At 60.7% G+C, this 55,508-nt stretch carries 54 protein-coding genes and 5 pseudogenes (1 of these 59 running past the window's edge); 18 read left to right on the top strand and 41 right to left on the bottom strand.

The genetic code is table 11. The features are described 5' to 3' along the window. A protein-coding gene (locus tag N2600_RS32050) for a M24 family metallopeptidase (RefSeq protein WP_260112125.1) crosses the window boundary here: on the bottom strand, window positions 1-632 show its 5' portion. It extends 511 nt beyond the left edge of the window; the window shows 632 of its 1,143 coding nt (coding positions 1-632); it begins with the start codon at window positions 630-632; its stop codon lies beyond the left edge, outside the window. A 148-nt stretch (window positions 633-780) separates the two neighbouring features. On the opposite strand from N2600_RS32050, the pseudogene N2600_RS32045 reads away from it, so the two are divergent. After that, a pseudogene (locus N2600_RS32045) lies at window positions 781-936 on the top strand (alpha/beta fold hydrolase); the annotation flags it as partial. 29 nt (window positions 937-965) lie between these two features. Here N2600_RS32045 and N2600_RS32040 read toward each other — a convergent pair. After that, window positions 966-1,670: a GntR family transcriptional regulator gene (locus N2600_RS32040; protein WP_017968568.1), complete on the bottom strand. Its 705-nt coding sequence runs from the start codon at window positions 1,668-1,670 to the stop codon at window positions 966-968. 149 nt (window positions 1,671-1,819) lie between these two features. Between N2600_RS32040 and N2600_RS32035 the strand changes: the two genes are divergently transcribed. Continuing rightward, window positions 1,820-2,731, top strand: coding sequence for a dihydrodipicolinate synthase family protein (locus tag N2600_RS32035; protein ID WP_260112124.1), 912 nt, complete (start codon window positions 1,820-1,822; stop codon window positions 2,729-2,731). A 49-nt stretch (window positions 2,732-2,780) separates the two neighbouring features. Here the strand turns inward: N2600_RS32035 and N2600_RS32030 are convergent, their stop codons facing one another. The 5 genes from N2600_RS32030 to N2600_RS32010 form a co-directional block, all read right to left on the bottom strand. Further along, window positions 2,781-3,881 carry an ABC transporter ATP-binding protein gene (locus N2600_RS32030; RefSeq protein ID WP_170260011.1) on the bottom strand — a complete coding sequence of 367 codons (1,101 nt, stop codon included), beginning with the start codon at window positions 3,879-3,881 and terminating at the stop codon, window positions 2,781-2,783. A gap of 9 nt (window positions 3,882-3,890) precedes the next feature. Next, window positions 3,891-5,834 carry a glycoside hydrolase family 127 protein gene (locus tag N2600_RS32025; RefSeq protein WP_260299778.1) on the bottom strand — a complete coding sequence of 648 codons (1,944 nt, stop codon included), beginning with the start codon at window positions 5,832-5,834 and terminating at the stop codon, window positions 3,891-3,893. Between the two features lie 27 nt (window positions 5,835-5,861). Beyond that, the gene (locus N2600_RS32020; protein WP_260112122.1) at window positions 5,862-6,731 is read right to left on the bottom strand and encodes a carbohydrate ABC transporter permease; all 870 of its coding nucleotides are present in this window, start codon (window positions 6,729-6,731) and stop codon (window positions 5,862-5,864) included. Beyond that, on the bottom strand, window positions 6,731-7,654 hold the full coding sequence (locus N2600_RS32015) for a carbohydrate ABC transporter permease (protein ID WP_260112121.1): 924 nt from the start codon (window positions 7,652-7,654) through the stop codon (window positions 6,731-6,733). Before N2600_RS32015 ends, N2600_RS32020 begins: the two co-directional genes overlap by 1 nt. 83 nt (window positions 7,655-7,737) lie before the next feature. Then, on the bottom strand, window positions 7,738-8,985 hold the full coding sequence (locus N2600_RS32010; protein WP_260299777.1) for an ABC transporter substrate-binding protein: 1,248 nt from the start codon (window positions 8,983-8,985) through the stop codon (window positions 7,738-7,740). 178 nt (window positions 8,986-9,163) lie between these two features. Here N2600_RS32010 and N2600_RS32005 point away from each other — a divergent pair, with 178 nt between their 5' ends. Then, window positions 9,164-10,180 carry a LacI family DNA-binding transcriptional regulator gene (locus N2600_RS32005; protein ID WP_222384976.1) on the top strand — a complete coding sequence of 339 codons (1,017 nt, stop codon included), beginning with the start codon at window positions 9,164-9,166 and terminating at the stop codon, window positions 10,178-10,180. 42 nt (window positions 10,181-10,222) lie between these two features. Here the strand turns inward: N2600_RS32005 and N2600_RS32000 are convergent, their stop codons facing one another. Next, complete coding sequence (locus tag N2600_RS32000; protein WP_162117492.1) at window positions 10,223-11,281, bottom strand: LacI family DNA-binding transcriptional regulator; 1,059 nt, start codon at window positions 11,279-11,281, stop codon at window positions 10,223-10,225. A gap of 136 nt (window positions 11,282-11,417) precedes the next feature. Between N2600_RS32000 and N2600_RS31995 the strand changes: the two genes are divergently transcribed. The 5 genes from N2600_RS31995 to N2600_RS31975 all read left to right on the top strand — a co-directional run bounded on the left by N2600_RS31995 (window position 11,418) and on the right by N2600_RS31975 (window position 17,811). Further along, window positions 11,418-13,739 carry an alpha-L-rhamnosidase gene (locus N2600_RS31995; RefSeq protein ID WP_260112119.1) on the top strand — a complete coding sequence of 774 codons (2,322 nt, stop codon included), beginning with the start codon at window positions 11,418-11,420 and terminating at the stop codon, window positions 13,737-13,739. A 37-nt stretch (window positions 13,740-13,776) separates the two neighbouring features. After that, on the top strand, window positions 13,777-15,060 hold the full coding sequence (locus N2600_RS31990; RefSeq protein WP_260112118.1) for an ABC transporter substrate-binding protein: 1,284 nt from the start codon (window positions 13,777-13,779) through the stop codon (window positions 15,058-15,060). A gap of 66 nt (window positions 15,061-15,126) precedes the next feature. Further along, complete coding sequence (locus N2600_RS31985; RefSeq protein WP_170255424.1) at window positions 15,127-16,005, top strand: carbohydrate ABC transporter permease; 879 nt, start codon at window positions 15,127-15,129, stop codon at window positions 16,003-16,005. Beyond that, entirely contained in the window at window positions 16,002-16,829 is an 828-nt protein-coding gene (locus N2600_RS31980; RefSeq protein ID WP_260299776.1) for a carbohydrate ABC transporter permease, read from the top strand. Before N2600_RS31985 ends, N2600_RS31980 begins: the two co-directional genes overlap by 4 nt. Before the next feature lie 4 nt (window positions 16,830-16,833). Next, window positions 16,834-17,811 (top strand): ABC transporter ATP-binding protein, encoded by a 978-nt coding sequence (locus N2600_RS31975; protein WP_222384973.1) that lies wholly within the window; start codon window positions 16,834-16,836, stop codon window positions 17,809-17,811. 43 nt (window positions 17,812-17,854) lie between these two features. Here N2600_RS31975 and N2600_RS31970 read toward each other — a convergent pair whose 3' ends face one another. The 13 genes from N2600_RS31970 to N2600_RS31910 form a co-directional block, all read right to left on the bottom strand. Beyond that, window positions 17,855-19,309, bottom strand: coding sequence for an NAD-dependent succinate-semialdehyde dehydrogenase (locus tag N2600_RS31970; RefSeq protein ID WP_260299775.1), 1,455 nt, complete (start codon window positions 19,307-19,309; stop codon window positions 17,855-17,857). Window positions 19,310-19,319: 10 nt separating this feature from the next. Then, the gene (locus tag N2600_RS31965; protein WP_260299774.1) at window positions 19,320-20,399 is read right to left on the bottom strand and encodes an ABC transporter ATP-binding protein; all 1,080 of its coding nucleotides are present in this window, start codon (window positions 20,397-20,399) and stop codon (window positions 19,320-19,322) included. Further along, window positions 20,396-21,196, bottom strand: a complete 801-nt coding sequence (locus tag N2600_RS31960) for an ABC transporter permease (protein WP_170255412.1) — start codon at window positions 21,194-21,196, stop codon at window positions 20,396-20,398. The genes N2600_RS31965 and N2600_RS31960 overlap by 4 nt, the downstream gene beginning before the upstream one ends. Window position 21,197: 1 nt before the next feature. Further along, on the bottom strand, window positions 21,198-22,070 hold the full coding sequence (locus tag N2600_RS31955) for an ABC transporter permease (RefSeq protein WP_260299773.1): 873 nt from the start codon (window positions 22,068-22,070) through the stop codon (window positions 21,198-21,200). 113 nt (window positions 22,071-22,183) lie between these two features. Further along, a complete protein-coding gene (locus tag N2600_RS31950; RefSeq protein ID WP_170255411.1) occupies window positions 22,184-23,194 on the bottom strand; it encodes a polyamine ABC transporter substrate-binding protein in 1,011 nt (336 codons plus the stop codon). Window positions 23,195-23,242: 48 nt separating this feature from the next. Further along, window positions 23,243-23,566, bottom strand: a complete 324-nt coding sequence (locus N2600_RS31945) for an NIPSNAP family protein (protein ID WP_222384969.1) — start codon at window positions 23,564-23,566, stop codon at window positions 23,243-23,245. Window positions 23,567-23,571: 5 nt separating this feature from the next. After that, window positions 23,572-25,035, bottom strand: a complete 1,464-nt coding sequence (locus tag N2600_RS31940; protein WP_260299772.1) for an aldehyde dehydrogenase — start codon at window positions 25,033-25,035, stop codon at window positions 23,572-23,574. A gap of 4 nt (window positions 25,036-25,039) precedes the next feature. Continuing rightward, window positions 25,040-26,080: an LLM class flavin-dependent oxidoreductase gene (locus N2600_RS31935; protein WP_162117473.1), complete on the bottom strand. Its 1,041-nt coding sequence runs from the start codon at window positions 26,078-26,080 to the stop codon at window positions 25,040-25,042. Continuing rightward, window positions 26,077-27,012, bottom strand: coding sequence for a flavin reductase family protein (locus tag N2600_RS31930; RefSeq protein ID WP_170255408.1), 936 nt, complete (start codon window positions 27,010-27,012; stop codon window positions 26,077-26,079). The genes N2600_RS31935 and N2600_RS31930 overlap by 4 nt, the downstream gene beginning before the upstream one ends. Further along, window positions 27,009-27,854 (bottom strand): alpha/beta fold hydrolase, encoded by an 846-nt coding sequence (locus N2600_RS31925; protein ID WP_260299771.1) that lies wholly within the window; start codon window positions 27,852-27,854, stop codon window positions 27,009-27,011. Before N2600_RS31925 ends, N2600_RS31930 begins: the two co-directional genes overlap by 4 nt. Window positions 27,855-27,868: 14 nt before the next feature. Beyond that, window positions 27,869-28,471 (bottom strand): amino acid synthesis family protein, encoded by a 603-nt coding sequence (locus tag N2600_RS31920; protein WP_170255406.1) that lies wholly within the window; start codon window positions 28,469-28,471, stop codon window positions 27,869-27,871. Between the two features lie 406 nt (window positions 28,472-28,877). Continuing rightward, complete coding sequence (locus tag N2600_RS31915) at window positions 28,878-29,570, bottom strand: GntR family transcriptional regulator (RefSeq protein ID WP_017968876.1); 693 nt, start codon at window positions 29,568-29,570, stop codon at window positions 28,878-28,880. Between the two features lie 174 nt (window positions 29,571-29,744). Then, entirely contained in the window at window positions 29,745-31,106 is a 1,362-nt protein-coding gene (locus tag N2600_RS31910; protein ID WP_260299770.1) for an FAD/NAD(P)-binding protein, read from the bottom strand. A gap of 217 nt (window positions 31,107-31,323) precedes the next feature. Between N2600_RS31910 and tauA the strand changes: the two genes are divergently transcribed. The 3 genes from tauA to N2600_RS31895 are packed head-to-tail and all read left to right on the top strand — an operon-like array spanning window position 31,324 to window position 34,033. Next, a complete protein-coding gene (gene tauA / locus N2600_RS31905; protein WP_260112100.1) occupies window positions 31,324-32,337 on the top strand; it encodes a taurine ABC transporter substrate-binding protein in 1,014 nt (337 codons plus the stop codon). A 56-nt stretch (window positions 32,338-32,393) separates the two neighbouring features. Then, entirely contained in the window at window positions 32,394-33,182 is a 789-nt protein-coding gene (locus N2600_RS31900) for a taurine ABC transporter ATP-binding protein (RefSeq protein ID WP_029873499.1), read from the top strand. After that, on the top strand, window positions 33,179-34,033 hold the full coding sequence (locus tag N2600_RS31895; RefSeq protein ID WP_260299769.1) for an ABC transporter permease subunit: 855 nt from the start codon (window positions 33,179-33,181) through the stop codon (window positions 34,031-34,033). The genes N2600_RS31900 and N2600_RS31895 overlap by 4 nt, the downstream gene beginning before the upstream one ends. 24 nt (window positions 34,034-34,057) lie before the next feature. Here the strand turns inward: N2600_RS31895 and N2600_RS31890 are convergent. The 9 genes and pseudogenes from N2600_RS31890 to N2600_RS31850 all read right to left on the bottom strand — a co-directional run bounded on the left by N2600_RS31890 (window position 34,058) and on the right by N2600_RS31850 (window position 38,705). After that, window positions 34,058-34,822, bottom strand: a pseudogene (locus tag N2600_RS31890) (gamma-glutamylcyclotransferase). Window positions 34,823-34,825: 3 nt separating this feature from the next. Next, a pseudogene (locus N2600_RS31885) lies at window positions 34,826-35,135 on the bottom strand (hypothetical protein). An 11-nt stretch (window positions 35,136-35,146) separates the two neighbouring features. Then, window positions 35,147-35,728 (bottom strand): RBBP9/YdeN family alpha/beta hydrolase, encoded by a 582-nt coding sequence (locus N2600_RS31880; RefSeq protein ID WP_260299768.1) that lies wholly within the window; start codon window positions 35,726-35,728, stop codon window positions 35,147-35,149. Between the two features lie 70 nt (window positions 35,729-35,798). Continuing rightward, on the bottom strand, window positions 35,799-35,951 hold the full coding sequence (locus tag N2600_RS31875) for a hypothetical protein (RefSeq protein ID WP_260299821.1): 153 nt from the start codon (window positions 35,949-35,951) through the stop codon (window positions 35,799-35,801). 10 nt (window positions 35,952-35,961) lie between these two features. Then, the gene (locus N2600_RS31870) at window positions 35,962-36,138 is read right to left on the bottom strand and encodes a hypothetical protein (protein WP_165418257.1); all 177 of its coding nucleotides are present in this window, start codon (window positions 36,136-36,138) and stop codon (window positions 35,962-35,964) included. Window positions 36,139-36,273: 135 nt separating this feature from the next. Continuing rightward, window positions 36,274-36,471 carry a hypothetical protein gene (locus N2600_RS31865; protein ID WP_260299767.1) on the bottom strand — a complete coding sequence of 66 codons (198 nt, stop codon included), beginning with the start codon at window positions 36,469-36,471 and terminating at the stop codon, window positions 36,274-36,276. Window positions 36,472-36,482: 11 nt separating this feature from the next. Beyond that, entirely contained in the window at window positions 36,483-37,043 is a 561-nt protein-coding gene (gene msuE, locus N2600_RS31860; protein WP_260299766.1) for an FMN reductase, read from the bottom strand. 171 nt (window positions 37,044-37,214) lie between these two features. Beyond that, window positions 37,215-37,616, bottom strand: a pseudogene (locus tag N2600_RS31855) (DsbA family protein); the annotation flags it as partial. Window positions 37,617-37,670: 54 nt separating this feature from the next. Further along, window positions 37,671-38,705 carry an LLM class flavin-dependent oxidoreductase gene (locus N2600_RS31850; RefSeq protein ID WP_260299765.1) on the bottom strand — a complete coding sequence of 345 codons (1,035 nt, stop codon included), beginning with the start codon at window positions 38,703-38,705 and terminating at the stop codon, window positions 37,671-37,673. 318 nt (window positions 38,706-39,023) lie between these two features. Here N2600_RS31850 and N2600_RS31845 point away from each other — a divergent pair, with 318 nt between their 5' ends. Then, entirely contained in the window at window positions 39,024-39,305 is a 282-nt protein-coding gene (locus N2600_RS31845) for a type II toxin-antitoxin system Phd/YefM family antitoxin (protein ID WP_003591561.1), read from the top strand. Beyond that, on the top strand, window positions 39,305-39,628 hold the full coding sequence (locus N2600_RS31840) for a type II toxin-antitoxin system RelE/ParE family toxin (RefSeq protein ID WP_260299764.1): 324 nt from the start codon (window positions 39,305-39,307) through the stop codon (window positions 39,626-39,628). Before N2600_RS31845 ends, N2600_RS31840 begins: the two co-directional genes overlap by 1 nt. 106 nt (window positions 39,629-39,734) lie before the next feature. Here the strand turns inward: N2600_RS31840 and N2600_RS31835 are convergent, their stop codons facing one another. The 8 genes and pseudogenes from N2600_RS31835 to N2600_RS31800 form a co-directional block, all read right to left on the bottom strand. Next, window positions 39,735-40,277, bottom strand: coding sequence for a two pore domain potassium channel family protein (locus N2600_RS31835; RefSeq protein ID WP_222384950.1), 543 nt, complete (start codon window positions 40,275-40,277; stop codon window positions 39,735-39,737). A 93-nt stretch (window positions 40,278-40,370) separates the two neighbouring features. After that, window positions 40,371-41,063: a hypothetical protein gene (locus tag N2600_RS31830; protein ID WP_072637588.1), complete on the bottom strand. Its 693-nt coding sequence runs from the start codon at window positions 41,061-41,063 to the stop codon at window positions 40,371-40,373. A gap of 31 nt (window positions 41,064-41,094) precedes the next feature. Beyond that, window positions 41,095-41,664: an OmpA family protein gene (locus N2600_RS31825; protein ID WP_260299818.1), complete on the bottom strand. Its 570-nt coding sequence runs from the start codon at window positions 41,662-41,664 to the stop codon at window positions 41,095-41,097. Between the two features lie 27 nt (window positions 41,665-41,691). Next, window positions 41,692-42,120, bottom strand: coding sequence for a cysteine rich repeat-containing protein (locus N2600_RS31820; protein WP_260112091.1), 429 nt, complete (start codon window positions 42,118-42,120; stop codon window positions 41,692-41,694). A gap of 50 nt (window positions 42,121-42,170) precedes the next feature. Continuing rightward, window positions 42,171-42,440 carry a hypothetical protein gene (locus N2600_RS31815; RefSeq protein ID WP_260299763.1) on the bottom strand — a complete coding sequence of 90 codons (270 nt, stop codon included), beginning with the start codon at window positions 42,438-42,440 and terminating at the stop codon, window positions 42,171-42,173. A 120-nt stretch (window positions 42,441-42,560) separates the two neighbouring features. Further along, window positions 42,561-42,892 (bottom strand): annotated as a pseudogene (locus N2600_RS31810) (HupE/UreJ family protein); the annotation flags it as partial. Window positions 42,893-42,959: 67 nt separating this feature from the next. Continuing rightward, entirely contained in the window at window positions 42,960-44,477 is a 1,518-nt protein-coding gene (locus N2600_RS31805) for a DUF1254 domain-containing protein (protein WP_260299762.1), read from the bottom strand. 62 nt (window positions 44,478-44,539) lie between these two features. Next, window positions 44,540-45,970 carry a DUF1254 domain-containing protein gene (locus N2600_RS31800; protein WP_222385026.1) on the bottom strand — a complete coding sequence of 477 codons (1,431 nt, stop codon included), beginning with the start codon at window positions 45,968-45,970 and terminating at the stop codon, window positions 44,540-44,542. A gap of 342 nt (window positions 45,971-46,312) precedes the next feature. Between N2600_RS31800 and N2600_RS31795 the strand changes: the two genes are divergently transcribed. The 5 genes from N2600_RS31795 to N2600_RS31775 all read left to right on the top strand — a co-directional run bounded on the left by N2600_RS31795 (window position 46,313) and on the right by N2600_RS31775 (window position 51,288). Continuing rightward, window positions 46,313-48,121: an adenylate cyclase gene (locus N2600_RS31795; protein WP_222384947.1), complete on the top strand. Its 1,809-nt coding sequence runs from the start codon at window positions 46,313-46,315 to the stop codon at window positions 48,119-48,121. A gap of 125 nt (window positions 48,122-48,246) precedes the next feature. Continuing rightward, entirely contained in the window at window positions 48,247-49,050 is an 804-nt protein-coding gene (locus N2600_RS31790; RefSeq protein ID WP_409995344.1) for a DUF2092 domain-containing protein, read from the top strand. Further along, window positions 49,047-49,259: a hypothetical protein gene (locus N2600_RS31785; protein WP_064245806.1), complete on the top strand. Its 213-nt coding sequence runs from the start codon at window positions 49,047-49,049 to the stop codon at window positions 49,257-49,259. Before N2600_RS31790 ends, N2600_RS31785 begins: the two co-directional genes overlap by 4 nt. A gap of 130 nt (window positions 49,260-49,389) precedes the next feature. After that, window positions 49,390-50,619: an alpha/beta hydrolase gene (locus N2600_RS31780; RefSeq protein WP_311319314.1), complete on the top strand. Its 1,230-nt coding sequence runs from the start codon at window positions 49,390-49,392 to the stop codon at window positions 50,617-50,619. A 330-nt stretch (window positions 50,620-50,949) separates the two neighbouring features. Beyond that, window positions 50,950-51,288, top strand: a complete 339-nt coding sequence (locus N2600_RS31775) for a DUF2147 domain-containing protein (RefSeq protein WP_017968843.1) — start codon at window positions 50,950-50,952, stop codon at window positions 51,286-51,288. A 500-nt stretch (window positions 51,289-51,788) separates the two neighbouring features. Here N2600_RS31775 and repC read toward each other — a convergent pair whose 3' ends face one another. The 3 genes from repC to repA form a co-directional block, all read right to left on the bottom strand. Then, window positions 51,789-53,105, bottom strand: a complete 1,317-nt coding sequence (repC, locus tag N2600_RS31770) for a plasmid replication protein RepC (protein ID WP_260112089.1) — start codon at window positions 53,103-53,105, stop codon at window positions 51,789-51,791. 199 nt (window positions 53,106-53,304) lie between these two features. After that, window positions 53,305-54,294, bottom strand: a complete 990-nt coding sequence (repB, locus tag N2600_RS31765; RefSeq protein ID WP_260112088.1) for a plasmid partitioning protein RepB — start codon at window positions 54,292-54,294, stop codon at window positions 53,305-53,307. Beyond that, complete coding sequence (gene repA / locus N2600_RS31760) at window positions 54,291-55,508, bottom strand: plasmid partitioning protein RepA (RefSeq protein WP_260112087.1); 1,218 nt, start codon at window positions 55,506-55,508, stop codon at window positions 54,291-54,293. The genes repB and repA overlap by 4 nt, the downstream gene beginning before the upstream one ends.

Here is a 55,508-nt window from a genome sequence, read left to right as displayed (position 1 = left end):
GTCGCCGCGCCGAAGGAAACGATGCAGAATGTCGAGCCGGCATCGGCGCCGGCCTGGCGATGCTGCCGGTCGACGAAATCGACCACCTCGGATGATTTGATGCCCGGCTTCAAGAGGCCATGCGCTTGCCTGTGTACGTCAAGCGTCAGGTCCATCGCATACTGAATGAGGGCAATCTCCGCGGCCGATTTGATGCAACGCAGGTCGCGGATCAGCCGCCCGCCATCGGCAAGCCTCGCCGCGCCCATCTCCGCTGCCAATGCATGATAGAAGAAAAGCGGCAAACCATCGTCGAGGGCAAGTCTGCCGCCCTGGGCAACAAGGCGGGCGATGAGAGCGGCGCTGCTCTCCTCCTCTTCCCAGACCAGGATTTCCCCCGGCAGATGCGGCAGCGTTTCGACACGGCTGCGCTCGAACCCTGGAACGATGTAGGATATGGTCGCGGGCGTGACGAGCGCGCCGAGGAACCTCTCGCTCGGATGCCAGACCAGCCCCGTGAAGTAATGCAGGCTTTCGGTCGGCCCAAGAAGCACCGCAGCCAATCCTTCGGCTTCGACCATTGTGCGAAGCCTGGCGAGGCGGTTCTGCCGTTCGTCCTCAGTGATGCGGGGTACGGGGTGCTGCCACGACATGTTGTTTTCCTGCTTTTCCTGCGCTTCCAGATCGATGAAACCCTCGCCTTGCAGCGGGATCTTGAACCGACACTAATGCCGCTGTAGGCAATATGTCGACATGAAAAATGAGGAGATGACGATGGCGGCCGAATACACCTGACCGGGCATGCTGATACGTGCCGGGCTTTCGCTCGAAACAGCCCGCCACGTCGCCAACGTGGTGACCAACGAATTCGAGCATGACGGTGTTTGCCAGTCGGCGGCTGTCCTGCGCCGGATGATGACCTTGGTCAGGGAGCAAGGCGGCCCCCTCGCCTCCTGAGGCTCCAACGGTTCATTGCTCTCGTCGCGTCAGGACATGCTGATCGCCACCGGCCGGTCGAGGTCGCGGGCGATATATTCCTGGATCTGGCGGACGATCTGCCCGGCGTGGGCGATCGCCAGCCGGTCGGCCCGCTCGACGTCACCGGCCTCGATCGCGGCGATGATCTCCTCGTGTTCGTCGACATACTGGCGCGGCAGACGGTCGTCGAATGTCGAGTAGTAAAGGCGCAGGATACGGCGGCCCTCGTCGAGCAGCCTGGCGAAGAAGGCCGTGTAATAGGAATTGCCGGCAAGTTCGGCGATCGCGACGTGAAATTCGCGGTTCGCCTCGATCATCGCATAGGCATCGCGCGCGGCAACGGCTTCGGCGAAGTCCTTCTGATGCCGGCGGACGGTCTTCATGATTTCGCCGTTTCGCCGTTGCGCCGCGCCGCGCGTCGTCACCCGGTACATCAGCGTCAGCGCTTCGAAATAGGTGGGCAGGCTTGCGAAATCGATCGTCGCAACGATCGTGTTCCTGTTCGGCAGCGTCGTGACGAGCCCGTCGGCAGCGAGCCGCAACAGCGCCTCGCGAATGGGAGTCCGCGACATCCGGAAACGTTCCGACAGCCGCACCTCGTCGAGCGGACTGCCGGGTTCCAGCGCCATCGACAGGATTTCCTGCCTGAGCGTCACATAGACGCTCTGCGTGCCAGAGCCGCGCACCCGCACATTTTCCGCGTCGTTCCGCATTTGTCCGCCCTCTTTCGTTAGAGCCTTGTATTTCGTTTTGGCCGATTCTCGCAATGTCGGTCTTCGGGGCTTCAAATTTGTAAGCTCACATCATTGAATCTTGTCGACAGTTTGTATATAAGGCAACTAGTTTCAACGAGGCTCGATCAATGACCACAGGATGGAAGGGCGTATTTCCCGCCGTAACGACACAGTTCAACGATGATCTTTCCGTTGATTTGCCCTCGACCCAGCGCGTCCAGGACGCGCTTGTAAAGGATGGCGTCAACGGGCTGATCGTCATGGGCACATGTGGCGAGAACAATTCGCTGGACCCCGAGGAGAAGCGCACGATCCTGAAAGCTGCCGTCGAGGTCGTCAATGGCCGCGTTCCCGTGGTGACGGGCGTGTCCGAATTCGACACGCGCCGCGCCGTCGCCTACGTCCGCGACGCCGAAAAGCTCGGCGCCGACGGCCTGATGCTGCTGCCGGCCATGGTTTATGTGCCGAAGCCCGAAGAGCTGATCGCGCATTTCCGCACCGTCGCCGAAGCGACCTCGCTGCCGATCATGCTGTACAACAATCCGCCGGCCTACCGCGTCAATATCGGCGCCGATGTGCTGAAGGTGCTTGCCGACGTGCCGAACATCAAGGCGGTCAAGGAAAGTGCGCCGGATCCGCGCCGCTTCACCGATCTCATCAATGAATTCGGCGATCGTTTCGATATCTTTGCCGGTCTCGACGACGTCGCGCTCGAAGGCCTGATGCTCGGCGCCAAGGGCTGGGTCTCGGGCTTGACCAGCGCCTTCCCGGAGGAATCCGTGCAGCTCGTTGCCGCCACCGAACGCGGCGACTGGGAAGAGGCCCGCAAGATCTATCGCTGGTTCATGCCGCTTCTGCACCTCGATGCCGAACACGATCTCGTGCAGTCGATCAAGCTTGCCGAGCAGATCATGGGCCGCGGCTCCGAGCGCGTCCGCCTGCCGCGCCTGCCGCTTTCGGGCGCCCGCCGCGCCGAAGTCACCGCCATGGTAGAGAAGGCCGCTGCCACGCGTCCTTCGAAGATCCGTCAGGCTGCCTGATCAACGAGCCGGCAACCCCGCGGTTGCCGGCCTTTTCCGTGTTTGCTGTTCAGGCAAGCGCCAGCGACCGGCCGGTCGCCGGATCGAACAGATGCATCTGGTTCATGTTGAACGAAAGCGGCATCGTCGACATCGGCCTCGGCCCGCTCTCGGGATCGATGCAGGCGCAAAGACTTGCCTCGCCGATCGCGAAATAGACCATAGTCTCCGGCCCGAGAGGCTCCACAAGATCAATCTTGGCTTCGATGTCGGCATAACCAGGACGGGCCTGGCGGTCGGTGATCGATTCCGGCCGGATCCCGAACACCACTGGTTTGCCGGCATGGCTGGCATAATCGCCGGCGCGCGCTCCCGGCACGGCAAGCTCGCTGCCGTCAGTCAGTTTGACGACGAGACCCTTCTCTCCTGATAGCAGCGTCGCGGACAGGAAATTCATCGACGGCGAGCCGATGAAGCCGGCGACGAACTGGCTGACGGGACGATGATAGAGCGCCTGCGGCGGCCCCGCCTGCTCGATGATGCCGCCATTCATCACCACGACACGATCCGCCATGGTCATCGCCTCGACCTGGTCGTGGGTGACGTAGACGGTCGTCGTCGGCAACAGCTGGTGCAGCCGCTTGATCTCCGTGCGCATCTGCACGCGAAGCTTGGCATCGAGGTTGGACAACGGCTCGTCGAAGAGAAAGACTTTCGGGTTCCGCACGATCGCGCGGCCCATCGCGACGCGCTGACGCTGGCCGCCCGAAAGCTGGCCCGGGCGCCGGCCGAGCAACTCGCTGATATGCAGGGTTTCCGCCGCCCTGATGATACGCGCGTCGATCTCGCTCTTGGCGAGCTTCTGCTGCTCCAGGCAGAACGAAATATTCTCCCGCACCGTCATGTGCGGATAGAGCGCGTAGTTCTGAAAGACCATGGCGATGTCACGTTTGCCCGGGCCGAGCCGGTTGACGACCTGGTCGCCGATGACGATCTCGCCGCCGGTGATGTGTTCGAGACCCGCAATCATGCGCAATGTCGTCGATTTTCCGCATCCCGACGGGCCTACGAAAACGACGAATTCATTGTCTTCGATGTCAAGGCTGATGCCGCGGACGGCCTCGTAGATGCCATAGGATTTAACGATGCTCTTGAGTTCCAGCCGCGCCATGGTTTTCTCCTAGACCTCCTGCAACCAGATCGCCATCGCTCCGGGCTCGCGATTGGCCCAGAGGTGATAGGGGATCGCCGTGAAGGGCCGCTCCTTCAGCGCGGAGGGCGCGGTGCGATAGAGTGCATTCTGCCAATCGGCTATATCGGCTTCGAGCGCGGTGCCTTCGAGGACGGTCGCTCCGCCGAGAAGCGCGGCATCGTAACGGGCAGAAATTTCCTCAGATGCCGGCAGGCGGAGCCGCTGCGGCTCGCCGCCGAGGTCCGTCTCCTCGATGCAATAGACGACAGGCCCGCGCCGCAGCGCGACGCGTCCGCCGTCTTCGGAGACGGCAGGATGCGCGTAGATGCGCTCGACCGGCATCGAGAAGCCGATGCGGACCTCGTCACCATTCTGCCATTCCCTTGATATTGCGGCATAACCCTTCGTCACGCATTGATCGAGATCGACGGCAACGCCGTTGACCGAGATCTGCGCCTGCCTGCACCATCCGGGGATGCGAAGACGAAGCTGAAACCGGCTTGGCCGCTCGACGGCGAACCGCAGGCTGATGTCGCCATCCCAGGGATATTGCGTCTCCTGGACCAGGCGCACGAAGCTGTCGCCGACTATGAGATCTGCGCAATTGGTGCCGTAGAGATGGACGGCGAGCTCATGATCATCAGTCGAATAGAAATATTGGCCGAGCGACGTGATGAAACGGGCAATGTTGGTCGGGCAGCAGGGGCAGTAATGCCATTTCCACCGACGGTGCTGCCCGTGGGTTTCAAGGACGTTCTCATAGAAATAATGTTCACCGTCGCGTGAGATGCCGGAAAGCGCGCCGTTGTAGAGCACCGTTTCCAGCCTGTCCGTGAACTTGCCGTCGAGATCGATCTGCGCCATGCGATGGCTCCAGAAGCCGAGCGCGACGGCTGCGCATGTCTCGGCATAGGCCGTCTCGTTCGGCAGGTCGAATTCCCGGGTGAACCCTTCATTGGATGCCGAGGGGCCAAGGCCGCCGGTCACGTAGAGCTGGCGGCCGACCAGGTTGTCGAAGAGCCGGTCGCAGGCCTCCTTCAATGTCGGATCGTCGTTCTCACGGGAGAGATCCGCCATCGCAGAAAAGAGGTACATGGCGCGAACCGCGTGTCCGACGACCTGGTGCTGGTCGCGCACCGGCATATGGGCCTGGCTATAGGCATATGTCTTGTAGACGTAATCGTCCGGGTTCTCGCCGCGCCTGCGAGCCTCCTCGTCGTAATACGAGGGCATCCGGCCGCGTTCGTCGACGAAATAGGTCGCAAGCTTCAGATGCCGCGGATCGCGCGTCACACGGTAGAGTTTGACCAGCGCCAACTCGATTTCCTCATGGGCATCGTAACCCCTGAGCTTTCCGGGCTCGGCACCGAAGGTTTCCATGATATGGTCGACTGCGCGGATCATCACGTCGAGGAAACGGCGCTTTCCCGTCGCCTCGTAGTAGGCGACGGCCCCTTCCAGCAAGTGGCCCATCGAATACATCTCGTGCAGGTCGCGCAGATTGGTCCAGCGCCTGTCCGGCTCGCGGCGAATGAACCAGCTGTTGACGTAGCCATCGGCCATCTGCCCTTTTTCGAGCTTTTCGACGATAGCATCGATCTTCGCCTCAAGCGCAGCATTCGGGTGAGCCTTCAGCGTGTAACTTGCGGCCTCGATCCATTTGCCGAAATCGGAATCGAAGAAATGCTGCATCGACAGTCCGCTCGGCTGGATCGGGCGCACCAGCGGCCCGGCCGGCTTGTCAAAATCGAGCACCTCGAGGAAGCCCTCCTCTTCCAGCCGCTTGTGCTGTGTCGGGATGGTGACGTTGCGAACCGTCTCCGTCCAGCTCTGCCAGAAACCGCCATCAAATACGACACCGGAATGGTCGGCAGGCCTGTATCGCTGCCGTCCCGCAGCGCGTGCCGGTTGAAAGCGAGGTGAGCTGGTCATGAGGACTCCTGAGCGGGACGAGCGCTGTTACTTCACGGCGCCGGCCGTCAGGCCGCGCACGTAATATCGTTGCAAGAGAAGGAAAAGCAGGATGCAGGGGACCATGGTCACGGCTATGCCGGCCTGAAGCGCGCCCCAGTCGATGATGCCATAGATGCCCGACGAAACATTCACCAGCATGATCGGCAGCGTGAACTTGTTCTGATCGGACAGAAAGATGAGGGCAGCGAGGAATTCGTTCCAGGAATTCAGGAAGGCGAACATCGCAACGGTGGCGACACCGGGAAGCGCGATCGGCAGCATGATCCGGCGCAGGATCGTCGCCTGCGACGCGGCGTCTATCCGCGCCGCTTCGATCAGCGCCTTCGGCACTGCATCGAAGGCGTTGCGCATCATGAAGACGGAAAAAGGAAGCTGGAAGGTCACGTAGATCAGCACCAGCCCGAGAAGGCTGTTCTGCAGCCGGAAGACTTTCAGGATCAGGAAAAGCGGCGTCAGGATCGACTGGAACGGGATCATCATCGTTGCCATGATCAGCACGAAGAGCAGCGACTGGCCGGGAAAGCGGAATTTCGAAAAGCCGTATCCCGCCGGCACCGCGACGAGCACTGTCAGGATCACCGTTCCGGCCGCGATCAGCACCGAATTGGCGGCATAGACGTACCAGCCGGCGCCGACATGCTCGAGGCGGCGGTAGTTCTCGAGCGAGAATGCCTTCGAGAAAAGCGCTGCCGGATCGGCAAGTGCTGCGGCCGCGGGCTTGAAGGAATTGGCAAAGGACCAGACGATCGGCATCACGAAGAAGATGGCAAAGACGCATGCCGTCAGAACGAAAGCGAGATAACCGAGCCGCTCGCTCGCCGGCTTCGCTGCGAGATTGTGGTTGAGCCGTTCCATCAACCCTCCTCCGGCCGCTGGCGCAGCAGGACGAACTGGATCGCGCTGATCGCCACCAGGACGACGAGCAGGGCAAAGGAGATCGCCGAGCCATAACCGAGACGATAGGATGAAAACGAGGCGAGATAGATCGAGAAGACCGCGGAGATCGTGCTGTTCTCAGGGCCGCCCTGAGTGATGATGAAGAACTGATCGAAGGCCAGCATCGATGAAGTGACGTTGAGGACGAGCGCCAGCACCACCGAGTTCCTCATCAAAGGCAGCGTGATCCGGCGAAACCGGCCCCAGACGCTGGCGCCGTCGATCCTGGCGGCTTCGATGACGTCGTTCGATATGCTCTGAAGGCCGGTCAGGAGAATGATCATCGTGAAGCCCGCTGTTTTCCAGACGACCATCAGGATGACGACGCCGAGTGCTGGCCAGAAACTTTCGAGCGGCCTCGGCGCGCTGTCGATGATGCCCGCGCTGCGCAACAACTGCGCAAAGACGCCGCTATCGGGATTGAGCAGCCACATCCACAATGTCGAGGCCGCCCCGAAGCCGATGACAACAGGCATGAAATAGATCGTGCGGAAAAAGCCGGCGATCCGCAGCGGCCGGTCGACGAGCAGCGCCAGGGGAAAGGCCACCAGGAAGATCGCAGCCGTGACGAGCACCGTGTAGAGCAGCGTGAAACCTAGGGAATGCCAGAGCTGGGTGTCGCTGATCAGTTCGGCATAGTTGGAAAGGCCTATGAACTTCGTCCGGCCGAGAAGCGGCCAATTGTAGAAGCTCATCCAGACCGTCATGACAAGCGGCACGAGGAAGAGCACGACGATGAACAGCAAGCCCGGCAGGATGAAGGCAAGGCCGAGCCAACCCTTCGGCTCGGGCTCTCCGGCTGCGACTGCGCGCCTCCGGTTGCGAAGTGTCGAGGATATCACCGCAACTCCTCCTTCCGTTTGAACGTCGAGATGTGAAGGAAACGGCAGGACATCCACAGATACCCTGCCGAAGCCCATCGGGCTCAGTTCGGATTGGTGCGTTCGAGGATGCGGGTGAAGTCGGCCTGCGTTTTAGCGATCGTTCCGTCGACGTCGTCGCCGAAGATCGTGCCCTGGATCAGATTGAGGAAGGGACCGGTGCGGCTGACGAAGAGTTCATCGGACGAAAAAGTGTAGGGCGTGCGCGCCTTGGCGAGGATATCGTAGGCAACGAGATTGCGCGGGTCGAATTTCGCATAGGCTTCCGCGGCGAGGTCGGTGCGCGACGGCATGCCCGATTCCTGGGTGATATAGACCTGCTGCTCGGGCTGCATGTAGAAATTGACGAAGTCGAGCGCGACCTTCTTCTTCTCGCCGCTGATGCCCTTTATCAGGGACAGCGTGTCGCCGCCGGCAAAGCTCGATGCACCACCCTCCGGCCCCGGGATCGGCGCAACGGCGAACTTCACGTCGGGATATTTGCTGGTCAGCAGATTGACGATGTAGGAGCCGGTCATCAGGATGCCGACCTTGCCCGAGGCGAAGGCCTCGACGGCATTGTTGCCATTGCCCGACCGCGAGGTCGGATGGATCGCACCAGCCCTCCACATATCGCGATAGGCGGCGATGGTCTCGCGCAGCGCCGGCGTATGGACGGTGGCGCTACGGCCATCATCGCTCAGCACATCGGCATTGGCGGCCCAAAGATGCGGCAGGAAGTCGTAGATCAGCCAGCTTCCCGAATTCGCCACGAAATAGAAGCCGTAGGTCTCGTTGCCGAGCGCGGCGATCTTCTTGGCGTCCGTGGCAATCTCTTCCATCGATGCCGGCGCCTTGTTGGGGTCGAGGCCGGCCTTGGTGAAGAGATCGGTATTGTAGGCGATGATCGAGGCATCCGGCAGTGCCGGCACGCCGTAGATCTTGCCGTCATAGGTGGCAAGACGGATGTGGGACGGGCTCATGGCGGAGGAATAAGGCAAGCCCTTCACGAAGTCGGAGATATCCTCGAGACCATCCGCCGCGGCAAAGGTCGGGAGATAGATCAGGTCGAGCACGGCGCCGTCGGGAGCCGCGCTGCCGGCAATTGCCGCACCCAGCTTCGGCACCATCTGCTCGGCTGTTATCTGGGTGACGTTGACCTTGTCGGAGTGCGATGCGTTGTATTTGTCGGCCAGTCCCTGAAGGACGGCGCCGGAGGACGTGCGCACCCATAGGGTGATTTCTTCGGCGCTGGCGAGAGAAGAGCTTGCCAGCAGCGCAAGAGCAGTGATCGTTGTTTTCAGTCGAAGCATGCTTGTTCCCCTTTTCTCGTTCAGGCCTCAGGCCTTCGGACGAAACGGACGTTAAATCAGAATTTTTTTGGTGTCGACAGTCTGTGTGCATAAATCTGGCATGCGATTGATAAAACCTTTTAACAGCACGATTTTTTCTGCTAAAAGCTTTTAGCATGAATTGAAGACGAGGCGTGGTCTGAAGAATACCGGTGATCGGAGACGGACGATCTACGACGTGGCGAAGGCTGCGGGCGTCAGCATTTCGACGGCGTCGAACGCGCTGAACGGCACCGGCCGGACGAATGCGGAGACGCGCGAACGGGTCCGGCGCGTGGCAGAGGAGATCGGGTTTCGGCCCAATGCACTCGCCCGTGGGTTGCTGAGCAAGCGAAGCCATGCGATCGGCATGCTGACCAACGACACCTATGGCAGACTGACGCTGCCGATGGCGGCCGGGGTGTCGGAAGTGCTCGTCGATCACGGCGTGTCCGTCTTCCTCTGCGCCACGAACAATGATCCGAGGCTCGCCCAGCTGCACCTGGAGGCGCTTCTCGACAGGCAGGTCGACGGCATCATATTCACCGCGACGCGCCTTGACCTCGAGCCGCCGGTCCAGTTGTCCCGCTTGCCGATACCCGTCGTCTACGTCTTTGCCGAGGGACCGGCCGACAGCGTCACCTTCTTTCCGGACGACGAACAGGGGGCGCGCCTCGCCGTCGACCATCTCAAGGAACTGGGCCGGTCGCGGATCCTGCACATCACCGGCCCGCGGGATTACCTAGCCGCTCGCATCCGCGCCCAATCCTATCTCGACGCCTGTGGCGGCGGTGCCGAACCGATGTTCGGCGAGTGGTCGGAGGAATGGGGTCACGAAGCCGTCCAGACGGTGTTTGCCCGGCCCGGCGCAAAGCCCGACGCCATCTTCTGCGGCAGTGACGAGATCGCCCGCGGCGTCATCGACGCGCTGCGCGACCTCAATGTGGAGATTCCCACGGATGTCGCCGTGGTCGGGTTCGACAATTGGGAGGTCGTCGCACGGCAAACGCGCCCGCCGCTGACCACCATCGACATGGAGTTGAAGGAACTGGGCCATCGCGCCGGCCTGGCAATTCTCAGCCTCTCCAAGGGTGAACCGGTCCCTGCCGGCATCACCAGATTGCCGTGTCGCCTGGTCGTGCGGCAGTCTTGCGGCAGCCCCCTTCAATCCGACTGAAAACGACGGCAAGCAACACAGGCAAGCCGGCCGCCGTCGCTATTATCTGTCCGTGGAATTGCCAGGACGGGTCAGGCTGTTGCGGCTGACCAGCGACGGTATCTGGAAAATATGCTCGGAAGCGGTACGGCCTTCTATTCTGGAAATGAGGGCCCGGGTAGCGATCTGGCCGAGCTCCCTGCCCGACTGGTCGATGCTTGCGAGATTGACGAGGCCAAGTGCTGCGGTCGACGAATTGTCGTATCCGATGACGGCGAGGTCTTCGGGCACGCGCACCCCCATCTCCATAGCCAAGCTCAGAAGGGTGATCGCGTCGAGATCGCTCCAGCAGAACACGGCGCGCGGTCTATCCTTCCTCGATAGGAACCTTCGCATCGCCTCTTCCCGTTTTGGCGAAGCAATCGGAATTTTGCCGATCGCTGGCGAGGAGCCGAGCCCGCCACGCTGCATCGCACGGCGGAACCCGATCTCACGCTGGCGGACGACAGAGACCGCGTGCCCCTGGCGCTCGCCAAGGCTGAGCATTTCGATGTCGCGATAGCCGCAGGCTAAAAGCGCTTCCACGGCGATCTCCGCGCCGCGCTGATCGTCGGCATTGACGGTATCGAAGGCCGTGGCGCTGGCATCGTGGTAGCCGACCGCGACGATCGGTATCTGGACTGCGAACTTCGCCAGAATCTCCGAGGGCAAACGCGGCGCAACAAGGATAAGGCCGTCCATCTTGTAGTCGATCATCGACTCGATCAACGACGTCTCCAACTGCACGCGCGCATCGCTGACGCCGATCATCGCCTGGTAATGCGAAGGTCCAAGCACCTCGTTCACGCCGGCAATCACCTCCGGAAGGAAGGGATTGCGGATATCGATCAGGAGCACTCCGATGGTGAAACTCCGGCCACGCAGCCCGCGTGCCGCCCGCGAGGGGCGATAGGCGAGTGCCTCGATGGCATCAATCACCCTTGCGCGCAGCGCATCGCTGACGCCATAGGCATTTCGCATCACCTTGGAAACCGCTGCGACCGATACGCCTGCGTGAGTTGCCACGGTCCGGATCGTCACGCGATCGTTTCGTTGCGGCTTTTGTTTGTCTTCGATTGGCATGAAATCTCTGGCTTGCTGCGGGTCGTCAACATCGTCCGCAGAACCACCATGGCAGACTGGCAACGAAAATTCTATTGCGCTTCCGAAGAAAATGTAGAACGTTATATGGAGAACGTTCTACATTCGGGAGGACTTGATGAACTTTCAGCCGGCAGCCATCGGCGGCAACCTCGTTTCGCGTGCCTGGTCGGGGGAAATGATCGCGCCACTATCGGATGGCGGTCAGGGAACGGCCGCAAGCTTCGTCTCCAAGACTTTCGAACATGACGGCGCCAAGCTTCCCGTCGAGCTCTTTATCTCCGCACTTGGCCTCTACCGCTGCTTCATCAACGGCGTTCGTGTCGGCAACGACCTGTTGACCCCGGGCTGGACGAACTACGACGATCGCCTTGCCTATCAGCGATATGACGTCTCGAACCTGTTCAAGCCGGGCCTCAACCGGATCGAGATCTGGCTTGCCGACGGATGGTACCGGTCGCCTTTGATGTGGGGCGCCCAGGCAATCCCAAATTGCTGGGGCGACAGGATCGGCGCCATTGCCGATCTGATCGGATCGGATGGCACCGTTCTTTCCACCGACACCACATGGCGAAGCGGTATTCTGCCGATCCTGAAGTCGGGGATCTACTTCGGCGAAATCTACGATGCCCGCCACGAAAACTACTTGGAGAGCCACGGCACCGAACGATTGCCATTCGACAGGGAACTGCTCGTCGCGCATGAAACGGCTGCCGTGCGCGAGTTGCGGCCACTCGCCCCGGTCGACAGCTGGACCGACGATGAGGGCAGGACGGTCTACGATTTCGGCCAGAATTCCGGCGGCTATGTCAGATATACAGTCCGCGGCACCGCCGGCGCCGAAATTCGGGTGGAGCATTCGGAGGTACTCGGCCCCGATCGTCATTTCGACAATCGCAACTATCGCACGGCCACCGCGCACACTGTCTACACGCTGCGGGGAGACGGCGATGAAACCTACGCACCGCATTTCACCTTCCACGGCTTCCGCTATGCCAGGGTAACGATCAAGGGCGATGCGAAGATCCTTGCAATCGCGTCCATCCCGATCTCGTCGGTGCCCGAGCCCGCCGGCGGTTTCACCTCGGGCAATACACTGGTCAATCGCCTCGTCGAGAATACCATCTGGTCGCAGCGCGCCAATTTCGTCGAAGTACCGACCGATTGCCCGCAACGCGACGAGCGCTTGGGCTGGACGGGCGACGCCCAGGTCTTTGCCGCAACCGCATGCTGGCTGAGCGACAGCCAATTCTTCCTGAGGAAGTATCTGCGGGATGTGATGGCCGATCAACGCGAGGATGGCGCCGTCTCACATTTTTCGCCGGATCCGACGCGTCTGCATCCGGCCAATTTCCCGGGCTATGCCGGTTCGACTGGCTGGGGCGACGCGATCGTCGTGATTCCTTGGGTACTCTACACGCATTACGGCGACCGGGCCGTCCTGTCGGAGTGCCTGGATTCCATGGTGCGCTGGGTCGATTTCGTCTGGTCGATCTCGGACGGTCCGCTCGTGCGTCCGCCCTCGCATTGGGGGGCCCGAGGTTTCACTTTCGGCGACTGGCTGCAACCGGTCGGCGACAATCGAAAGCCTCGTCCGACGATCGCCGACGATTGCGCGGCGACGCTCTACCACTTCATCTCGACCGACCTTCTGGCAAGGATCGCAGCCATTCTCGGCGAGCATGCGCTTGAAGAGAAGATGAAACAGCGCGCAAGCGAGATCCGGCGGGCATTCACCAACGAGTTCATCACGCCGGCGGGACGGCTCGCGCATAATGACCAGACGTCCTATGCCTTGGCCTTCCTCCACGACCTGATACCGGCGGAGCACACGCAAGCCGCACAGCAGCATTTCCGGCAGGTGATCATCGATGCAGACTACAAGATCGGCACCGGCTTCATCGGCACGCCCGCCCTGCTGCCGGCGCTGACGAAGCTCGGCATGGACGATCTGGCCGAAAAGGTCTTCCTGCAGGAGGATGTGCCGGGCTGGCTCTACCAGGTCTCGAAGGGAGCGACGACGATCTGGGAGCGCTGGGATTCCATGGCGCCTGACGGCACCATCTACGAACCCGACATGAACAGCTACAACCACTATGCCTATGGCGCGGTCTGTCAGTGGCTGTTCGAAAGCGTCGCCGGAATTTCGCCGAGCCCGAGCGCGCCCGGATTTACCGAGGTGATCGTCGATCCGGCGCCGATTCCGTCCCTTTCACCGGTTTCGGCCCATCATGATAGCAGCCAGGGGCGCATAGAGGCCGGCTGGCAATGCGACGGCAACAAGATCACCTATGTGCTGACGCTTCCGAAAGGCTGCATCGGCCGGTTCCGACCTGGAAAACGGCATCAAAACCCGTCGCTCAATGGAGAACCTGTCGTCGCGGAAGCCATTCTTCCCCCCGGGACACACCAGCTGGTCTTTTCCCTACCCAATTCTTGAGGAGCATACACGTCGCATCGTTCAGAGGAGGAACGTCATGACACATCGGATAAAACTCATTCTTGCGGGCGCCTCCGCGCTTTTGGCACTGGCCGCGGCTGGCCCGTCGCATGCAGAAACCACGCTGTCATTCCTGATCGACAACAACCCCGACACCGTCGCGGCGGCCGAGGCACTGGTTGCCGCCTATCAGGCAAAGGCACCCGACGTGACGATTGAAATCGAGCCGCGGGCCGGCGGTGGCGAGGGCGACAACATCATCAAGACGCGCCTGGCGACGGGGGAGATGTCCGATGTGTTCCTCTACAATTCCGGCTCGCTGCTACAGGCGCTGAAGCCGACACAGACGCTTGTCGATCTGAGCGATCTCTCGTCGCAGGCGAAGGTCGACGACGGTTTCAAATCGGTCGTCCGTGCCGATGGCAAGCTCTACGGCGTTCCCTTCGGCACGGCGATGGCGGGCGGGATCCTCTACAACAGGAAAATCTACCAGGAGCTTGGCCTCTCCGTCCCGAAGACATGGGCGGACTTCATGGCGAACAACGCGAAGGTCAAAGCGTCAGGAAAGGTCGCCGTGGCGCAGACCTATCGCGATACCTGGACCTCGCAGTTGTTCGTTCTGGCTGACTATTACAACCTGCACGCTGCCGTGCCGAACTTCGCCGCAGACTATACCGCCAACAAGGCAAAATACGCCGAGACGCCTGCGGCCCTGAAGGGCTTCGAACGGCTGAAGGACGTTCACGACGCCGGTCTGATGAACGACGATTTCGGCGCGGCAAGCTACGACGATGGCCTGAGAATGGTGGCAACCGGCGAGGCGGCGCATTATCCGATGCTGAGCTTCGCGGTCGGCGCGCTCAAACAGAATTATCCCGAAAACCTCAACGATGTCGGCTTTTTCGCCCAGCCGAGCGACGACGCCGCAACCAACGGTTTGACGGTCTGGATGCCGCCCGCCCTCTACATTCCCTTGACCAGCCAGCACGCCGAGGAAGCGCGGAAATTCGTCGATTTCGCCGGAAGCGTCGAGGCCTGCAAGATCATGGTGGAAACCAATGCCGTTCAGGGGCCTTCTCTGATCGACGGCTGCGACCTGCCAGCTAGCGTGCCGCCTGCGATAAAGGACATGCTCCCCTATTTCGAGGCCAAGGACAAGACGACCCCGGCGCTGGAATTCGTTTCGCCAATCAAGGGACCGGCTCTCGAGCAGATCACCGTCGAAGTCGGCTCCGGTATTCGCCAGCCGGCCGACGCGGCGAAACTCTATGACGACGATGTGCGCAAGCAGGCCAAGCAGCTTGGCCTGCCCAACTGGTAGCGGTCTTTCGGGCAAGTTATCCTCGCTCCTGATGGAGCGAGGTTCCACCCGATCGAAGAGATTGATATGACCGAGACACGCCGCCGTTCGCGCAAATCGCCCTACCCGCTGTGGTTTTTCATTCCCGCCGCCATCATCTACGGCGTGCTCTTTCTCGTTCCCACCGTATCCTCTCTCTGGTTCAGCTTGACGCGCTGGGATCTTTCGACCGCCGAATTCATCGGGCTCGAAAATTTTCAGCAGTTCTTTTCCGAACCGTTTCTGGTCAAAGGGCTCGTCAACACACTGATCTACGCCGTGACGACCTCCGGCCTGAAGACGGTCTGCGGGTTGCTGCTCGCCGTGCTGCTGACCAGCAATATCTTCGCCCGCGGCTTCCTGCGCACGCTGGTCTTCTTTCCCGTCCTGGTCTCGACGATCGGCATCGGCATCACCTTCACGGTGATGATGCATCCGACCAGGGGCATCATCAATGTCACGTTGGAAACGCTCGGCATTCCAGGACCTGGGTGGCTCACCAATCCGGCGCTGGCGCTTTTTTCGGTGGCTTTGGTCGATGTCTGGAAGGGTGTCGGCCTCGCCACCTTGATCTTCATCGCCGGGCTTGCCGCGATCAGCCCCGATTATTATGAGGCCGCAAGGATTGACGGGGCCACGCGTCTCCAGCAATTTTTCCGGATCACCCTCCCGCTCGTGCGTCCCGCCACTGTCATCGTGGTGACATTGTCGCTGATCGGCGGGCTTCGATCCTTCGACCTGATATGGGCCATGACCCGCGGCGGGCCTGGTTTCTCCTCCGACGTGATCGCCTCGGTCATCTATAAGCAGTACCAGGCGGGTTTCTACGGTCTGTCGACGGCCGGAAACGTCATCCTGTTCGCGCTGATCGCCATAATCATCCTGCCATTCACCCTGTGGTTCAACCGGCGCGAGGTCGAGGAATGAGAAGCGTCCGCCCTTACGTGACCGGCGCGATAGCCCTTGCGGTGGCGGCCGTCATCTTCGTCATGCCTTTCGTTTTCGTCGCTCTCCAGGCGGTCAAATCGAAATCCGAAGCCTCTCGCCTTGATTTCGAACTGCCCGAGCAGTGGCTGTTCTGGGATAATCTGATCGCCGTGTTCAAGGCGCGCGACTACCAGCTCGCGCTCGCCTATTTCAACTCCACGCTGATCACCGTGGTCTCCGTCACGATCCTGATCCTGCTGTCGGCAATGGTCGGATATGTGATGCAGCGCCGCAAGACCGTCTGGAACAGGGTGGCCTCCATTGCCCTGTTCATGGGTCTGATGATGCCCCCAGCCGTCGTCCCCACCATCGGCCTCTTACAGGAGATCGGTCTCTTCAAGACCGTGACCGGGATGATCCTGATCCAGGTCGCCTATAATCTCTCGTTCTCGACATTGCTCTACCGGTCGTTCATTTCGACCATACCCCGCGACCTCGACGAGGCGGCGCTGATCGATGGCGCCAAGCCCCGGCAGATTTTCTTCAGAGTGATCCTGCCGCTGCTGAAGCCGGTGACCGTCACCAACATCGTCGTGCAGTCGATCGCGATCTTCAACGATTTTACCAACCCGCTCTACTACCTTCCCGGCAAGGAGAACGTGACCGTGCAGCTGACGCTCTATAATTTCCAGAGCATGTATACGAGCCAGTACAATCTTCTCTTCATGAATATCCTCCTCGTGACGATCCCGCCGCTGGTCGTCTTCATCTTCTTCAACCGGCAGATCGTCGCCGGCATGACATCAGGCGCAGTAAAAGGGTAACCGAATGGCTGAGCTCACTCTCAAGCAGGTTCGCAAGAGTTTTGGCGCACTTGAAGTCATCAAGGGGATCGATCTGGAGGTTGCCTCGGGCGAGTTCGTCGTTTTCGTCGGCCCGTCTGGCTGCGGAAAGTCGACGCTGCTGCGGATCATCGCCGGCCTGGAGGAAACAACGTCAGGCGCGCTGACCATCGGCGGCAAGGACGTGACCTATGCCGAACCCTCCGAGCGCGGTATTGCCATGGTGTTCCAGAGCTACGCGCTCTACCCGCATATGACCGTTGCCGAGAATATCGGCTTCGGCCTTTCGCTCGCCCGCCGCCCAAAGGCGGAAATCGCCGCCAAGGTCGCGGCGACGGCTGAAACGCTGCAGCTCACCCAGTTGCTGGAGAGAAAGCCGAAAGCGCTCTCCGGCGGCCAGAGGCAGCGCGTCGCCATCGGCCGCGCGATCATCCGCGATCCCAAGGTCTTCCTGTTCGACGAGCCGCTCTCCAATCTCGACGCTTCGCTCCGCGCCCAGATGCGCCTTGAGATCGCCGATCTGCATGCCCGCCTGAAATCGACGATGATCTATGTCACCCACGATCAGGTCGAAGCCATGACGATGGCGGACAAGATCGTCGTCCTGAAGGGCGGCGCGGTCGAACAGATCGGCAGTCCAATGGAACTCTACCGCAATCCGGCGACACCCTTCGTCGCCGGCTTCATCGGCAGCCCGAAGATGAACCTCTATGGCGGCGAGATAGCACGGCGAATGAACTGCGCGACCTACGGCATTCGCCCGGAACATATCAGGCTTTCGGAAGGTGTCGGGCAATGGCAGGGCAGGATCCGGCATGTGGAGCGGCTTGGCGCCGACGCGATCCTTTACCTCGACATCCCCGAGCTCGGCGAGATGGTCGTGCGCACCGAAGGCGAGACGCCGTTTGCGCCTGGCATGACGGTCTGGGCAAATCCGGTCGAGGGAGCGGAACATCGGTTCTGAAGCGAACGTCGCCCGAAAGCTTGCATGCGTTCTCCCGACCAGTTCAGGCAATGCCGCCCAGGCATACATATTTAAGCTCGGTATATTCGTCCAATCCGTGCCGCGACCCTTCGCGACCGAGGCCCGACATTTTCACGCCGCCGAACGGAGCCTCAGCCGTCGAGACGAGACCGGTATTGACGCCGACCATCCCGTATTCGAGGGCTTCCGCGACGCGAAATACCCGCGACAGATCGCGAGCGTAAAAATACGAAGCAAGCCCGAACTCGGTGTCGTTTGCCTGTTCGATGACGTCCTCTTCGTCGCGGAAACGAAACAGCGGTGCAAGCGGCCCGAAGGTTTCCTCGCGGGCGACCTGCATGCCGGCAGCGACATCGCGCAGGATCGTCGGCTCAAAGAAATGGCCGCCCAGCGCGTGGCGCTTGCCCCCTGAAACGATCCCGGCGCCCTTTGAAACGGCATCGCGGATATGGCTTTCGACCTTGGCGACGGCATTGTCGTCGATCAGCGGGCCAAGCACGACGTCGCGGTCGAGACCGTTGCCGACCTTCAAGCCCGAAACCGCCGCGGCGAGCTTGGCGGCAAATGCCTCATAGACGCCGTCCTGGACATAAAGCCGATTGGCGCAGACGCAGGTCTGGCCGTTGTTGCGGAACTTGGCGATGAGCGCGCCTTCGACGGCAGCGTCGAGGTCGGCGTCGTCGAACACGATGAAGGGTGCATTGCCGCCAAGTTCAAGGCCGAGCTTTTTGATCGTCGGCGCGCATTGCCGGTAAAGCAGCTCGCCCGTCCGGGTGGAGCCCGTGAATGTCAGAACCCGAACGTCACGGCTTGCCGTCAGCGCCCCGCCAATTGCCGCTGCATCGCCCGTGACGATGTTGAGAAGCCCCGGCGGCAGGCCGGCGCGCTCAGCGAGAACGGCGATCGCAATGGCGGAGAATGGCGTCTGCAGCGCCGGCTTGAGAACCACGGCACAGCCGGCGGCAAGCGCGGGGCCGATCTTGCGGGTGATCATCGCGTTCGGAAAGTTCCAGGGCGTGATCGCCGCCACCACGCCTGCCGGTTGGCGCAAGACGAGGATCCGCTTGTCGGCCTGATGCCCCGGGATGGTCTCGCCGTTGATGCGCCTCGCCTCTTCCGCGAACCATTCGATGAAGCTCGCACCATAGGTGATCTCCCCCTTGGCCTCGGCCAGCGGCTTTCCCTGCTCCAGCGTCAGGATCATCGCCAGATCGTCGCGGTTTTCGATCATCAGGCGGTGCCAAGCCTTCAGAACGGCGGCGCGCTCCCCGGCGGTCTTCTTCGCCCAAAGCCTCTGGGCAATCACGGCAGCGCGGATGGCGTCCTCCGTTTCCGCCGCACCGAGGTCAGGGACCACCCCCAGCGGCTCGCCGGTGGCCGGATTGCGGACCGTCGCCGCCTTGCGGCCTTCCGCTTCGATCCAGCGATCGGCGATGGGGCATGCCTGGAGGAACAGCGAGGGATCATCGAGCTTCATATGACAACTTTCAACAGAATACGTGAGCGGCACCGGGATCGAAATTCAGATGGACTATATCGCCACGACTGAGCCCCGCGATAGCCTCGTGACCGAACGGCAGGCGAACCGCCAGCGCCTCACCCGTCGCCGTCTCGGTCGAGACGTGAATATTGTTGCCGAGGAAGGTAATGTCGCTGACCGTTGCGGCAAGACCCGCTCCCGCCGCCTGGTTGCGCGACAACCGAATGCGCTCTGGCCTCAGCATCAAGGCCGCCCTCGTCCCGGAGGTTCCTTTTCCATGCACGGGAATATGATTGAAGACGCTCCCGCCGCCAAGCGAAATGCTGGCCTGCCCATCGGAGGATGACAGCAGGTCGCATGAAATGAAGTCGCTGTCACCGATAAATTCGGCAACGAAGCGGGTCCGCGGATTGGCGTAGAGTTCCGGCCCCGTGCCGATCTGGTCGATGACGCCCTTGGAAAAGACGGCGATCCGGTCGGAGAGCCGCAGCGCCTCCTCCTGGTCGTGCGTGACATAGAGGATCGTCACTTCGGTCTGCTGATGGATCCGGCGTATCTCATGCTGGATTTCCTCGCGCAACTTCTTGTCGAGCGCCGACAGCGGCTCGTCCATCAGAAGCACCGGTGGATCATAGGCAAGGGCTCTGGCAAGGGCGACGCGCTGCTGCTGACCGCCGGACATTTGCGCAGGCTTGCGATCCTCGAAGCCTTCGAGCCGGACGAGGCGCAGCATCTCCTTCACCTTGCTGTCGACCTCGGCCTTGGACTTGCGCCTGACCTTCAGCGGGAATGCGATGTTTTCACCAACCGTGAGATGCGGAAACAGGGTGTAGCGCTGGAACACCATGCCGATGTTGCGCTTGTGCGATGGCGTCGCGAGCAGGGTGTTGCCCTCCAGCGTGATGTCGCCTTTCGTCGGCGTTTCAAAACCAGCCAGGATATAAAGCGTCGTGCTTTTCCCGGATCCGGACGGTCCGAGAAAGGTCAGAAACTCGCCGCGCCGAACGTCGAGATTGACGTCGTGGACGGCGACGACCGGGCCGTATTCCTTGCGTATTCCGCAGATCTGAAGGAATGGTTCTCTCATTGTTTCAGTACCTTACGCACGACGGCAACCAGCGCCATCAAGATGATCGTCAAAAGGATGAGAAGGGTCGACGCCGCGGCGACAACCGGCGTCAGGTCCTGCCGCAGCGTCGCCCATACCTTTACCGGCAGCGTCTGCAGGGTCGGGCTGGACATGAAGATCGCCACCACCACCTCATCCCAGGATGTCAGGAACGAAAAGACTGCCGCCGAAAACAGCCCATGGCTGATCGCCGGCAGGGTGACCCTGATCTTTGCTTCCAGAGGCGAGGCACCGCACAGAACCGCCGCGTCCTCGATCGACTTGTCGAAGCCCTCCAGCGCACTTGAGATCGAGAGGATCGAGAAGGGCAGCGCGAGAACGAGGTGCGAAATGACGAAGCCTGCCAACGTGCCGCCGAGGCCGATCCTCAGAAAGAAGGCATAAAGGGCGACCGCAAGAACCACGACGGGAAGGATCATCGGCGTCAGGAACAGCGCTTTCAGCCCATCGCGGAACAGGAACGAACCGCGCACCAGCCCGAAGGAGGTCACGAGCCCGAGCAGCACCGACAGGATCGTCACGATGACCGCGATCTTGAAGCTCGTCCAGGCCGATTCCAGCCAGCGCGGATCGGCAAAGAGCTCGCTGTACCACTGAAACGTCCAGCCGGGCGGCGGAAAGATCAGCCATTGCGAGGAGCCGAAGGAGAGCGCCGCGATAAAGACGATCGGCAGCAGCAGAAAGGCCGCAGTCAGAAGCGTGATCGCCAGCAGGATATATTTCCACCAGCCGAGCCGGTCGAAATTGAGCAACATGTCAACGCCCTCCCGGGTTCTGGTTGCCGACGAAGCGCAGCTGCACGGCATAAAGCAGCAGGGTCACCACGAGGAGCACCAGCGCCGCGGCACCTCCCATTCCCCAGTTGACCAGCGACTGCACGAATTGCGCGATCAGCTCTGCGAGCATCATGTTCGCAGTGCCGCCGAGAAGCGATGGCGTGACGAAATAACCAAGCGACATGACGAAAACCATGAGGGCACCGGCTGCCATGCCGGGCATGGCCAAAGGCAGCAGGACACGGGTCAGGCACTGCCACCGATTGGCGCCGCAAAGTGCTGCCGCCTGCAGGGTCGACGGGTCGATCTTCCTGATCACGCCGTAGAGCGGCAGGATGATGAAGGGCAGCATGATATAGGTCATGCCGATCGTGACCCCGGTCAGATTGTTGACGAGTGCTAAGGGCTTGTCGATCAGCCCCATTCCGATCAGCATCTTGTTGATCGGCCCCGTCCGCTGCAAAAGCACCATCCAGGCATAGGTGCGGGCAAGCAGGTTGGTCCACATTGACAGGAGCAGGATCGCAAAGATCACCGAGGTCAGGCGCCCGGGCATGATTGCCAGCGCCCAGGCAACGGGAAATCCGATCAGCAGCGAAATCACCGTGACGAGACCCGAGACGATGAAGGTATTGGCGAAGATCTTGAGATAGGTCGCGGACCCGATCAGCTGCGCATAGTTTCCAAAGCCCGGCACGGGTTCCAGAACGCTTCGCAACAAGAGCACCGCCACCGGCGCGATGAAAAAGATCGTCACGAAGGCGAGAGCCGGAAGGACCCCGCCAAAACCTGTTGCCCTGCGCACCTTTGGCAGGGGCGCAATTGCGCCGGAGGCATCGCTATATGTCGCCATGACAGTCCTTCCCACCCGTCAATTTCCGCAGGCGCCGAGGTCCAACAAATGGGCACCGACGCTGCGGGAGGCACGGCGAACATTCGCCGTGCCCATCCGTCTTAAGTTTCAGGCTATTTCGCCTGCCAGGCGTACCACTTCTCGCCGATGGCATCGCGATTATCAGCCCAGTAGTTCATGTCGGCATTCACCTGGCTGGCCGTCTGCCGATCCGGCAGGGTCTTGGCCGTCTCCGGATCCATCAGCTTGGCCGAGTCAACGTTGATTGGTGCATATCCGGTGGCCTTTGCAAGGGCGGCCTGCGGTTCGGCCGCGGTCGCCATTGCAATGAACTTCATCGCGGCTTCCGCGTTCGGCGAACCCTTCGGCACGACGAGCGAATCCGCAGCGGTGATGTTCTGTTCCCACGAGGTCTCGGTCTTGATACCGCTCGCCGCAAGCGCGGTCATGCGACCATTCCAGACACTGCCGAAGGGAGCCTCGGCGGATGCCAGAAGCTGCTGCGACTGTGCGCCACCCGACCACCAGACGATATCCGATTTGATCGTGTCGAGCTTCTTGAAGGCGCGGTCTAGATCAAGCGGGTAGAGCTTGTCGGCGGCCACGCCGTCGGCAAGCAGCGCCGCTTCGATCACGCCGGGAGCCGACCATTTGTAGAATGTGCGCTTTCCCGGAAACTTCGTCGTGTCGAACAGATCCGCCCAGGTCTTCGGGCAGGCGCTGACGGCATCGGCATTGCAGCCGATCACGAAGGAATAATAGAAACTGCCGACCGAATAGTCGGTCACGAAGCGCGGATCGAGCTTGGATTTGTCGATGACGGAGAAATCGAGTTTTTCCAGCTGGCCATTCTTGCCAGCCTGAGCGGCATAGTCGCCTTCGACGTCGACAACGTCCCAGGTGACCTGGCCAGCCTCGACCATGGCCTTGAGCTTGCCGTAATCCGTCGGCCCATCCTGTACGACGGTGATACCGGTCTTCTCCGTGAACGGGCTGGCCCATGCGGCTTTCTGCGCGTCCTGGGTCGTTCCTCCCCAGCTCGAGAAGACCATGTTGTCGGCGTGCGCCGGTGCGGACACAGCCACGAATGCGGCAACTGCCGCCAAAGCAAATGTTGTTTTCATGTTCCCTTATCCTTGTTCTGGTTTGTCCTACGGGTATGCCTTATGTCGTCAGTGCGCCTCGCTCCTGGGAGAAAAGTTAGCTGGCTTCATAATCTTGTTTTCCGCCACCTCGATCAGATCGCGGATCTTGGGCAGGAAGGCCTGCCACCGGGGATCGGCCAGAAGCCTCTGGCGCCTCGCCTCCCGGTCTTCCAGGCTCGCAAAGGCCCAGATGTGGACGATCTCGTTGATCGTTCCGATCTCCGAAAAGAAGTAACCGACGAGCGTGCCGAGATGGCTCTTCTGGATCTCGATCCCTTCTTCCTCAACGACCTTGAGATATTGCGGGATGGTGCCGTTCTTCAGCCGATAGGTGCGGATTTCGTAAAACATCGGCGCTACCTCATCACGAAGGGATCGGGGATCGGATCGTCCGATGTCCTGAGCCAGATCGTCTTGGTACGGGTATAATCGAGCGCCGCGGCCATACCGCCTTCCCTACCATGGCCCGACAGGCCGAAACCGCCGAATGGCGCAATCGGAGAGACCACGCGGTAGGTATTGACCCAGACGATCCCAGCACGGAGCCCCTTCATCAGCCGGTGCGCCCGGGTCAGGTTATGGGTGAAAACGCCGGAAGCCAGGCCATAACGGGTATCGTTGGCAAGCCGCAGCGCCTCGGCCTCCGTCTCGAACGACACGACGGACAGGACCGGCCCGAAGAACTCCTCGATCAGCGAGGGCGAGGCGACATCGTCGCAGTCGAGAATCGTCGGCGGGAAATAATAGCCTTCGCCGTCGATCTTGCGTCCTCCCGTGACGAGGCGGGCGCCGCTTTCAATCGACTTGGCGACGAGGGCACCGATACTGTCCTGCTGGCGCTTGGTGGCAAGCGGGCCGACTTCGGTCGCCATATCGAGCGGAGCACCGATCCGGATCGCTTCCGCCTTATCCCGAAGCAGGGCGACGAATTTGTCCTTGATGCTGCGTTCGACGATCAGCCGTGACCCGGCAACGCAGCTCTGCCCTGTCGCGGCGAAGATGCCCGCGACCTGGGCGTTGGCCGCGCTCTCGAGGTCTGCATCGGCAAAGACGATGAATGGCGACTTGCCGCCAAGTTCAAGCGAGGTGGAGGCGAGGTTTTCGGCCGAGTTGCGAACGACGTGCCGGGCGGTTTCAGGGCCGCCGGTGAAGGCCACATGCGCGACCTTCGGGTGCCGGCCGAGGGCGGCGCCGCAGGAGGCGCCGAAACCGGTGATGATGTTGACGACGCCGGCAGGAAAGCCTGCCTCGTGCACGAGCCGTGCAAATTCGAGAAGCGGCGCCGGCCCGTCTTCCGAGGCCTTGACCACCATCGTGCAGCCGGCCGCCAGCGCCGGGCCGATCTTCACCGCGGACAGGAAGAGTTGGCTGTTCCATGGCACGACCATCGCAACGACGCCGATCGGCTCACGGCGAAGCCAGACATCCATGTCGGGCTTGTCGATCGGCAGGTAGGCGCCTTCGATCTTGTCGGCGATGCCGGCATAGTAGCGATAGTATTCGGCGACATAAGCGATCTGCGCCGACGTCTCGCGGATGATCTTGCCGGTGTCTCGCGTCTCGAGTTCAGCCAGCACCTGCGCGTTGGCGGCAACCAGGTCGGCCAGCTTGTAAAGCAGCTTGCCGCGTTGCGTGGCCGTCATTTTCGGCCAGGCGCCTTCGTAAAGTGCCTTGTCGGCAGCGTTGACAGCCCGATCGACATCCCCCTCGCGCGCTTCGGGCATCTCAGCCCAGGCCGCGCCGGAGGCGGGATCAATGCTCGGATAGCTAGCCTCGCCATCTGAAAATTCGCCATCGATATAGTGCTGGAAGCGCCGCATGGTCTCACTCCTGAAATGCTGGCATGACCTCGGTGATGAAGCGCTCGAGCGACGCCTTCTTGCGCTCGAAGCTCATGCCGGTGTCGATCCAGAAGGAATATTCGTCATAGCCGAGTGCTTCATACGCCTTGAGCCGGGTGATGACAGTCTCAGCGTCGCCAACGACATTGTTGGTGCGCATGACCTGGTCCGACAGCATGGCGTTTGCTCTGATCTGCTCGTCCGGAATGCGCTCGATCAGACCCTGGGCAATCGGCTTCTCATTCTTGAACCAGGCGAAGAAGTAATTGTAGTAGACGCTGAGCTCATGGGCGGCCTGGGCGACATCGTCCTCTGACGAGCCGACATAGGTATGGCGCAGCAACATGATCTTGGGCCGCTCGATCTCGGAATTCTTCGCGCAGGCGTCGTTGAAGCGCTCCATCAACGATCGAACCTCGTCGTCGCCCTGCCAGAGTGGCGTGACCTGAACGTTGCAGCCGTTGGCGACGGCAAATTCGTGCGAGTTCGGATCGCGCGCCGCCACCCATATGGGCGGGTTCGGCTGCTGCAGCGGCTTCGGCGCCGAGGTGGTCGACGGAAACTTGAAGAATTCCCCATCATGCGCGTAGTCGCCGGCCCATACGCCCTTGACGGCCGGGATGAGCTCGCGCATGCGCTGGCCGGCACCCCAGGCATCGAGCCCGGGCAGCAGGCGCTCATATTCGAAGGAATAGGCCCCCCGCGCGATACCGATATCGAGCCTTCCATCGCAGATGATGTCGGCCATGGCCGCCTCGCCGGCAAGCTTGATCGGATGCCAGAAGGGGGCAATCACCGTCCCCGTTCCGAGCCGCACCCGCGATGTGCGGCGCGCGAGATCAGCAATGGTCACGAACGGATTGGGCGCAATGGTGAAATCCATGCCATGGTGCTCGCCCGTCCAGATCGCGTGCATGCCGCCCTTGTCGGCGATCTCGCAGAGCGCGACGAATTCCTCGTAGAGGCTCTTATGGCTTTGGCTGGCGTCGAGCCGTTCCATATGGACGAAGAGGGAGAACTTCATGCTTTTGCGTCCTTGGCTGGAATTGGGTGAACGGTGCCGCCGGTCTCGTCGCCGAAATAGACGCCGAAATTGCCGATCGAGCTTTCCATCGCAAAACGGTTGACGATATCGGCAGTCGAGCTGGTCTTGAACTTTGCCGCAACCAATGCGTCAGGCTTCAGGAACCTGCCGCCGGCAGGCTCGCCCTCTCCGGCAACGGCGTGATAGACGATGTGCTGCTTGCCGTCGCTCTTGCCCTCATAAACCGAATAGAGAAAACCGATGCTGACTTTCAAGCCGGTGAGCGTTTCCAGGTATTTTTGCAGTGCCTCGGTCGGGCTGCCGTCATGGGCGTCGACGCTCGGCAGGGAGAGCACATCCTCGCCGAGCAGCAGAACTTCCCCGCGGCGTTCGACAACGGCTGCAAGTTCCATATTGCCTTCGCTTGCCGCCGACACCGCCTTGCTTGCGAGCGTCGGCGTGAAATAACCGCCACGCGCATAGCCGAGACCGTTGCGGCCGCTATTGTCGAAAGCTTCGATGCGGCCCATCAAGATGACGTGGTCGCCAGCCTCGATAACCTCTTCCATGGCGCATTCAAACCAAGCCGCGACGTTCGAGAATATCGGGCAGCCTGCCGATCCCTTCGCCCATTCGACCGCCGCAAACCTGTCCTCGACCGGGCGTGCAAAGGTGTTCGACACGTCTTTCTGCATTTCCGAAAGCACGTTGATCGCAAAATGCTGTGCGCCGGTCATGGTGGCGAAATTGCGCGACGTCTTGGCGAGACAGACGAGGAGAAGCGGTGGATTGAGCGAGACCGAGGTGAAGGAGTTCGCTGTGAAGCCGATCGGATGTCCTTCCCCGTCGCAGGCGGTGACGACGGTCACCCCGGTCGGAAAAGCCCCGAATGCATCTCGCAGTGCTCTTGGGTCGACAGTCTGGATTGTCATCGTTCATCCTCCCCGAACGACAGCCACTCAGCGAGCAGCGAATTGACGATATCAGGTGCGGTCAGGTTCACCATATGACGATGCCCTTCGACGATGCGGGCGTAGCCCCGCGGCGCAAGCTCGGCCATTTGTGTCGCCATCAAGGGCGTCGAGTTCGGATCATCGGATCCCGTCAGAAAAAGGGCCGGGCCAGCCACGTCTTTCCAGCTGTCAGCATAGGTCTCGTCTCCTCCCGCGAAGGCGGCGTAAGCGACGGCATATCCCTGGGGATCGACGAGGTTTAGCCATTTTCGCGTCAATTCACGCGCGGTGACGCTGTCCGCATCTTCGCCGAACCAGCGGGCCAGAGGACCTTCCTTGTCGACGCCCGATACCGGAATGGCCGCGGCGCGCGAAAGGACGGCGGCCTTTGCTTCAGGGTCACGCCTGTAGACGCCGTTGAGGTAGGCGACGCGGCTGATCCGCTCGCCAAATGTCGCGGCTGCCCCTCCTGAAACCAGTGCGCCCATCGAGTGCCCGGCAACATTTGCCCTGTCGATTGCCATCTCGTCGAGAAAGCGTGCGAACCAGTCGACGAACTCCTCGAGCCGACTGCCCGCCGGCAGCTTTGCGCTCTCCCCATGTCCGGGCATGTCGACAGCGATAATGCGATGGCCTGCAGACAGAAATGCGATCTGCGGAGCCCAGGCCTCGAGCCGCATGCCGACGCCATGAATGAGAACCAGCGGCTCACCGCTGCCGACCTCGTGATAGGCAGTTCCGCTAGCCGTCGTCTTTCGGGGCAAGGCACCGGCGGCGTTGGTTGCTGCAGCGGTGCGTGTGGTCGATCCGGCTGTCAGCATCTCAGAGAGCTCCTTCAAACGCCCGCAGGATTGGCAACATCCTGCCCCAGGTCTTTCAGATCCTGGTAGCGGTCGCCGATGCGGTGATGCGGGCGCCCGCCTATCGAAGCACCGAGAGCCACAACGATCTCGTCGGCAGCAGGCGCGTCGGGGATCGACGTCTGGATGGTCAGATAGTGCGAACGGCGGCCTTCATCGTTCTTGTCCATCAACGGGATCATGATCGGTGCATTGGCAGGACCGCGTGTGTTGCAGAAGGCGAGATAGGACTTGGCGCCGACGGCCTGGCGATAAAAATTGCCGAAACGCAGCGTGTGGATGAGCGCGGACCCGTGTTCGATCTCGCCGTCCAGGCCGACGACGGCGGACTTTCCATATCCCTCGACAGCCTCGCCGGACCCAACCGCATCGATGATCATCTTGGTCAGCAACTCGCCGAGGACCGGAGCGCTTGCGTGAATTTCGGGCTTGAGGTCGTCGACGAAGCCGCGACCGGCCCATGGATTCTTCACGACCGCGAAGGCGGTAAACAGCTTCAGCGGCACCGCCGCGGCCTTGCCGCCTTCGATCAGCGTCGTTTCGATCTGCAGTCCCGTCTTGCGAATTTGAATGGCCATCGAGCACCTCATTTCTCAGTTTCGTATTATGGTATACCATAATATATGAGTGTCAAGCTGGTTGCTGCGGGAACTCAGCTCAGGCCAAGGCGGAGATTTGGTTTGGGTGTGCGCTCTCGCCTCTCAGCCGACGCTTTCTTCCTATCAACGCGTTGTCAGCTGACAAACGACGAGGCGCCCCGCGGAGGCGGGCCGAGTCCAGACGTCACGGTCATCCCAGTTCATGTACCGCCTTACATATTATTTAATATGGCATACCATCACATTGGACAAAGTTGGGTGTCAAGCGGGAGTCTGGATTCCGCTGAATTGCGCGGAACATCGTCGCGAATGCCGGGAGTGATATCGACAGCTGAGATGAGCGCTTTGCCAAGGCCTGCGGGGAAGCGGCAGGCTTCGCCCGTGCCTATTCGGCAGCCTTCTTCCCCGACAGCACCGCTTCGGCGATCGCGCTTGCGGCGGCGACGTGATCCATCGCGGCCTGGTAAGCGCCCTCGCCGTCGCCGCGGCGGATGGCGTCGACGATCTTCGACATCTGCAGCGGGCCTTCGATGCCACGTCTCTCCGTCTTGATCGTCATCGAGCGCAGGTGGTTTATGCGCACTGTGAGGAGATTGACGACACCCCAGGCAACGTTCCTGTCAACCATGGTGAACAGCGTCTGATAGAAGGAAGAGGTGTTCGTCAGCACAGCCGCCATGTCGTTGTCGCGATAACTCTTGCGGATCCCGGCCAGCGATTCCTCCAGCGCGGCGACGATCTCCGGGCTGCGGCGCTCCGCGCACAGCCGCGCCGCCATGCCTTCCAGCGCGCCACGGATCTCATAGATCTGTTTGGCTTCGTCGATATCGAGCTGCGCGACGATCGGCCCCTTGTTCGGCAGATTGGCGACAAGCCCTTCCGATTCCAAATGCCTCAGAACCTCGCGCACGACCGTTCGGCTGACGCCGAGCTGGGCGCAGAGGTCACGCTCGACAAGGCGATCTCCGGGACGGAAATATCCGTTGACGATGGCTTCGCGGACCTTGTCGAGTGCCAATTCCCGCAAGGTCTTTGCAGGACGCTCGACTCGAATTGCGTCCTTCAGAGCACCGCTCATTGTCTACCTCAGTGTTGGACTTTGCACGCTCAACTTCCGCCGCCGCGGCCGAATGCAAGAATCGTATTATGGCGTACCAGATACTGTAGCTGTCGGCGGCCGGCAATTCAACAAGCGCCGTGCCACCTGCCGTACAGGCACGCAAAGGACGCTCTGCTGCATGCACGTCAGGAGCTAGCCTCTTGAAACGATCTCCTCGACCACGGCCTTGGCCTGCACCCGGATATCCGGAACGGCGGTGATCTCCCAGAATTGCCCCGCCGTCAGGGCGCCGACCGCAAACAGTCGGGCCGGCGAGATCCGGGACGGGGCTATCACCTCGGAAGCGGCATCTACCTGGATCCCGAGGCCAAGAGGATCGGGGACGATCAACTCGAAGCGGCTCATTTCCTTCAAAAGCGGGGAATGACTGATCCCGGCCCGCTCCATTCCGGTGCAGTTGACGAGCCAGTCCGCTCTGATCTTGGCGATCTCGCGCGTCGCTCTGACCCTGTAGCCGGCAACGAGCCGGCCCTCCTCGGCCCCGAGCGATTTCAGGAAGCCCGCGTGGAAACGAACGGTTCCGTCCAAGACCAGTGTCTCAAACCTGTCGTGTACGTCCGGCGCGACCCGGTGACGATGGATGTTCCACCAGGGAAGCGCATGCCTGAGGAAGCGTGCCCGCTCCCCGCTCGAAAGCCGTTGCCAGAGAGCCTGCGTTGCAGGCCTCAGACCGTCCATCACGGCTCGCCGGTCGGCAACCGTCCTGCTCTTTCCCCGCAGGGTCTTCAATATGCCGCTGATCGTGTCCGGAAGCATGTGAACGTCGATCGGCAGAGGCGCCGGCGGCTTCCGCGCGTGTCCGAGCGGTGCGAGCCCGCGTCTCGAAAGCACATCGATCTTGCCGCTGTGGCCATGGGCGCGAAGCGCGAGGACCTGATCGATCATTGTCAGGCCGGATCCGAGGATACACACCGCATCGGATGGTGCGACGCGCCTCAGCCAGGAAAGCCGCCACGGGTTCTCGATGATCCGCGATCGCAGCGATGCCGGGACGCCATCCGGAGCGACCGGAAGGGTCGCGTTCCCGACGCCGAGGCAGAGCACCACGTTCTTGCCGGCAATCTCGTCGCCATTGCCGAGATGGAAGGTCAGCGTACCGCTGTACCGTTCCACGCATCCCGCCGCCTTGGCCTTGATGAAATCGACCCGGCAACGGCCGTTCCGTTCTCGAAGCAGCCGCGCAAGCGTATCGCGGACATAAAGACCGTAATCGCTGCGCGAGGCAAAATCGCCGGCCTGCAGCTGGCGTCCATGAGTTTTCAGCCAGTCGACAAAGTCATCGGGTTGATGCGGCAAGAGGCTCATGCGGCCGGCCGGAACATTGAGGCGATGGAGATAGAGCTCCGTCCGGTACGCCGTCCCGCGGCCGAAGCCGGGATCGTCGCCGACGACGGCGACCGTCGCCGAAACGGGAAGCTGCTCGATGAGATTGCAGGTAACCGCTATCGCTGAGAAACCGGATCCGACCACGATAACATCATATGTCAAATGCATTCTCCCTGAAGCTCAGAACGTCATCGAGACATTTCGTCATTCAAGCCCCGTGTCGCTCACCGGTCCCTGCTGATCGCACGAGCGGCAGAATCACGAAAACAATTATCCTTATAGTCTATAAATATAGTTTGTTATTTCTCCCGCTAGCCCCTCCCCAACCATTAGGCTTTTGAGGGTGAGATCAAGGGCCATGCGGCCCTGAACAAAGGGGCTCAAGATGAATTTCAGGAATTTGGTTGCAGCAATCGCCGTCGGCGTCGGCACTCTTGCAACGGCTGTTGTCGCCGAAGCGGCGGACAAGAAGGTCGTTGTCGCCTATCAAACCGACGCCTTGCCGTCTTCCGTAGCGATCGCCAATGGCGAATTCGCCAAGGAGACGGGATACAAGATCGACTTCCGCAGGTTCAATTCGGGCGCCGAAATCTTTGCGGCCATTGCATCCGGCGACGTCCAGGTCGGCTATGTCGGCTCCAGCCCGTTTGCGGCTGCTGTGTCACGCGGGCTCGAGGTCAAGGCCTTTTACCTCGCCTCGATCTCGGGCATCGACGAGGCCCTCGTCGTCCGCAACGGTTCCGGCATCGAAAGCCTGAATGATCTGAAGGGCAAGAAGCTCGCGGCCGCGCCGGTATCCACGGACCACTATCAACTCCTGGCGCTGATCAAATCGCTGGGCCTGACCGAAAAAGACGTTCAGGTCTTCGCAATCCCTCAGCCTGAGATTGTCGCCAGCTATAATCGCGGCGACATCGACGGCGGCTTCGTCTGGGATCCGGCGCTGACCGAACTGAAGAAGAACGGAAAGGTTCTGGTGACCTCCAAGGAGGTGGCAGACAAGGGTGCGCCAACATTCTCCGCCTGGGTCGCGACCTCGACGTTTGCCGCCGACAACCCGGACTTTCTGAAGGGTTTCGCTTCGGTCATCAACAAATACTACGCATCCTTCGCATCGGACAAATCCGCCTGGGGTCCCGACAGCGACAACGCCAAGTCGCTTGCCAAGCTTCTCGGCGGAACGGCCGATCAGCAGGCCTCGGCCCTGGAGAACCTCACGCTTCTGACACCTGAGGTCCAGGCATCGGATGCATGGCTCGGCGGCGGCGAAAAGGCGGGTGCCGGCAAGATCCTCAAGGACACGGCATCGTTTCTGAAGGAGCAGGGCAAGGTTTCCGACGTGCTGGCGAATTACGGCGCCTTCGTCACCGCAGATGCCCTCACCGGCGTCAGCAACTGATCCTCCCCGACACCGGCGCGGCTTGCCGCGCCGGTGTCTAACGTGCGAGCGGCAATATGCTTAAAGTCGATCACGCCAGCGTTTACTTCGCAGCCCGCGACGGGCGGACCGTTCACGCGCTCGATCGCGTTTCCTTCGATATTCCCGAACGGAGCTTCGTCGTCGCGCTTGGCGCGTCGGGATGCGGCAAATCAACCCTCCTCAACGCGATTGCCGGTTTCCTTCCGCTTTCGGACGGCCGGATCACGCTCGATGGCCGCGCGGTCGAACAACCCGGCGCGGACCGCGGCGTCGTTTTTCAGAAAGACTCGCTGCTACCCTGGAAATCGGTGGTCGACAATGTCGCCCTCGGTTTGAAATTCGCCGGGGTCAAGCGCAAGGAGCGCGAAGCACGCGCCCTGGAGCTGCTCCGGCTTGTCGGTCTCGACGAATTCGCCGGCGCTTTTCCCTACGAGCTGTCGGGCGGCATGCGCCAGCGTGTCGGCATCGCACGCGCTCTGGCGACAAATCCCGACATCCTGCTGATGGACGAGCCGTTCGGCGCGCTCGACAGCTTGACGCGCGAGCAGATGCAGGAACTGCTGGTTTCCATCTGGGATAAGACGGCAAAGAAGGTCTTCTTCATCACGCACTCTATTGAAGAGGCCTTGTTCCTGGGCACGCAGGTCCTGGTCATGTCACCTCGACCGGGGCGCGTCGTTGCACGCTTCGATCTGGATTTCGTTCGCCGCTTCGCAGAAACCGGCGACGCCCGATCGATCAAGGCGTCACCGCAATTTGCCGAGCTGCGCGAGGAGATCCGCGCCATTCTCCACAGCACCGAAGACCTCAGGAGCGCCGCATGAGCGATATAGTGCAGGCCCCGCCGATTGCGGCGGATAGAGAGGACCATCAGGTCAAGCTGGTGAAAATGGCGGGCTTTGGAGCCGGCGAGAAATCGACGGTGGCCATCAGCATTGCGACAGCGCTGGCCATACTGCTGCTGTGGTGGGTCGTCTCCGCGCTCGGTGTCGTTCCACACCTGTTTCTGCCGCGTCCTGACGAGGTGCTGACACAGATCGGCGCCATCTATCGCGACGGTTACGCAGGAGCGTCGCTGTCCGAGCATGTTTTTGCAAGCCTGTTCCGCATCGTGGTCGCCGCCCTCATCGCCGTCTCCGCCGGCATCCCTCTCGGATTGCTCATGGGCCTGAATCGCTGGGCAAAAGGGGTGCTCGACGCGCCGATCGAGTTTTACTGGCCGCTTCCGCCGCTCTCCTACCTGCCGCTGATGATCATCTGGCTCGGCATCGGCGAGACGTCGAAGATCACGCTGCTGGTGCTTGCGATGTTCGCACCGATCTGCCTCTCGGCCCAGGCCGGCGTCCGTGCGCTGCCGATCGAGCGCGTCAATGCCGCGCGTTCGCTGGGCGCGAGCCGGCTGCAGCTCTTCCTGGACATCGTCCTCCCGTCGGCCCTGCCCGAGATTCTCACCGGCATTCGAATTGCGCTCGGTCTCGGCTGGGGTACGCTGGTTGCGGCTGAATTGATCGCCTCCACGCGCGGGATTGGTTTCATGATCATGTCGGCTTCACAGTTCCTGGCGACCGACGTCGTCTTCGTCGGTATCGGCATCATCGCGATCTGCGCGTTCACCTTCTCGGCCGCCATCCGGTTTCTGGAGGCGTACCTCGTGCCCTGGAAGGGCAAGCTCTGACCGGAGGGCGGCAGGGAGCGATATTCAATGGTTTCCCGCCGCCGCGTTCAGCCCGTGTATGGCGACGAGCTCGGCTGCGACCAGCTTCTGAAGCCGCCATAAATTGCGGTCCCGGATGCCACGTTCCTCCAGATGTCTCACCGTCAGATACAGATATTCGGCGCAGGAGCCCATGTGTCCGCAGGCTCTTGCGAGCACCTGCGCCACCGTCTCCAGCGGCAATTTGCGGGAAACACGCTCGCCTTTCGGACCAGCCCAAAAGACCAGCGCGCGCACCAGGCCATGCGCCGTCGCGACCGGGATCCAGCGAACCGTCGCTGCGTCTTCGATGGTGCCGACTTCACGGCGGATCAACCGGCGTATCTGGCCAAGGCGATCACCATCGGCAAGCCTGAAGACGATGCCGTTGCAACGTCCACCGCGGTCAAGTGCCATCATCAGACCCGGCTGGGCCCGCGTGCCGCGCCAGCGGGTCATCTGCAGGCAGAAGGAGCGATGCCACCCTCTTGTTGCGCCATGCTGCGATTCGACGGCATCGAAGTCCGGCTTCCATATCAATGATCCATAGGCGAAGACCAAAGCGGTGCGCCGGTAGACTCGTGGAAAAGCCGGTTGGCGAGCATCTCCACCTCCGCTTCGGTCAGCGGTTTTCGGTGTGGCTCGGGGCCGACATCGATCGCGGGGCGAAGGCTCAGGGATACGAGAGTCCGTTAGAGCCATTGTTGATCCGGTCAGCAAAAGTCTGCTTCCCCGGACCGCAGAGTGTTTATGCTCCCGAATATCCGTCATGCGTCAGTGCACCGTAAATCTGGCCGCATCGGCCTGGCGCCGCTGCAGGCTGCATATCAGCATCGCGGCCTCCCTGACGATTGCCGAAAACGTGGCATCATCGGCCTCTGCGATCCTTCCCGTCATCTCGCGGATGATCGTCGTCAAATGAATGATGGAATGGCGATGCTGCGAATCTTCCGATCCCATTTCGGCATCGGCCATGGCAAGCAGCGTCTGCACCAGCCCGCTCCATGGTTTGGCGGCGCCTGGTCCTCGGATCGGCTTTCGGATCCTCACTAAGGCGCAGCAGGTCGGCGACAATGTCGGACATTGCGATCCCACTCACATAGCAAAAGCCGGCGGCATGGAAACGACATGCCTTCGATCGCGTGCCTGCGTCTTCAAGGCGTCGAGCATCCGGTAGCCGTTGCGCCAGCGGCCAAAGCCGCTGGCGATATTGATGTGCCCGGCAAGGCCGATATTCCTGGTCTCGGCGTTCCACAAGCGACCGAACAGGGTCAACCGATCGACCGTCATGTAGGCATCGTTCATGCTGCCGACGACGATGCTTGAAAAAGGCAAAGGCGCCGTCGGCATGGCGCCAAACGAGATATGCCCGGGATGCAGGTTTTCGGTGGCCGGCAGATCGCATGGAGCCACGAGCAACGCTCCCTTGACGCGCCGCGCTGCACTTCGCCCGGCCAAGCGGGCGGCAAGCAGGCATCCGAGACTATGGGCAACCAGATAGGCCTCGCCGGCCTCTTCCAGCGCGCCTTCCAATCGCAGCAGCCAGTTGTCAAGGTTCGGATGATCCCAGTCGTCCTGGGCGACGCAACGACTGCCCGGCTGATCCTGCAGCCAGTGCTGTTGCCAATGCCCTTCTCCGGAGCCGAAAAGCCCGGGAAGAATAAGTACGTCGATCATCTGACGGCATCCTCTCTGAAGCTGCACGTCGGTCTTTTTCCCGATCGGGGCAAACATCGGACATCACTCATCAGATCCACCCGATCACCAGGGCGAACAGGAATGCGAAGGAGCTGACGATCGTGCAGATTCCGGCCGCATGCCTGAAATACGACATGACGCTGCCTTCCGCCCTTCTCGCACCGTGCCGACGCAGGTCGGTTTCAACGACAATCGCCATCACGCCGTTCTCCTCAATACCAAAGGCCGGGCATGGTGCCCCAATAATGGAGTTCGTATTCGCGCGCGGACCGGTCGCGCTCGTCGTCCCGCGCGAATAATCCGTTTACCGGCTCCCGTGGAGCGGGCGGCTTCAGGCCGAGGAACCGGCCGATCGAAAGCTTCAGCCAGAACTGAAAATCAAGCTTCATGCGAACCTCCTGTCAGGAACCGTTATTCTTCGGCTAGAGCATTTCCGTTTTTCTTCGAATCACGGAAGTGCTCTATCTCTTTGTTTTCATGCAATTCCGGACGCAAAACCGCTGTGCACTTTTGCTGGAATTGCTCTACGAAATCAGCGAATGACGTTGTGCATTGGCGAGAAGAACGTGAAGCGATGCCGTCGGTCCGTAGAGCATCAGCAGGCGGTTCTCCTCGCGTTTGGCGAGACGATAGCGTCGGGCGAATTCGAAGACGCTCCACAATTGCTCGCTTGGCCCCGGCCCTTCCGCATCGGCGATCGTTGCTTCCTGAGATCGAACCATGGTGACGATCCTTACTCAGCCGCCGCCAGGGCCGTGTTGGCGCCCGGAAAGAAGGCCGCCAATTCGCCGATCACGTCGTTGATGCGGGCCAATAGCGCGTCGGATGAAACCGCATAGTCTGTGAAATCGCGATCGGACGCATAGACGGCGGTCGGTAAAGTATGGGCCATGAAAAACCCGAACAGCGGCCGAAGCTGATGCTCGACCATCAACGCATGCCGGTCACCGCCGCCGGTCGCCGTGATGATAATCGGCTTGCCCCGAAGTTCGTGGGGGTCGATCAGGTCGATGAGGTGCTTGAAATGGCCGGGATAAGAGCCCTTGTAGGTTGGCGAGCCGATGATCAGGGCATCGGCCTGCACGATCTCGTCGACGACATGTCTGGCCTGCGCGTCGAGATCCTTGCGCCACAAGGCGCTGCCCAGCGACGGACCGACATCATTGAGATCATAGCTCTTGCTGGTAAATCCGTAGCGAATGCTCGCACGCTCGGAGACGTGCCGCACAAGTGCCAAAGTCTTCGATGGACGGTTGAAGCTGCCAGCGATGCCGACGAGTTTGAAACCTGACATGGTTTTTCCTCTCTTTGCGTTGCTCCAACTATTGTCTACAAAATTGATAGATTAAAGGAACGTGCGTCTCTCCTTCTTCGCCTGGTTGAAAAAAACGTTCAACGCCGCTTCATGACGTATAGGTTGCATGTCGATCGCCATCGACATCTCAGACCTCGGGACGCTGCAATCTGATGTCACGATCGCCTCGCGCACGCCGGGCTTGCCGATATCCTTCGCCTCGCTCCAGAAGGCATGTTGCAGGGCGCGGGCAACGCCGATCCAATCCTGTCCGTCGAGATAGGCCGCGATCACGAAGAGGGACGCGGGCGTCGGATCATTCAAATCAGGGCGATGTTCGAGCCGCAGTTCCTTGCCGCGCACGCGCGCCCAGCGTTTGAGGTCCCGCGTCCAGTAGGCGCGCCGGATCTCCGGGCGGTTGCGCGAAAAGATACCGCCATTTTCCTCGACCACCGTCGTCAGATAGGGCGTGATGACGACGTCGTTCTTCGCCGCAAGTTCGGCGAAGGCGTCGAAGCCGATGTAGGACCAGGGCGAGCCGATCGAAAAGAAGTACTCTACTGATTTGGTCACTGATGCATGTTCCCTGCGAGGTGATTGTTCTGGCGTCGAATGGTCGACGGCATTTCAGCAAGCGGATCTAACTTCGGATTGCGCTTTCCATCCGAGCTGCGGTGCGATCAGCGTCACGAAGTCGTGGAGAATCTGGCGATATTCCTCGGGCTCGAACTCGTAAGGAAGCTCCAGCCTCAACTCGCTGACCTCGGGCAGGATCGGATCGGCAAAAAGCTGCGCCAATATCTCGTCCGATGTGCCGACGACATCGCGGGCGAACAGGGTGCGCCGCTCGCCCTGCGGTGAAAGGGTTCGCTGATGGCGGCCATCGGCATAGTCTCGATACCGGCGGCGTGTTGCGGCATCGGCGCTGTCGAAAGGCACGATGACGCGCCCCAGCGCGACCCGGCGCTGCGTGTCGGCGTCGCGATAGGTTTCGATCAATCGCGATTGCGCGATGAAGAAATCATCCGTCCCCTCACCCGTTATCACATTGCCGGTCAAAAGGTTGAAGCCATTGCGGCCGGCCCATGCGGCCGAGCGCTGCGATCCGCCGCCATACCAGATCCGGTCTATCAGGCCCTTGGCATAAGGCTGTAGCCGCGGCCGCTGCGGGCCGAAGGGCGTTTTGATCAAGGTCCGTTCGTCGCCGAGATAAGTGCCACGCAGATTGTCGGCAAAGCGCAGCACTCGATCATGCGAGAAATCGTATCCCATCCAGTCGCCGTCGAAGACGAGCGGGGCGATCAGCTCGGCGTGCAATGGTCGTCCGGCGCTGACACCGATATTCAGCCGGCCGCGAGACAGAACATCCACTGTGGCGAGGTCTTCAGCCAGCCGGTAAGGGCTTTCATAGCCGATCGGGATGACCGCGGTTCCAAGCTCGATCCGACTGGTGCGCTGCGTCGCCGCCGCCAGGAAGGCGCTGGCGGAAGAAATTCCGGGCTCCAGGTGCCGCTGGCGGACCCAGGCGCTGTCGAAGCCCAGATCTTCGCCATATTGCAGTTGCTGAAGCGTCTGCTCCAATCCCGACGACGGATCTTCGTCGGGATAATTGCCGGGGGTGAGGAAGCCGATATGGCTGATGGATATGTCGCGGCCGCTCATGTCGTCCCTTCCACTCGTGCCATCCGATGATCAGTATTTCGGCGGGCCGGGCGGGTTGGTCTCGGATGCCGGCAAGGCTTCTTCGGAAAGGTAGGTCATGGCACCTCGATCCGATCCTTGGTTGCAAATCCTAGTCTATAAAATCAGTAGACAAACTTCATTATAAGAAATGGCATTCTCTTTCGAACGCGTTGAGTGAAAAAAGCGGCCGCAGCCAAGATGGGGAATCGGATGCCGGGAATTGTCCCGCCGCCATCGAAAGGCTACTTTCAATCGACCACTGCATGGTCTATATTCTGGTCGAAATGGAGAAACCGCATGAAGCTGTCAGAACAGGTCAAGCCGATCAGCTATCTCAAGGCGCACGCGCCGGAGATCATCCGGACGCTGAAGGATAATCCGCAACCGGTCGTCATTACTCTTCACGGAGAGGCGAAAGCCATCCTTCAGGACGTCGGCCAATACGAAGAAACACAGGAGACGCTGGCGCTCTTGAAGGTGCTGGCGCTCACCAACCGGCAAGTCGAGGAGGGCAAACTGCGCCCTGCTGCGGAGTCCTTCGCGCGCATCCGCAAACGTCTGGCCGACAGCCAATCCTGATGCCATATCGTGTTCTTTTCGCTGAGGACGCGGAACGCGACATCGAGGATCTCTATCGCTTCATCGCTAGCCGCGACGGCGCCGAGACGGCAGAGCGCATCCTGACGGACATCGAGAGCGCCTGCGTCGAGCTTGAAGAATTCCCCGCCCGTGGAAATATTCCGAAGGAGTTGGCGGGGATCGGAATTTCCGAATATCGGGAACTGCACCATAAGCCGTGGCGCATGATCTATCGCATCCTGGGCACGGACGTAGTCGTCTACTGCGTGGTAGACGGGCGTCGCGACATGCAGAGCTTTCTGGAGCGAAGGCTTATCCGCTGATGTCCGGCAGGTCGTTGTTGAGCGCTTCGGATCTACGGCTTGTGCCGGTCAAGCGCTGCCATAATCTTGCCCGTATACAGGTCTGGGAAGACGCGGCCCGGCAGATTTACCCGCCTTCTGGAAATCTCGCGACGTCGTGAGCGAGTGGGCGAGCATCCTGATACTCCGCTTTTGCCTCTATCACACGCTCCTGCCTCGCCCGCAGGCGGTCGAACTTGCCGAAGTCGGTCATGATGCTGACCAGGACGCTACCCGTCCAACCGAAGGTGAAGAGGCCCGACATGCCAATGATCGGGCCGAGCAGACGCCAGCGATCCGGGAGGGTGACGGTTCCCTCGCCCAGCGTCGTATAGCTCTCAAGCACGTAGTAGTAGCTGTCACGCATCGAGGGGATGATGGCCCTGACATAGAGAGGCATCGCCCAGATCAGCGTTTCTGCGAAATGCAGAATCGCCAGCGCGGCGATCGTCGCGGCCAGCATCAAGTTCAGACGCCAGTGCGGCGTGGCCCTCGTGACGCCTGCCCATGACTTGCTGAATTGAAGGCTGATGCTCCGGATACCAGCGCCGTGCACGAAGATGACCGCAACGAGAAACACAGTGCCGACGAGTATTTCCAGAACTGGATCAGGATTCGATAGATGGTCCAACTGCGACGTCCTCGGTCTTGCAACGCCCGCTGGAAGGACCGTCAGCCTTCCAACGCGCCGAAACCAGCACTGCCATGTTGCTATACCCTGGTGCTAGTAGCAGGGTGGATACGGGTAATATCCACAAGCCGGAGGCGGATAATAGCGGCGATCCTCGGCGACTGCGGCACCGATTGCCGCCCCCGCGACAACGCCCGCTCCGTAATAGGCGCCCGGATGGGCATACCATCCGCCACGCCAGACGGGGGCGCGAAAACCAGCGCCCCCGACGGCGACGCCCCCGTAAGGACCGCGGGCCGCAAACCAGTCGATGAACAGCGATGCAGGGCCGTCGGCTCCGGCGAGATCACCTTCGAGCACAGCCACCTCGAAGGTGAGATTTGTTCCCTCGAGCTTCGGTGTCTTCAAGACGACGACCGCATCAGCGACTGTGTCGCCCTTGCCGCTCAGGACCGATATCGTCGCGTTCGGAGGATCCTTGGCGAAGCTATCTGCCCCCTCGCCCCACTGCTTGATGAACTCGGAGGTCAGCACGTGGCCGGCAGAGCGCACCGGGCGGTCGGCAAACACGATAGACACGGCCGAGATGCCGCTCATCGTCAGTTTGCCGTTCTCGAGCCTCGCCCCCCCGGAGTTGAGGACGGCCAGCGACGGCACCATTTTTGACTTAGGCGCGCCGATGGTCTTCTGAGCGGGCGCCGAGATGGCGTCCTGCGCGAGAACCGGCGTTGACGATAGAAGACCTGCTGCGATTGCGATTAGGCACATATCGGAGATTCTAAGCATCTGCTTCCTCCCTTTTTTCCACTGAGTGGCGTTATTTCAACAGTCCCAGATTGATCAGTTGAACCCGTCGATTGTCTGCCGACTCCGGGTGACCCGGATCGATCGGCCATTCCTCGCCGGCTCCGACTGAAAAAAGGCGATCTGGCGAAACCGCAAAGGTGGTCGACAGCGCTTCGTTAATCGCGTCGGCTCGTTTCTGGCTGAGTTCGAGATTGTGCTTGGCGGTTCCCGTCGCGCTCGAGTGTCCGACGATCAGGAACTTGTACCGGAACAGGTCCGGATGGTGCAGGGCGTCGGCAATGAGCCCAACAGTGCGGTAGGATTTTGGCTCGATGGCAGTCGAGTTGTTTTCGAAGTCGATCTCGACGATCAACTGCGAGAGCTCTGACAACTTGTTCCAGTTGGGCAGGGTGGCGACGCCCTTCCCGACATTGGCGTTGGCTTCCTCCACAAGCAGAGCGACGTCGACGGCGGGAGCCGCCGCCTTGACCTGTCCGAGAGTGGTCATGATCTGCGTGTTGTCGATCTGCTGGGCCGAGGCGATGCACGGAGCCATTAACAGGCCGAGTGCCAGCGAAATGCGATGGCCGTGAACCATCATCTTGTTCTCCCTTTTTCCGGTCATGGTTCACCGCCATCCAGCGTCGGTGATTGCCTGGTTGCAAGCCTTGTTGTCCACGCGCTTCGTCTCGACCAGGCAGGAGAGGATGTTCCCGTCGCCCTTCACGCTGTTGCAGTATTGGGAGATGTCATGCTGGCAGACCTTGAACGCCGACGCCTGCGCCTCCTGGCGCTGGGCGATCGACGACATAACGCTGCCAAGGGTCGCCGTGCAGGTCGGGGAGACCTTCGACGAATTCTTCTCGAGGCAGGCCTGTATGCGGCCGTTCCCGAGGTTCTCGCCGTTGCAGAGCTTCTTGATGTCCGGCCCACACTCCTTGGCAAGAGTCGTGACCGCATCGGCGTAACTCATAGTGTCGGCGCGCCCGCCCGCGGTGAGCGCGAGGAAGCCGGCGAGCGCCGCGCCTGCGAAGATACCAAGTCTGTTCATCATCATTGTTCCTCCTGAAGCGATTGATCTGAAGTACATCGAATGCTTGGTGGCGGTTATCGTCGTCGCGGTTTGAATGGGACGACTGCGGCTCTATCGAGGGACTGCTCGATCTCGATCCGCATGCTGTCGATTAGCTCCCTATATTCGGCGAGGCGCTCGTCGCGCTCTGGAGCGGTTGACTGTTGCCATCTCACCTCCTCGTTGTTCGCGATCTCGAAGTCGTCGCAAAGGTCGCGAAACCCCTCGCTGCGCAAAGCGAACTCCTCGATCGCATCAGCGCGGTCCTTGAAGCAGCTCTTTACGAAACCAACACCGTTTGCCATCCGGTTTCATCCATTCACGTGGATCGTCTGACTGCAGGCGATCTCAGGACATGATGATACAAATCTCTCGTATCGGAGCGTATGTTACCGTAACCAACGGCCCCGCGGCCGACACACCTGCTAGAACGCCGCTGCGCGCTCCACGAACCAGAAGGCCGCCACCGCTCCGATCGCGTAGGTCGCCGTCGTGAAGGCATGACGACCAAGCCAAGCCGGATATCTCGCCAACCTCACAACTGCGATCAGGCCGATTGCCACGGTAATGAACATCAACTGGCCGACCTCGACGCCGACATTGAAGAACAGCAGGGCGAGTGGAATGTCTCCAGCCGGAAGTGCCAGCGCCGAAAGCGCACCCGCGAAGCCCAGTCCATGCAGCAGTCCAAACGCGCAGGGCGACCATTCAAGGCCGGGTCGGCCGTGATGCTCGACTGACCGTTATGGATCCGAATCTGGATTATGCCTATTTTCTGAAGATCGAGCGGATGGAGAACCATCCGCTCGATTCGACTGTTTCCCCTATTGCACCAGTTCGATCTCGCCCGGCTTCCAGGTCTTGTTGAACCACGGCTCCAACGGCCCGTAGAGGCGAAGGAGCATGAACCAGCCCTTGCCCGGAATCGTCTCCACCCAGTTGTTCTCCATCCCCGCCGGCGCTTTGGGTCCGAAGTAGACATCCGTCGAGCCATCCGCATTGACATTGACGCCTTTGCTCTGGCTGCTGACGCTCGGGGCTTGCTGGTCGGTTTGGACCATCGAGCGGGTCTGGTTGTCGTAGACGATGACCGACCAGAAATCCTTGACCGGGATGTTGGGAGGCAGGCGTAGCTTATAGTTCTTGCCGCCATCGAAGGGATTGCCCCTCGCATCCTGCACCGACCAGGGATACTGCGAGCCCTGGCCCACCATTTTTTCCTCCATCGCCGGAGTCACCGCAATGGCAAAGTAGTAAAAGAAGACGGCACCGTCCAAGTTGCTGACACCGGGCGCTGTCTCGAACTTGTAGCCGCCCAAAAACGGCAGGCGCCACGCACTATCCGGATAAAAATACGCATCCTTCGGGCGAATCTTGAAGGCGATCGTCCGTGCCGTCACGGCCCCGATGTTGGCGGCGTCGGCGAGGATCTTCTTCATCCGCTCGTCGGGTGCGAAGGGTTTGCCCTTTTCGATGCCGATCGAGGCGAACAGGCCCAAGGTGGTGGGATCGGAACCGCCCGCCGGCTCTTCCTGGATGACCTGGTTCAACAGGGTCCAGAACGAGTAGTCACCCGGTGAGACAAAGTTCGAAGGAATTCCAGAGGCATTGACGAATTTCATCGGCGGCGGGTTGGCGGCATCGGCCAGGGGATAGATCCGCAGGTTCTTCTTGACCGAATCGACCGCGGGTTGGGTGGAGCCGTCTACAAGGAAAGCGCGAAAGACGAAGTAGCTGCCAAAGGTGCTCGGCCGCAAAACGTGGTACCCGGCTGGTATGTCGCCCTTGAATCCAGGCGGCAACAGGAGGTACTTGCCGCCCTCGCCCTTGTCGGCCCCGGTGATGCCGATGTCGCCCACCCACTTGTACCAGAAGTCGTCGACCGTCCCGAGTACCTTGGGCGGAATCTCGGCCACCACCGGTCCCTTGCTCGTGTCGACCCACATGAAGTTGTAGATCGTGTTGTCGTTGCCAGTCAGCGCGACGGTCTTCGAATCCATCAGACTTTCCCAGATCACGTTGGTCTGGTTGTCTGGTCCGAACTTGCGCAGCGAGTCGCGCATGCCGGCCTGATTGACGATCGGGATTGCCAGCAGATAAGCCTGCAACGCACGCGAACGGTCCAGGTTGTCGTAGATTTTGTCGACCGTATCTTCCGATGGGTAGCCGTAATGGAGCTTCAGCGTCCCGATCGACGACTCGATCTTGTCCGGCACGGCGACGCCCGGTGCGATAGGCGTCGTCATCTTGTAGGACCGTGCGGCCGTATCGGCGGAAGCGGTGCCCAGGCCCATCAACACCATCGCGGCGGTGGCGCAAATCAGTCGCGTCATGCGTATCATTGTTTTTCCCTATCGACATCCGACACCAGGCCGGTCGAGATAATTCATGGTCTGTACTAATATTACGCCACATTGATACCGGGCGGCTGCCACGTCCCTTCGCCGGCCGGCAGTATCGAAGGCGCTTCGGTCTTCGGCCAGTACAGGCGCATCACCAGATAGATCGTGCCGTCCGGGGCCGGAAGCCAGTTGGCTTCCTTGTCCGCTCCGGGGCTGTCTTTCTGGATATAGAGGGTGAGCGAGCCGTCCTCGTTCTTCTTCATGCCCGGCAACATCGGAGAGTTGATGAGGTAGCGATTGATCGGGTTCTTGATCAGGAGCTGGCTTTTGCCGTCATACATCGTCACCGACCAGAAGGAGTTCACCGGCGGGAGCTGCCCGGCCGGAAAGGTGAGAGTGTAGTTGTGCTTGCTGCCGTCGAGCGGCTCCCCGGTCGCATCCGTTCTGGTGAAAGGATACATGGCCTCTGCTGCATCGTTGCCATAGAGGCCTGCCTTTGCAGCTCCGGCTCGCAGCAACCAATCGCCGTTGTAGAAGGCTTCGTCGCCAAGAAGCGAGCTGACGTTCCAGCCGTTGATGGGTTTGTTTCCGCTGGCGAGCCATTTGTTGATTTTATCGTCGCCTTGCTTCATGCCTATCAGCATTTCGGCCTTATGTTCGAGCGATAGATCCTTCAACTCGAAGGTCTTGCTTGGACCGATGCCAATCTTCGCCAGTTTCGCGCGGATTTCCTTATCCCTTGGCGTCTCGGGGACGTATTGCAGTGCCGCGTCGAGATATTGGAAGAAGTTGTCCTTGATTCCGGCAGTGGTGGCCGGCAGGAAATCGATCTTCGGCGCGGTCGCCGGGGCGGGTTGCTTCAGGAAAGCGGAAAGCGGCTGCGCCTTGTAGCCAGCCTGCACCTTTTCCACGTTCGGCATATCTTCGACGTTGATAAGCTGAGTCCGAAAATTGGCGAACACGAATGGGGTGGTCGAGGAAAAGACTTGGCTGATGCCGGCCGGTTTCTCGCCTTTCCAGTCGGGTCCGACAACCAGATAGGAACCCGGAACGTTGCCCGTGGCGCGGCTGCCGATATAGCCAAAGTTATAGGTGTTGCCGTCAATCAACTGCACCGAATAATAACGCTCCTTCTCCACCGCCGACACGGAGATCACCATCGGCTCGGCGCGCAGATCCAGCCACAGAATGGAGTACGGCGTGTCGCTGTTCGGCGTGATGACCGCCGTATCTTCGTAGGTTGCCACGTGGTTGAGGTTGTCGATCTTATTGAACGGCGCCTTGAACTGGCTGGACTTCGGATCGACGGCGAACTCGTTCATGACTGCATAATTCATCACCAGCGGCAGACCGTAGATGAAGCCTTCCTCAGCGATGTTCTTGGCCTCGATGATGCCGGGATAGCTTTGCGCCATCAGCCGGCTTGGCCTTGCAATCGCGGCGCCGGCGGCGATCGCCGCGGCGGAGCGAAGTAGATCTCGCTTCGTCAACATTTGTCGTACTCCTATTGTTCGATGAGTTGTCGAATCCCCTTCGGCAGCACTTCCGCCCCATCCAACCAGAGTTGCCTGCGGCCGCGATCGTCGCCGGGCACTGTAAAAGCGCAAGTATGTAACTGTAACATACCAGTACGGCGCCGGGCGGCGCGGACACATGGTGCGGTGATCGGGGCAGTACTACACAATCTGGATAGTTCGGTTCCGACGTGGAGTGACTACAACCCAACGGTCTTACCTCTGTGGACGCCATTCAATTTCTAGTGTAGGTTACAGTCCGTTGGGAAAATAAAGCCACTTCGTGCATACGCGGCCTCAAGAGCGGGTGAGGAGAAGGCCATGCAGAATCAATCGCCACCGGCGCGCGATGCAGCGCCGTGTTTGTCTCGTGCTCCACCGAACCAGGACGAGATTCGCGCGCAACTCGAACGTATCCTTTGCAGTCATGAGTTTCCGAAGGTGGGCCGAAGCGCCGCCTTCCTCACCTATGTCACGGAAGAGGCGCTTGCGGGCCGCGCCGAGCGCATCAAGGGCTACTCGATTGCCATCGAAGTATTCAAGCGGCGCGAAGGGTTCAAGCAGGACGATCCCGTAGTCCGTATAGAGGCTGGTCGGCTGCGTCGCACGCTGGAGCGCTACTATTTGGTCGCCGGACAAAATGATCCGATCAGGATCGACATCCCCAAAGGCGGTTACGCGCCATCTTTCGTCTGGAATGAAGAGGTCCCGGCGTCTTCTGACGACCGGCTTGCGACACTGCGTCAACGATTTCAGAAATTGATGCCATTCGGTCTTGGAGCTGGCATCATGCTCGGCGTAGTCATGGTGGCGCTGGCCGTTTCTGCCTACTTGCTACCCATAAGGTTGGACTCTACATCGCAGGGATCCATCGAGGAAGGCCCGACGCTCGTCGTCGCCCCGTTCGCCAATCTCGGAGACGGGCCGCAGGCTGCCCTTTATACGGCGGGGCTGACCGAGGAGCTTCTGACCGCCCTTCCTCGCTTCAAGGAGATCAGGGTTTTTGGTCGTGAGACATCGAAGTCCTTGCCATCCGGCGTCGAGGCGTCCCAGGTGCGTGGCGAGCTGGGCGCTCGCTTCCTCCTTGCGGGCGGCGTTCGTGTTTCGGGTGACCGCATTCGCGTGACGGCGCGCCTGCTTGATACCGAAAATGACGAAATCCTGTGGTCGCAGACCTACGACGACGACATCAAGAGTGGCGATCTGTTCGGCATTCAGTCTGATGTCGCAAACAAGGTGGCGAGCGCAGTGGCCCAGCCCTACGGCATCATGGCTCAGGCTGACGTCTCCAATCCGCCCCCTGACGATCTTGGCGCCTACGCCTGCACGCTGAGCTTCTATGGATACCGTGCGGAATTGAGTGCCACACGGCACTTGGACGTGCGGCAGTGCCTCGAAAGAGCCGTCGCCCGCTATCCATCCTTTGCCACCGCATGGGCGATGCTTTCCATCATCTATCTCGACGAGGACCGGTTCCGGTTCAATCCGAGCACCAACGGGTCGGCTCCGATTGATCGCAGCCTGCAGGCGGCTCGTCGCGCCGTGCAACTGGATCCGGACAACACGCGCGCCCATCAGGCGCTGATGACGGCGTTGTTCTTCCATCAGGAGGTTTCCGAAGCCCTCCACGTCGGCGAACAGGCATTGGCAACCAATCCAAACGATACCGAACTGCTTGGAGAGTTTGGTACGCGTGTCGCGATGAGTGGGGAATGGCAACGGGGTGCCGAACTGCTCGACCGCGCTCTTGCCCTCAACCCAGGCGGCGGCGGCTATTACCATGGCACCCGCGCACTCGCCGCCTATATGCTGCATGACGACGAGACTGCGGTCATCGAGATCAAGCAGGCGAATCTGCAGAAGTTTCCGCTCTTCCATGCCGTCGCCGCGGTCATTTACGTGAATGCGGGGATGATGGACGACGCGCGCCGCGAGGCTTCCAGTTTCGAGGCGATGCGGCCGGATTTCATTCCCAACGTGGTGGCCGAACTCAAGGCAAGAAACTTCCGACCCGCTGACAGGGCAAGACTGATCGCGGATATAAGAAAGGCTGGCCTTCCCGCGTCCGACGAGGTGGAGGCGTCGATGCTGTGGCGGCCTCAAGGATCGGCTGTGCTAGTCCCACGATAGCGCCGCGGGAGGGCAGCGCACCGAGCCGTTTCGGCACAGATGCTACCAGATGTTACGGGCGTTTGCCGTCGCCCGACTGTAGAGTTCGCCGGATTGCAACGATCCGCTCGGGAGGGCATGCATCGATGACCAGACCATCAGGAAGATCTCAGCAGTTCGCGACCGTACTCGCGGCGGGGGCGCTCGCCATGTTTGTGTCCGGATCCTTGTCGGCAACCCGTGCCGATGAAACCGATGCCAAGAAGCTGGTGAAGGCGATGTCGGACTATCTCGCCTCCCAGAAGACGATCTCATTCGACTACGACACCAATCTCGAGGTCGTAACCGCCGACCATCAGAAGATCCTGCTTGCAAGCTCCGGCAAGATGGAGATGGGCCGACCCGACAAGCTCCGCGTCACCCGGCATGGCGGGTTTGCCAATGTCGAGATGACATTCGATGGCAAGACGGCGACCATGTTCGGCAAGGACGCCAATCTCTATGCGCAAGCCGAGGTGCCCGGCACGATCGATCACCTCGTGGACGAAATGCGGGACAAACTGCATCGCCCCGTTCCCGGTGCAGACCTCCTAATGCCCGACGTCTACGGCACGTTGATGGACGGCGTGACCGACGTGAAGGATCTCGGCAGTGGGGTCATCGGCGGCGTCGAATGCGATCATCTGGCCTTTCGCACCAAGGAGGTGGACTGGCAGATCTGGATCGCTCAGGGCGACCATCCCTATCCCTGCCGCTACGTGATCACCGCGAACCAGGTCGACCAGGGGCCGCAGTACAGCATCCAGATCAGCGACTGGAAGACGGGCGCCGACGTCCTGGCAGCGGACTACACGTTCAAAAATACGACGGACGCCAAGAAGATCGATCTGTCGAAGCTCAAGGACACTGACGAACTTCCCGATCACCTCGCAAAAGGAGCGAAGCAATGACCCTGTTCAGACGCGTGAGAGTGCTCCTCATTGCCGCGGTCGTTGGCATTTCCGGGCTTGAGGTCGCTGAGAAATTTTCAATTCCCGTGCCAGACGGCATCGTAACCCCGGCCGAAGCCCGGATCGGCCGACCGCTGACGCCGGTCAGCGTCGCCGGAGTGGCACGGCGCACCGTCAGGCGCTGCGCGGTCGGCGTCTACTACTGTTAGGACGAGGCGATCGAGGGGCTGTCTGTAGACATTTTTTTGATGAGGGTGATCTGTGAGCAGTCAAAGTGGCGTAGCGCCGGTATCGGCTCAAACGAGCTGGCTTCGTTGGTTTCTTGTATGTTCAATGATCATGGCACTACCCGGATGCGGCGGCCATCCAAAGGACGTGCTGACACCCGTGGCCGACACGTCACCGCAGTCGCCGAAGGTCGACATGCTGATCGCGACGACCCGCACCCGGTCGACCGTTCCGGGCGAGATGTTCAACGGAGAACGTGCGCTGGCCCCGGCCTTCGCCGACATGACGATCTCGATTCCGCCCAGCAAGGTTCGCAAGGAAGGACAGGTCGCCTGGCCGAAGAGATTGCCGTCCAATCCGGCGACGGACTTCGCCACCGTGAAGGCCGACGATCTTAACGTCGACGAAGCCAAGAAGTGGCTGAGCGCGACCGTCAGGAAAACTCCTGACGGCAGCGTTCTCGTGTTCATTCACGGTTTCAACAACCGGTTCGAGGATGCGGTCTACCGCTTCGCACAGATCATTCACGACTCCGGCGTCCATAGCGCGCCCGTCCTGGTGACATGGCCGTCGCGCGGCAGCCTGCTCGCCTACGGCTATGACCGCGAAAGCACCAACTACACCCGCAACGCCCTCGAGACGCTTTTCCAGTATCTGGCAAAGGATCCCGAGGTGAAGGAAGTCTCGATCCTCGCGCATTCGATGGGCAATTGGCTGGCTCTGGAATCCTTGCGCCAGATGGCTATCCGCAACGGCCGGCTGCCGGAGAAATTCAAGAACGTCATGCTGGCGGCTCCCGACGTCGACGTGGACGTGTTCCGGCAGCAGATTGCCGATATGGGAAAGCAGCACCCACAGTTCACGCTGTTTGTCTCCCGTGACGACAAGGCGCTGGCGTTTTCGCGCCGGGTCTGGGGCGACGTCTCCCGGCTCGGCGCCATCGACCCGGAGCAGGCCCCGTATAAGAAGGAGCTCGAGGACAATAAGATCATGGTGATCGACCTTACCAAGATCAAATCGGGCGACAGCATGAACCACGGCAAGTTCGCGGAATCGCCACAAATCGTGCAGCTCATTGGCCAGCGCATTTCGGAGGGGCAGACGCTGACCGACAGTCACGTCGGACTTGGCGATCAGATCTTGGTTGCGACCACCGGAGCGGCGACCGCCGCGGGCAACGTCGCTGGTCTGGTTCTAGCCGCGCCCGTTGCCGCGCTCGATCAGGATACGCGAGACAACTATGCGAGCCACGTCAACAACCTGGCGGGCACGAATGGGGCGCAGCCAGCAGTCAAACACTGCGAGGAAGGACGACCGACGCCGAACTGCGGACGGCAATAATGACTTTCAATCTGCAGCAGCCAATCAGCCGCGTGGCCGGGATCCGGTATCGGGCGGATGCCCCCGTGAACGGACGGACCTCAAGGGCTCGGCTGCCGCGTGGCGCTGACGTTCCTCTTCCCCGAAGTGAACGTCCCTCATCGTAAAGGAACGTCGTGGTATTCGAGACGAACCGGCAATGCCTCTCCGGATTGGCTTTGGGCGTTCTTTTCTTACGATCAGTAGTTCCGCAAAAGTGCAGGTCCCAATCGGACAGAGCATACCAGAAGCTACGAGCCTCGCATGGCGCAAAGCCGTAGACTCCGGGCCAATTCAACCGAGGAGCACATCATGAACCGCATAATTTTCGCTGCCGCCGCACTCGCAGCCTCCGCAGCCATCGCCTATGCACAAGACCCGATCGTCGGGAACTGGAAGACCGAACTTGGCGATACCGCCGCGATCGCTCCCTGTGGCAGTGGCTACTGCATCACGTTGAAATCCGGCAAGCATGCCGGCGAGCAGATCGGGAACTTCAATGGCAAGGACGGAAGCTACGAGGGCAAGATCACCGATCCAGATGCGAAAAAGACTTACGACGGCTCCCTGACGGTCTCCGGCGACGCGCTGAAGATGAAGGGCTGCGTCCTTAAGGTCGTCTGTGAGTCGCAGACCTGGCCCCGTCTTTGACGACTGCACAAAAGGATGGCATCGATCACGCCTTCACAACGTCAGGTTGCCAAAGACGCGGCTTGGCACGTGTTTCTCGCCGGGCGCGGTAGAGCGAGATTCTCCGTCGTCTCGTCACAACTTACCTCAACGTCGGCCCGGTTCCGCCAACATTTCCAGGAGGCCTCCTAACCCGATCACTACGAAGACGCCCGCCCCTTGGACGGCTACCATGAGCGGGAGCGAGCTTCGCAAGATCGAGTCGTCATTTAGCGATGGGGTGCGAACGCATGAATGGTACGGTAGGCGATCGATGCGGGGTGCGGATTCCGTATCTTCAAACGTCAGACGAGTAGCGTTTTAGGATCAAGGCCCCTCCTCTCCTCTTTCATGATCGCTCCGATCATCCGGTCGCCTGCGAGCGCCTGCCATTCCGATGGCGTTTTAAGATTAAGATCGACATCGCTACCCGGCCGCTCAAAGCCGCGAGCTACGGGCGCCCGCCGCACGGAGCCGAAGACCTATCCAACTTTCCGCCCGGCCGGCACATTTGCCCGCAGAAGCGCCATCAGCATCGGCCCGATCGCGAATTCGCCCTTTTCGGTTCGCCGCGTCAGGCCACGAAGATAGCCACCGGCCGAATTGATGTGGCCGCCGCGCTCCAGGATGCATGCCATCACGGTCGCGGCGTTTTCCGGACCCATCACATTGGCCGCCTCTTCGTAGGCCGACGGACTGACGCCCAGCATCGATCGAACGATGACGGCCGCGGCCATCAGATCACGCCAGTTGCGGATTACGCCAGCCGGCCCATAGGTAAGGATTTCCGGGCAGGCCTGCAGAACCAGGCCGAGTGGGAAGGATTTCAGTCCGCCACCATCATTGCGGACGCCCGCCCGTCGACTTTGCTCTTCCTCCTTCTTCTGACCGTGCGGATGGGCAGTCTTACCCCCACCCCCACCCTTCTTTGGCGTCACGGCCCCTCGGTCGTTGTCTTGCTCAGCTGTCGCGCCCTGCTTCGTTTCGAAGCGTGGTTCAAGTTCAGAGATGGAGTCGGGATTTGAATTCTGTATGTGACGCTCGATATAATCGGCATTGCCGCGTTGTTTTGTTGATTTAACTCGAATTTCCAGCTGGTTAAGAACGTCTGTGCGCAGGCCCGTCAATTCACCCAGCATCAGTTCAAGCTGCGCTGTTGTCGGCGATCGCGGCAGGCCTTCGATCAGGTCCCGGAATTCGCGGTATAGGCTTTGCCAATCCCCAGGGATGTCTTCTTCAACTGCCGCTTCGATCAGTTTTGCAATGTCACGGCGGCAAAGAGTGATGCGTTCACGCAGACGCTGGACATGCAGCCGCTCAGCCATCACCTCGGCCGCAAGCCGTTCGATCTCCTCGGCACGGGCAAGCAGCGGCGCAAGCGAGAAACCGAAAGCCTCGTTGACCTCCCCTGTCCTGTCTCTGCGGACATAACGCTTGCCATTGGGACTATCCTTGCGCAGCAGAAGACCTGCCTCGACGAGCGCGGCGAGATGACGCCGCACAGTCTGTTCGGCCATGCCATGCGTTCTGAGCGAAAGCTGGATATTCGACGGGAAGACGATCAAACCGTTTCCCTGGGCCAGCTCATTCTTCGGATAAAAGCTCAAAAGAGCGTTGAGCACGGCAAGCGCTCGATCGCCGATGCCGAGCAGCGGCTTTGCTTCGCATAGCGCGCGAAACAATTTCCACTTATCGACCGACTGATCCGGCTTGATCTCCCCGGCCATGACTTGATTTGCAAGCATGCCAAGCGTCATCGACCGCCGCCCGAAAGGCGTCGTCACATTCCCGGTTTCCATATCTTCCACCTCAACGAGGCAAAAGAAATCCACTCACCAAAACGGCGCCAAATACTCTTGACAGCGATTCTCGGAAGTGCGATTCTCGGAGGTGTTCAAGACTACGAGGAAAGCTTCCGTGACGGTGACGTTCGGGGGCTTTTTTCTTTTGCGCGTTATCTCCTATTCGGATTGTCAGCTGACAACCGGTCTAACTGCCTCATTTTCCCTCATTTTCCTCTTCGAACTCGGCGGCGAGGCCTACCAACCGCTGAGCCAGGAATTCCGAAAACGCCGCCGATCTGGCGGTGATGCGAAAGGTTTTGCCGGAACGGGCTACCAAAGCAAGCGGCGCGCCGCCTTGGGTCCGGAGCGTCTGCTCGGCCCGCTGCGGTGCGCTCTTCTCCTCCAGTGCCTTCCAGATGACATCGAAGCGGCTGTTGGTCTCCAACGCGTCAAAACCGGCGGCACTGATTGCAGCCCGCGCCTTCTTCTGTCCGCCCGTCTCTCTGAATTTCTCGGCAAACGCCAACCAGCGTGGACGACCGACCTTGGGGGTCGGGCCGATGGCGAGAATGATCTCGGGGTCGATCGTCTGTGCCACCTGCAGGAGCCTTGACGTTTCCGGCTTGTCCGTCGCCAGCGCCTTGGCAATCATGTCGCGGCTGAAGCCATGTTCATCCATGCGACGAGCAAACAATGCCCGTTCGATAAAACTTAAGTCGACACGGGGGCCATTTTCCTGACCCTGTGCAAGGATCAGCTCTTCATCTGTGAGCTTTCGCACGACGGCCTTAACAGGAAGCCCGATCTCTGCGGCGGCCCGCAGGCGCCTGTGGCCATAGGCGGCCTGGTAGCGCCCGGCCCTTCCCGGGTCCGGCCGCACCAGGATCGGAACCTGCTGTCCGCTTTCCTGGATGGACTGCTTCAATCGCTCGAACTCGGCATCCTTGTCGACCGGGATACGGTCGCGGATGAAGGACATTTCGACGGCAGCCGGATCGATCTCCAGCACCTTGTCGCCGGAGGCCAGCGATTCGCGCAGCGCCTTGGCGGCCGCTGCTTCCTCTCCCAGCCGTCCGAGCGACAGGTTCATCGCCTTGACTGCTCCCGATGGCCGATGCGGCTGTTGAACGCTCGGCACCTCCGGCCGTGTCGGCTCGACCGCACCGACCATGCTCTTCAGGATGTCGCGTCCTTTTGGGCTCATGTCCTGCTCCATGCGCTGCGAATGAGTTGCTCGACCTCGGCATTGACGCTGTCGACGGATTCCACCCCGCGGTCATAGGTTTGGCGATGCATCGTCTCGCGTCCCGCCTCGTAGATTGTCTGCTTGGACAGGCCCGCGTCCGAGACCGCTGTGGACTTGACCATCATCGAGGTCAGCACGCGCTCGCCGAACAGACTGCGCAGGAAGGCGACGATCTGCGCCTGCGGTCCATCATTGGACTCATAGCGGGTGATCAGATAGCGCATCCAATCATAATCGAGATTGCCGCCTGCCTGCTTCACCACGGCCAGAAGGTCGGAAGTCATCGTCAGGAACTGGTTCATCGACGCGACGTCGAGCATCTGCGGATGGACGGTGATGAGGACGGAGGTGGCAGCGCAGAGAGCAGACAGCGTCAGGAAGCCGAGGGTCGGCGGGCAATCGATGATGACGACGTCATAGCTCTGCTCCAGCGAATGCAGCGCATTGCCGACCCGCATGAAGAACATGTCCTTGTCGTCGCGATTGGTGTCGGCGAGCGCCTTTGGAGTATCGTGCTCGAACTCGTGCAGTTCGAGATTGCCGGGGATGAGATCGAGCCCCGGAAAATAGGTCTGGCGGACGATGTCGGCTACGTCGCGGCGCGTTTCGTCATATTTGATGGCACCGTAAAGCGTCTCGTTTTCGCCGACATCGAATTCGGGCTGGTACCCGAGCATCGCCGACATCGACGCCTGCGGATCGAGGTCGACGGCGAGCACGCGGTAGCCGCGAAGAGCCAGGAACTGCGCGAGGTGAATTGATGTCGTCGTCTTGCCGGAACCGCCCTTGAAATTGGTGACGGCGATCACCTGGAGATGGTCCCCCGGCCTGCGCATGGGCAGATAGGAAGGTTTGGTGCGCCCGAGATGGTGGCGCATTGCATGGATTTCCTCAAGCGAGAACACCCGTCGACCGGCCGCCGTCTTTTCCGGATTGATGTTTTCCACTTGGGCGGCGAGGTGGCGAACATAGCTGTCGGTAACGCCGAGCAGCTTGGCAGTCTCTGTGCTGCTGAACCGCCGCAGCGATTTGCGGGCATCGGGCGAAAACAACCGCTCGAACAACACCTGCAATTGACTGCTGAGCATCGTCGAGTCCTGCGCGATCGTCTCGTCGATCGAAACTCGACTCGCTCTCTTGGCTTTCTCAACAATCGCGGCCTTGGTCGGCAT

The organism is Rhizobium sp. WSM1274, assembly GCF_025200775.1.
GTDB classification, from domain to species: domain Bacteria; phylum Pseudomonadota; class Alphaproteobacteria; order Rhizobiales; family Rhizobiaceae; genus Rhizobium; species Rhizobium leguminosarum_I.
Note: the sequence above shows the minus strand (reverse complement) of the source record. Positions and strands in the feature narration are given on the sequence as shown.

What these genes read in the sequence shown, in the direction of transcription:
- N2600_RS32040 (WP_017968568.1), bottom strand. Translation starts at nt 1,670, where the DNA reads ATGCGGAACGACGCGGAAAATGTGCGGGTGCGCGGCTCTGGCACGCAG.
- N2600_RS32035 (WP_260112124.1), top strand. Translation starts at nt 1,820, where the DNA reads ATGACCACAGGATGGAAGGGCGTATTTCCCGCCGTAACGACACAGTTC.
- N2600_RS32030 (WP_170260011.1), bottom strand. Translation starts at nt 3,881, where the DNA reads ATGGCGCGGCTGGAACTCAAGAGCATCGTTAAATCCTATGGCATCTAC.
- N2600_RS32025 (WP_260299778.1), bottom strand. Translation starts at nt 5,834, where the DNA reads ATGACCAGCTCACCTCGCTTTCAACCGGCACGCGCTGCGGGACGGCAG.
- N2600_RS32020 (WP_260112122.1), bottom strand. Translation starts at nt 6,731, where the DNA reads ATGGAACGGCTCAACCACAATCTCGCAGCGAAGCCGGCGAGCGAGCGG.
- N2600_RS32010 (WP_260299777.1), bottom strand. Translation starts at nt 8,985, where the DNA reads ATGCTTCGACTGAAAACAACGATCACTGCTCTTGCGCTGCTGGCAAGC.
- N2600_RS32000 (WP_162117492.1), bottom strand. Translation starts at nt 11,281, where the DNA reads ATGCCAATCGAAGACAAACAAAAGCCGCAACGAAACGATCGCGTGACG.
- N2600_RS31995 (WP_260112119.1), top strand. Translation starts at nt 11,418, where the DNA reads ATGAACTTTCAGCCGGCAGCCATCGGCGGCAACCTCGTTTCGCGTGCC.
- N2600_RS31990 (WP_260112118.1), top strand. Translation starts at nt 13,777, where the DNA reads ATGACACATCGGATAAAACTCATTCTTGCGGGCGCCTCCGCGCTTTTG.
- N2600_RS31985 (WP_170255424.1), top strand. Translation starts at nt 15,127, where the DNA reads ATGACCGAGACACGCCGCCGTTCGCGCAAATCGCCCTACCCGCTGTGG.
- N2600_RS31980 (WP_260299776.1), top strand. Translation starts at nt 16,002, where the DNA reads ATGAGAAGCGTCCGCCCTTACGTGACCGGCGCGATAGCCCTTGCGGTG.
- N2600_RS31975 (WP_222384973.1), top strand. Translation starts at nt 16,834, where the DNA reads ATGGCTGAGCTCACTCTCAAGCAGGTTCGCAAGAGTTTTGGCGCACTT.
- N2600_RS31970 (WP_260299775.1), bottom strand. Translation starts at nt 19,309, where the DNA reads ATGAAGCTCGATGATCCCTCGCTGTTCCTCCAGGCATGCCCCATCGCC.
- N2600_RS31965 (WP_260299774.1), bottom strand. Translation starts at nt 20,399, where the DNA reads ATGAGAGAACCATTCCTTCAGATCTGCGGAATACGCAAGGAATACGGC.
- N2600_RS31960 (WP_170255412.1), bottom strand. Translation starts at nt 21,196, where the DNA reads ATGTTGCTCAATTTCGACCGGCTCGGCTGGTGGAAATATATCCTGCTG.
- N2600_RS31955 (WP_260299773.1), bottom strand. Translation starts at nt 22,070, where the DNA reads ATGGCGACATATAGCGATGCCTCCGGCGCAATTGCGCCCCTGCCAAAG.
- N2600_RS31950 (WP_170255411.1), bottom strand. Translation starts at nt 23,194, where the DNA reads ATGAAAACAACATTTGCTTTGGCGGCAGTTGCCGCATTCGTGGCTGTG.
- N2600_RS31945 (WP_222384969.1), bottom strand. Translation starts at nt 23,566, where the DNA reads ATGTTTTACGAAATCCGCACCTATCGGCTGAAGAACGGCACCATCCCG.
- N2600_RS31940 (WP_260299772.1), bottom strand. Translation starts at nt 25,035, where the DNA reads ATGCGGCGCTTCCAGCACTATATCGATGGCGAATTTTCAGATGGCGAG.
- N2600_RS31935 (WP_162117473.1), bottom strand. Translation starts at nt 26,080, where the DNA reads ATGAAGTTCTCCCTCTTCGTCCATATGGAACGGCTCGACGCCAGCCAA.
- N2600_RS31930 (WP_170255408.1), bottom strand. Translation starts at nt 27,012, where the DNA reads ATGACAATCCAGACTGTCGACCCAAGAGCACTGCGAGATGCATTCGGG.
- N2600_RS31925 (WP_260299771.1), bottom strand. Translation starts at nt 27,854, where the DNA reads ATGCTGACAGCCGGATCGACCACACGCACCGCTGCAGCAACCAACGCC.
- N2600_RS31920 (WP_170255406.1), bottom strand. Translation starts at nt 28,471, where the DNA reads ATGGCCATTCAAATTCGCAAGACGGGACTGCAGATCGAAACGACGCTG.
- N2600_RS31915 (WP_017968876.1), bottom strand. Translation starts at nt 29,570, where the DNA reads ATGAGCGGTGCTCTGAAGGACGCAATTCGAGTCGAGCGTCCTGCAAAG.
- N2600_RS31910 (WP_260299770.1), bottom strand. Translation starts at nt 31,106, where the DNA reads ATGCATTTGACATATGATGTTATCGTGGTCGGATCCGGTTTCTCAGCG.
- tauA (WP_260112100.1), top strand. Translation starts at nt 31,324, where the DNA reads ATGAATTTCAGGAATTTGGTTGCAGCAATCGCCGTCGGCGTCGGCACT.
- N2600_RS31900 (WP_029873499.1), top strand. Translation starts at nt 32,394, where the DNA reads ATGCTTAAAGTCGATCACGCCAGCGTTTACTTCGCAGCCCGCGACGGG.
- N2600_RS31895 (WP_260299769.1), top strand. Translation starts at nt 33,179, where the DNA reads ATGAGCGATATAGTGCAGGCCCCGCCGATTGCGGCGGATAGAGAGGAC.
- N2600_RS31880 (WP_260299768.1), bottom strand. Translation starts at nt 35,728, where the DNA reads ATGATCGACGTACTTATTCTTCCCGGGCTTTTCGGCTCCGGAGAAGGG.
- N2600_RS31870 (WP_165418257.1), bottom strand. Translation starts at nt 36,138, where the DNA reads ATGAAGCTTGATTTTCAGTTCTGGCTGAAGCTTTCGATCGGCCGGTTC.
- N2600_RS31865 (WP_260299767.1), bottom strand. Translation starts at nt 36,471, where the DNA reads ATGGTTCGATCTCAGGAAGCAACGATCGCCGATGCGGAAGGGCCGGGG.
- msuE (WP_260299766.1), bottom strand. Translation starts at nt 37,043, where the DNA reads ATGTCAGGTTTCAAACTCGTCGGCATCGCTGGCAGCTTCAACCGTCCA.
- N2600_RS31850 (WP_260299765.1), bottom strand. Translation starts at nt 38,705, where the DNA reads ATGAGCGGCCGCGACATATCCATCAGCCATATCGGCTTCCTCACCCCC.
- N2600_RS31845 (WP_003591561.1), top strand. Translation starts at nt 39,024, where the DNA reads ATGAAGCTGTCAGAACAGGTCAAGCCGATCAGCTATCTCAAGGCGCAC.
- N2600_RS31840 (WP_260299764.1), top strand. Translation starts at nt 39,305, where the DNA reads ATGCCATATCGTGTTCTTTTCGCTGAGGACGCGGAACGCGACATCGAG.
- N2600_RS31830 (WP_072637588.1), bottom strand. Translation starts at nt 41,063, where the DNA reads ATGCTTAGAATCTCCGATATGTGCCTAATCGCAATCGCAGCAGGTCTT.
- N2600_RS31825 (WP_260299818.1), bottom strand. Translation starts at nt 41,664, where the DNA reads ATGATGGTTCACGGCCATCGCATTTCGCTGGCACTCGGCCTGTTAATG.
- N2600_RS31820 (WP_260112091.1), bottom strand. Translation starts at nt 42,120, where the DNA reads ATGATGATGAACAGACTTGGTATCTTCGCAGGCGCGGCGCTCGCCGGC.
- N2600_RS31815 (WP_260299763.1), bottom strand. Translation starts at nt 42,440, where the DNA reads ATGGCAAACGGTGTTGGTTTCGTAAAGAGCTGCTTCAAGGACCGCGCT.
- N2600_RS31805 (WP_260299762.1), bottom strand. Translation starts at nt 44,477, where the DNA reads ATGATACGCATGACGCGACTGATTTGCGCCACCGCCGCGATGGTGTTG.
- N2600_RS31800 (WP_222385026.1), bottom strand. Translation starts at nt 45,970, where the DNA reads ATGTTGACGAAGCGAGATCTACTTCGCTCCGCCGCGGCGATCGCCGCC.
- N2600_RS31795 (WP_222384947.1), top strand. Translation starts at nt 46,313, where the DNA reads ATGCAGAATCAATCGCCACCGGCGCGCGATGCAGCGCCGTGTTTGTCT.
- N2600_RS31790 (WP_409995344.1), top strand. Translation starts at nt 48,247, where the DNA reads ATGACCAGACCATCAGGAAGATCTCAGCAGTTCGCGACCGTACTCGCG.
- N2600_RS31785 (WP_064245806.1), top strand. Translation starts at nt 49,047, where the DNA reads ATGACCCTGTTCAGACGCGTGAGAGTGCTCCTCATTGCCGCGGTCGTT.
- N2600_RS31780 (WP_311319314.1), top strand. Translation starts at nt 49,390, where the DNA reads ATGGCACTACCCGGATGCGGCGGCCATCCAAAGGACGTGCTGACACCC.
- N2600_RS31775 (WP_017968843.1), top strand. Translation starts at nt 50,950, where the DNA reads ATGAACCGCATAATTTTCGCTGCCGCCGCACTCGCAGCCTCCGCAGCC.
- repC (WP_260112089.1), bottom strand. Translation starts at nt 53,105, where the DNA reads ATGGAAACCGGGAATGTGACGACGCCTTTCGGGCGGCGGTCGATGACG.
- repB (WP_260112088.1), bottom strand. Translation starts at nt 54,294, where the DNA reads ATGAGCCCAAAAGGACGCGACATCCTGAAGAGCATGGTCGGTGCGGTC.
- repA (WP_260112087.1), bottom strand. Translation starts at nt 55,508, where the DNA reads ATGCCGACCAAGGCCGCGATTGTTGAGAAAGCCAAGAGAGCGAGTCGA.